This window comes from Chthonobacter rhizosphaerae (assembly GCF_013839525.1).
Lineage (GTDB): Bacteria > Pseudomonadota > Alphaproteobacteria > Rhizobiales > Pleomorphomonadaceae > Chthonobacter > Chthonobacter rhizosphaerae.
Window position 1 is genome coordinate 282,372 of the sequence record NZ_JACDIS010000003.1, and the last position, 56,294, is coordinate 338,665.

A 56,294-nucleotide genomic window follows, 5' to 3' on the forward strand; every position below is an offset into this window, starting at 1 on the left:
GTCTGCGCGTTGAACGGCTTCACGATGTAGTTGTTGACGCCCGCCTTCTTGGCGGCGATCACGTTTTCCGTCTTGGATTCGGCCGTGACCATGATGAAGGGCGTCTTGGCAAGGCCGGTGTCGGCGCGCACCTGCTTCAAGAGCTCGTAGCCGGTCATCGGCTCCATGTTCCAGTCGGAGATCACAAGACCGTACTTGCGTTCGCGCATCTTGCCGAGCGCCTCGGTGCCGTCGGCGGCCTCGTCCACATCCTCGAAGCCGAGCTGCTTCAGGAGGTTGCGGATGATGCGGATCATGGTCTTGTAATCGTCGACCACGAGTACCGGGATCGAAGTGTCCAGAGCCATCGTCTACTCCAAAAACGCCCTGTCGCTCTGAGACGCGACCAAGCCTCTTGAGACGGTTGTCATTTCAGCGGGGGCGACCAGCCGCATGGGGCCTCCCCGCGCTAGAAACGACCTTAGCGGACGGACCTGAAAAGTGAGTTAATCGCCATTCTTCACGATCGAGAAGCGATCTGCGGTTCGACGCCATGCTCCGTCACCGTGTCACATGGACGAAAGGCCTGTTGTCCCGCACAAGGACCTCGGCTTTCTTCTCAGGCGCCAGCCACGAAGAATTTGAGCACGGGAACCTTGCGCATGGCATTCCACGAGATCACCGCCTATTGCTTCGAAGATCTCAAGGTCGGCATGCGGGAGACCTATCTGAAAACAGTCATGGATTCGGATGTGATCGGCTTCGCCCAGATCTCCGGCGACCACAATCCGATCCACCTGTCGGAGCATTTCGCCGCCCAGACCCGGTTCGGCGGGCGCATCGCCCACGGCCTCTACACGGCGAGCCTGATCTCGGCCATCCTCGGCATGCGCCTGCCCGGCCCGGGCGCCGTCTACCTGTCGCAGACGCTGAAGTTCAAGGCGCCCGTGCGCATCGGCGACGTGATCGAGGTGGCGGTGGAAGTGGCCGAGCTGATCGAGAAGGGCGGGCGCTGCAGGCTGACCTGCGAGGCGCGGGTGGACGCCACGCTGGTGTTGGAGGGCGAGGCGATCGTCATGGTGCCGCGACGGTCGGACCTGCCGGCGGGCGCGCTTTTGCCGGGCTGAGGTCTGCGGCGGACGCATGGCTCGGGATCAGGTCGACCCTCGGCGCTTGACCTGACTGGCCTCACCATGCACGGTCCGGCCATGCCTTCGAGCATCCAAGGGTAAGATGACAGGCCCCGCCCGATCCTTTCGCGCCACGTCCTTCGCCGAGCTCGATTCGTCCTTCACCGACGCCCACCTGGCGATCGGGAACTTCGACGGCATGCACCGCGGCCACCAGGCCGTTCTCGACCGGGTGCGCGCCGCCGCCGAGGCGGACGGACGGCCGGCGCTGGTGCTGACCTTCGAGCCGCACCCGCGCGACGTGTTCCGCCCCGACCAGCCGGTGTTCCGCCTGACGAGCCCGTTCGCCAAGGCGCGAATCGCCGAGGCCCTGGGGCTCGACGGACTGGTGACGATCGCCTTCGACCGGGTGTTCGCGTCCACGCCGGCGGACGCCTTCGTGCGCCGGGTGGTGGTGGACGGCGCGCGCGCCCGCAGCGTGGCGGTGGGCTGGAACTTCCACTTCGGCGCCGGCCGCTCCGGCTCGCCGACGCTTCTCGCCGAATCGGGCCTGAAGAACGGGTTCGGCGTGACCGTCGTGGAGCCGTTCCAGGACGAGGGCGGCAAGGTGATCTCGTCGAGCCGGATCCGGGAGGAACTGGAGGCGGGGCGCATCGCCGACGCCGCGGGGCTTCTGGGCTACCGCTGGTTCTTCGAGGCGGAGGTGGTGCACGGGGACAAGCGCGGCCGGACGATCGGCTATCCGACCGCCAACGTGCGCCTGCCCGCGACGGCGAAATTCGCCCACGGCATCTACGCGGTGATGATCGAGATCGACGGGGTGGCGCGCCCGGGCGTGGCGAGTTTCGGCCGGCGGCCGACGTTCGACAACGGCGCCGCGGTGTTCGAGACCCACGTGTTCGACTTCGCGGGCGACCTCTACGGCAAGACCGTGGTGGTGACGCCGGTGAGCTACCTGCGGCCGGAGATGCGCTTCGACAGCGTGGCCGCGCTCGTCGCCCAGATGGACCAGGACAGCGCGGAGGCGCGGGCGGCGCTTTCGGCCCTGACGCCGCTGACCCCGCTGGACCGGGTGCTCCTGACGGAGAGGATGACGGGCTGAGCGGCCGCGCGCGCGCCGCGCCTTTATTTTGGCTCGCAATCCCGGTAGAACTCCGCGTCATGTGGACAGGACGGCCGATCCAGATCGTGATTTCCGCGCCCGGGCGAATTATCCGCCCGGCCCCGACGCGTGCGGCCTGACCGGCCGGCCCGCGGGGTCCGGGTTCGAACCGGCCGGCGCCCGCGGACCGCGGGTCGCCCGTTCGGGCGCCACGGCGCCTCAGGCCTCGTCCGAGTTCGGGCGCCATGCGCCCAAGACGTTTCTCCCGTTCGGGCGCTACGGCGCCCCAGGCTTTCTCCCATTCGGGCGCTATGCGCCCCAGGCGTTTCTCCAAGAGAAGACCAGCCATGACCGACCGCCCCGCTGCCGAAGGCCGCGACTACGCCGACACCCTCTTCCTGCCGAAGACCGACTTCCCGATGCGCGCGGGCCTGCCGCAGAAGGAGCCGCAGCTGATCGCCCGGTGGGACGGGCTCGACCTCTACCGGCGCCTGCGCGAGACCGCGAAGGGCCGCGAAAAGTTCGTGCTGCACGACGGCCCTCCCTATGCCAACGGCAACCTCCACATCGGCCACGCCCTCAACAAGATCCTGAAGGACGTGATCACCCGGTCCATGCAGATGATGGGCAAGGACGCCAACTACGTGCCCGGCTGGGATTGCCACGGCCTGCCGATCGAGTGGAAGGTGGAGGAGCAGTATCGCGCCAAGGGCACCAACGCCCCGAAGGACGAGATCCCCATCAACGACTTCCGCCGCGAGTGCCGGGAGTATGCCGAGCACTGGATCGGCGTGCAGGCGGCCGAGTTCCGCCGGCTCGGCGTCGAGGGCGACTTCAAGAACCCCTACACCACCATGGCATTCGCCTCCGAGGCGGTGATCGCGGCGGAACTCTTGAAGTTCGCCGTGACCGGCCAGCTCTATCGCGGGTCCAAGCCCGTGATGTGGTCGGTGGTGGAGAAGACCGCCCTCGCCGAGGCGGAGGTGGAGTACCAGGACTACCAGTCGGACACGATCTTCGTGCGCTTCCCGGTCACCAAGGTCCGCGGCGTGCCGAAGCTCTATGACGACGCGACGCCCGCCGAGAAGGCGCGCTTCGCCTGGGCCGGCTCGCTCATGGACGCCAGCGTGGTGATCTGGACCACCACGCCCTGGACGATCCCGGGGAACCGGGCGATCAGCTACAGCCACAAGATCGCCTACGGGCTCTACGCGGTGACGGAGGCGCCGGAGGGCAACTGGGCGAAGACGGGCGACGTCTACATCCTGGCCGACGCGCTCGCCGAGGGCGTCATGAAGGCCGCGAAGGTGACCGCCTTCGAGCGCCGGCAGGACGTGACCGCCGAGCACCTGCGCTCCATCGTATGCGCCCATCCGCTGCGCGGGCTCGAGGGCGGTTACACGTTCGACGTGCCGATGCTGGACGGCGAGCACGTGACGGACGACGCCGGCACCGGCTTCGTCCACACGGCGCCGGGGCACGGCCGCGAGGACTTCGAGATCTGGATGGACGAGGCGCGCAACCTCGCCGCCCGGGCGATCGACACGTCCATCCCGTTCACGGTCGACGACGACGGCTTCTTCACCAAGGACGCCCCCGGCCTCACCGGGCGGCGTGTGATCACCGACAAGGGCGAGAAGGGCGACGCCAACCAGGCGGTCATCGAGGCGCTGGCGGGCGCCGGCGCCATGGTGGCGCGCGGCCGGCTGAAGCACCAGTATCCGCACTCGTGGCGGTCCAAGAAGCCGGTGATCTTCCGCAACACGCCCCAGTGGTTCATCCACATGGACCGGGACATCGCCGGCGAGGGCGACACCCTGCGCGACCGGTCGCTGAAGGCGATCGACGTGACGCGCTTCGTGCCGGCGGCGGGGCAGAACCGCCTGCGCTCCATGATCGAGAACCGGCCGGACTGGGTGATGAGCCGCCAGCGCGCCTGGGGCGTGCCGATCGCGGTGTTCCGCAACACCGAGACGGGCGCGCTGATCCCCGGGCCGGACTTCGACCGGAACGACGACTATGTGGCCCGCCTGAAGGCCGCCTTCGAGGCGGAGGGCGCGGACGCCTGGTTCGCCGACGGCGCCAAGGAGCGCTTCCTCGCCGGCTTCGTGGACGACGTCGCCGCGTGGGAACAGGTGCGCGACATCCTGGACGTGTGGTTCGACAGCGGATCCACCCACGCCTTCTGCCTGGAGCAGCGGCCGGACCTGAAGTGGCCGGCGGACCTCTACCTGGAAGGCTCGGACCAGCATCGCGGCTGGTTCCACTCCTCGCTCCTGGAAAGCTGCGGGACGCGCGGGCGCGCGCCCTACGACGCCGTGCTGACCCACGGCTTCGTGCTGGACGAGGAAGGGCGGAAGATGTCCAAGTCGCTCGGCAACACGACCACCCCGCAGGAGGTGATCGAGAAGTCGGGCGCGGACATCCTGCGGCTCTGGGTGGTGTCGACCGACTATTCGGACGACCTCAGGATCGGCAAGAAGATCCTGGACACCAACACGGACGCCTATCGGAAGATCCGCAACACCATCCGCTGGATGCTGGGCACGCTCGCCCACTTCGACGGGACCGAGCCGGCGCTCGCCGACATGCCGGAGCTGGAGCGGCTGATGCTGCACCGGCTGACCGAGCTGGACCGGCTGGTGCGGCAGGCTTATCTCGACTTCGACTTCAAGCGCATCCACGCCCAGCTGATGCACTTCATGACGGTGGAGCTGTCGGCCTTCTACTTCGACGTCCGCAAGGACGCGCTCTACTGCGACCCGGCCTCGAGCGTGCGCCGCAAGGCCTCGCTCTACGTGGTGCACCGGCTGTTCGACAGCCTCGTGAAGTGGCTCGCCCCCATGATGCCCTTCACCATGGAGGAAGCCTGGCTGGACCGGCATCCGTCCGAGACGGCCTCGGTCCACCTGGAGCTCTTCCCCGACATCCCGGCGGCCTGGGCCGACGAGGCGCTGGCGGAGAAGTGGGCCAGGGTGCGCCGGGTGCGCCGGGTGGTGACCGGTGCCCTGGAGGTGGAGCGCGCGGCCAAGCGGATCGGCTCGTCGCTGGAAGCCGCGCCGGTGGTGCACATCACCGACCCCGCCCTGATGGCCGCCCTCGCCGGGCTCGACCTCGCCGAGATCTCGATCACGTCGCAGATCGTGGTGACGGACGCGCCGGCGCCGGACGGGGCGTTCCGGCTCGACGACGTGGCCGACGTGGCGGTGGTGCCGGCCAAGGCGGAGGGCCGCAAGTGCGCCCGCTCGTGGAAGGTGCTGCCGGAGGTGGGCTCGGACCCGGACTATCCGGACCTGACGCCGCGCGACGCCGAGGCGATGCGCGAGTTCGACCGGGCGCGGGCGGCGGCCGAATGAGCGACACGGTGGTGACGGACGCGACCGCGCGGGCGGCCCGGACGGGTTTCGCCGTGGCCCTGGTCGGGCTTCTGCTCGACCAGGCGTCCAAGCTCTGGATCCTCCATGGTACGGACCTGCCGGACGGGGGCGAGATCGCGGTCACGCCATTCCTGGACTTCGTGCTCGTGTGGAACCGGGGCATCTCCTACGGGCTCTTCCAGCAGGAGAGCGTCATCGGCCGCTGGCTGCTCGTCGGCTTCACGGTGGCGGCGGTGATCGCCCTCTCGGTCTGGCTGAGGCGGGCGGACCGGACCTTCACGGCGGTGGCCCTGGGGCTGATCGTCGGCGGGGCGATCGGCAACCTGATCGACCGGGTGGCCTACGGGGCGGTGGTGGACTTCGTCTACATGCACGCCTTCGATTTCAGCTGGTACGTGTTCAATCTGGCGGACGCCTGGATCGTTGCGGGGGTGATCGGCCTCCTGTATGACTCCTTCCGTCCCGATCATGGCGGCGCCGCAAACGGCAGCTAGCCGACGGGCGTGCGCCCGGCGCGGCGCGCGACCGGCGCGCGACCCGCAGGCTGCGGACCACGCGGGGCGGAAGACGACGGACATCCACGCCCGGCCCGGACAGGGCCGGCGGGCGGTCGAGGGCGAACGGAACGCATGATGATGATCGACTTGACGAAGCGTCTGGCCGCTGTGGCCGTCCTCGGCCTCAGCCTCGGCGCCTGCGCCGCCATGGGCACCACCGTCGCGGAGGACGACCCGGAGACGGAGCTGCCCACCCCGTCCATGGGCCGGTCGATCATGGAGAGCCTCGGCGCCGTGCCGTCGCGCCAGATGCCGATCAACTACAGCCCGCGCGCGCCGCTGGTGGTGCCGCCGTCGACCGCCGCCCTGGCGCCGCCGGAGGACCGCAACGCGGTCGCGGCCAACTGGCCGGTGGACCCGGAGGTGGAGACCGCCCGCCGCCTGCGCGAGGCCGACCGGCGCGCCGCCGCCCGCGCGGAGCGCAACGGCGAGGGCGAATCCGCCGCGATCCCGCCGTCGGAACTCCTGGCTACCCGCGTGACGCCGCGCACCGGTCCCGTGGACCCGCAGTTCTACGACGGCGAGCGCGACCCGGCCCAGCCCCTGCGGCCGAGCCAGCTGAAGGGCCCGCAGGTGTCGCTGTCGAGCGACGGCATCTACGACCAGTCCGGCACGCCGCGCCGGCGCGCCCTGGTGGAGCCGCCGGTGACCTACCTGCAGCCGGCCCCCAACGCGCCGATCTCGGAGCCGGAGCCGACCGGGCCGAAGAAGGGCATCTTCAACTGGTTCTCCGGGTCGTAAGCGTCGCCCGAGCCTGGAAAGTCCTGCGACGGCCCGCCCCGGTGGCGGGCCGTTTCGCGTTGCGGCGGGGTGGATGCGCGGGTGGTTCGCCTATGCGGACCATGACGATCGGGGCGTGGTGCGCCATCGCGCGTCTTGGCGACCGGGGCGTGCCGCGGGCACGGAACCGAGACCTGCGCGGGGCATCGGCGCGTGCGACGTCCGGGTCCCGGCGCGGCCGGCCGTCCCTCGATGACGAAATTGTAATCGCCGAAGCGGGGCGCGCCCCTATATTTCGCCACCATCGGCCCATCACCTGGGCGGAAAGCGCGGGCGTGCGGGGATCCGGCCCGGTCGTCCGCGCCGACAGGAGGATACTGATGGCGACTGCTCATGCTCTCCCGGCCGTGCCCGGCCCGGACCGTCGGTGGCGACCGCTCGCGGCGCTCGCCTTCGGGATCGGTCTCGCGCTGTCGGCGCCGGGACCGGCGCTGGCGGACGACCATGAGGCGCCGGTGATCGGCGCCGACGTGTCGAGCTTCACCCTCGACAACGGGTTGCAGGTCGTGGTGATCCCGGACCACCGGGCGCCGGTCGCCACCCACATGATCTGGTACAAGGTGGGCTCGGCGGACGAGCCGGCGGGCAAGTCGGGCATCGCCCACTTCCTGGAACACCTGATGTTCAAGGGCACCCGGACCCATCCGGAAGGCGAGTTCTCGCGGGTGATCGCCGAGATCGGCGGCGAGGAGAACGCCTTCACGAGCTACGACTACACCGCCTACTACCAGCGGGTCGCCAAGGAGAAGCTGCCGGTGATGATGGCCTACGAGGCCGACCGGATGCAGAACCTGGTGCTCAGCGACGAGAACGTCCGGCCGGAGCGGCAGGTGGTGCTGGAGGAGCGCTCCATGCGGCTCGACAGCGAGCCCGGCGCGATCCTGGCGTCCTCGCTCGACGCGGTGCTCTACCTGCAGCATCCCTACGGCATCCCGATCATCGGCTACGCGGACGAGATCTCCCGCCTGGAGAAGGAGGACGCGATCGCCTTCTACGACCGCTACTACACGCCCAACAACGCCATCCTGGTGGTGGCGGGCGACGTGGAGGCCGACGAGGTGCGCCGGCTGGCCGAGGACACCTACGGCAAGGTGCCGCGCCGCGCCGAGCCGCCGCCGCGGACGCGTCCGTTCGCGCCGGTGCTGGAGACGCCGCGGGAGGTGAGCCACGCGGACCCGAAGGTGAAGCAGGAGAGCGTGCAGGTGACCTGGCTCGTCCCGTCCTACCGGATCGCCAAGGACGGCGAGGCGGAGGCGCTGGACGTGCTGGCCGAGGCGGTCGGCGGCGGGTCGACGAGCCTCCTCTTCCGCGACCTGGTGATCGACAGGAAGCTCGCCACGGCCGCCGGCGTCGCCTACCAGGCGGACTTCCACGACCAGGCGCAGTTCACCCTCTACGCCGCCCCGCGCGACGGCGTTTCGCTGGAGACCATGCGGACGGAGCTCGTCGCCGCGTTCGAGCGGGCGATCGCAACGGGGCTGACGGACGAGGAGATCGCCCGGGCCAAGGCGCGGCTGGAGGCCGACACCATCTACGCCCAGGACAGCCAGCAGGCGCTCGCCCGGATCTTCGGCTCCACGCTGGCGACCGGCGGCACGGTGGAGGAGGTGAAGACCTGGCCGGCCGCCATCCGGGCCGTGGACCGGGCCGCCATCGAGGCGGCCGCCAAGGTGTTCGATCCGCGCCGGTCCGTGACCGGCTACCTGCGCCAGGCCGACCCCGAGCAGCGCTCCTGAGGCGCGCCCCGGTCCCCCGTCCCGACATGTCGAGGCAGCATCGCCGATGATCCCGTTTCCCTTCCGCTCCGCCCGGATCCGCACCGCCGTCGCGGGCGCCTTCCTTCTCGTCGCCTCCGCCCTCCCCTCCCCGGCCGCCGCCACCACGGTGACCGAGGTGGTGAGCCCGGGCGGCATCAAGGCCTGGCTCGTCTCCGACGACGCCGTGCCGCTCGTCGCCATGGGCTTCGCCTTCCGGGGCGGCGCCTCCCAGGATCCCGCCGGCAAGGGCGGGCTCGCCAACCTGATGTCGGGCCTTCTCGACGAGGGAGCGGGTGACCTCGATTCCGCCGCCTTCCAGCGCCGCCTGGAGGAGACCGCCGTCCGGATCGGGTTCGACGCGGACCGGGACAGCTTCTCCGGGTCGCTCGGCACGCTCTCCACCCGCAAGGACGAGGCGTTCGACCTCCTGGCGCTCGCCCTCACCCGGCCGCGCTTCGACGAGGAGCCGCTCGACCGCATCCGCACGCAGGTGACGGCCCGGATCCGCAGCCAGCAGACGGACCCGGAGACGATCGCCTCCAAGCTGTTCGCCGAGGCGACCTTCCCGGACCACCCCTATGGCCGGCCGCCGCAGGGGACCGAGGAGAGCGTGGCGTCGATCACCCGGGACGACCTCCTCGCCTGGCACAAGGCCCATATCGCCAAGGACAACCTGGTGATCGGCGTGGTCGGCGACATCACGGCGGAGGAGCTGAAGCCGCTGCTCGACCGCACCTTCGGCGGCCTGCCGGACACGGCGACCCAGGCGCCCGTGGCCGACGTGGTGCCCCGGACCGGCCAGCGGCTGACCGCGACGCTCGCCAACCCGCAGACGATCATCCGGTTCGGCGCGCAGGGCGTCACGCGCGACGACCCGGACTTCATGGCGGCCTATGTGGTGAACCACATCCTCGGCGGCGGCAGCTTCACGTCGCGGCTCTACGAGGAGGTTCGGGAGAAGCGGGGCCTCGCCTATTCGGTCTGGAGCGCCATCGCGACCTACGACCGGGCGGGCGTCTTCCTCGCCGGCACCTCCACCCGCGCCGACCAGGCGCCGGCGACCGTGGAGCTGATGACGGAGGAGATCCGCCGCATGGCCGAGGAAGGGCCGACCGAGAAGGAGCTGGCCGACGCCAAGACCTATCTGACGGGCAACTACGCGCTCCGGTTCGACAGCTCGGGCAAGATCTCGCAGCAGCTCGTGGGCCTGCAGCTCGACAACCTGCCGATCGACTACTTCACCAACCGCAACGCGCTCGTGGAGGCGGTGACGCTGGAGGACGTGAAGCGGGCGGCGAAGCGGATCCTCGGCTCGCCCCTGACGGTGATCACCGTGGGGCCGGCGGAAGGCTGAGCCGACCCGGCGAGGCGGGCGGCGCGCGGCCGCCCGCGCCTCGTCTCAGCGCCCGCCCGCCTTGGCGCCCGTCTTCGGGGCGCCGCCCTGGCCGGCGACCGGACCGGCCGGCTGGCCGAGGATTTCCGGCCGCACCTGCCGGGGAGCGGAGAACAGGTTGCCCTGGGCGAACCGGACGTCGAAGTCGAGAAGGTCGACCACCTGCGCCTCGGTCTCGATGCGGTCCACCACCAGCGTGTAGCCGGCGCGGCCCACGTGGCCGGCAAGGTCCGCCGGATGGATGTCGCCGGCGACGAAGGGCGCCCGGCCGAGGAGCCGGTCGGCGGAGACCTTGAGGCTGCGGAAGCCGATCTCGTGCAGGCGGGCGAGATCGAGGCGGGTGTCGGCGACGTTGTCGATGGAGAAGCGGTAGCCGTAGTCGGCAAGGCCGGCGAGGCTCTCCATCTCCAGGGGGCCGAGGTCGCGCACGGCCGCCTCGGTGAACTCGAATTGGACGAGATCCGCCATGGCGCGGTTCTGCACCAGGAAGGCCTGGAACTCGCGGAAGAAGGTCGGGTCCATGAGCGACTGGACCGACAGGTTGACGAAGATTCCGATGTCGCGGTTGCGCTGGGTCAGCCGCTTCAGGATCTGGAACGACCGGATCACCTGGAAGGTGTCGAGGCGGGAGACGACCCGCCGGGCCTCCGCGGCGGCCAGGAACTCGCCGGCCGGGATGAGGCGGCCGTCGTTGGCCCGAAGGCGGGTGAACACCTCGTAGTAGCGGACCTTGCGCTGGGGCAGCGTCACGATCGGCTGCAGGTGGACCTCGATCCGCTCGCCGCGGACGAGCGCCTCCACCTCCCGTTCGAACGGGCTCGGCATGCGGGCGGCCCCGGCTTCTGCGGCGCCGGGTGCGGCCTGGGGCGCGCCGTGGCCGGCGAGGAGCGAGCCGAGGCCGTGGGTGCGCGCCGGCTCGACGCGGGGCACCAGCGGTTCCGCCGGCATCACCGGCGGCGCCTCGTAGGCGCCGGCCGGCTGGTCGAACGGAGCGGAATAGGGCTCGTGAGCGGCGGCGTCCGGCGGGGCGGCGGGACGGGCCGCCGCGCACTGGGGCGGGAAGGCCTGCTGGGGCGGCTGGGCCTGCTGGGTCTCGGCGCGGGCGAGGCGGACGGCCTGGGCGGTCGCCTGGGGCGGCGCGAGGCGCGGCTGGTCGACCCGGGCGGAGACCTCGTCGAAGCGCCGCTCCATGCGGGTCTCCACGTCGGCGAGGGCGTCGGCCACCTGCTTCATCAGCCGGCCGATCACCTCCACCTCGGCGGCGAGCGGTTCGCTCTCCTCGCGGATGCGGTCGCCGAGACCGTTCTCCATGCGGGCGAGCCGGGACGCGACCGCGTCCACCTCGCTGTTCACGTCGCCGGCGACGGCGGAGATCTCCCGGATGCGGGTCTCCAGCCATTCCCGGTCCTGGCGGCGCTGCATCTGCACGTGGAGGAGCGCGAGGCCGAACAGCACGGCGAGCCCCAGCACGACCGCCTGGCCGAGGGAGAATCCGAACTGGACGTTCATGACGATGGTGAGTGAAACCGCTGTCACCACCATGGCAATGACGATGAGGATCGTCGACATACGGCTCATCGCCGCGCCACTCCGGGGTACGAGTCTTCGAATCAGCGGAAATGATGCGGGATTTTGAAAGTCTAAGCGACCGTTAACCGGGCCGAAACCCCGCTTGGACGCGGCCCGTGGCCGGCGAGCCGCATCCGCCGAAATACGGACCCGTCGGCCGCCGTTCCGGAAAGGGCTTGACCTTCCAGCCGCTGGAAGCCTCACAGTCCGCTCATTCCCATCCGGGCGTCGGACCCTGTCCGGCGCCCATCATCCGGAGACGTTCCCATGATCGAGCTGACAGTGACCGGCATGACCTGCGGCGGCTGCGTCAAATCCGTCGAGAAGGCGGTGAAGCGGACCGACGAGACGGCCGCCGTGACGGTGGACCTCGCCAGCGGGTCGGTGACCATCGACAGCAGCAAGCCGGCCGAAGCCTTCAAGTCGGCCATCGAGGCGGCGGGCTACGAAGTGGCCGCCTGACGACGCCCTCCGGTTGCCGGCACCCTCATGTGAATTGCACAGAGGCCCGCCGGCAACGGAATTTTTACCACGCGGCGGCAAGAGTGCGGGATGGACAGCGCGGAAGAAATCCGCGCTTCTCTCGCAAGGATTGCAATTCCATGGCTGCCGCACCGCGGTCTTCGCCGGCGCTACGCCTTCTTCTCGTCGATGCCGATCCCGCGGCACGCTCCGTTCTGAGGGCCGGCCTGGAAGCCCGCATCGCCCGCCCCCTGATGATCGTCGAGGCCGGTGAACCGGCGGCCGTCCGGGCCGTGGTGGGAGACCGCACGTTCGACGCCATGGCGGTGGACATCGGCACGCTGGGCGGCTTGCCGGCGTTCGAGGACCTGGTTCGCCGGTCGCCCAACGTGGCGGTGTACGCCATGGGCCCGGCGAGCGACGTGCGCGACGCGGTCGCCTCCGTGCAGGCCGGGGCGGCGGACTTCCTGGAGAAGCCCCTGGACGGCGCCGCCTTCGCGCGCCGGATCGAGCGGCTGTTCACGGCGGTGGAGCCGCCCGCGGCCGACGCCTTCGAGGGCCTCGTCGGCAAGAGCCAGGCCATGCACACGCTGGTGGACCAGATCGCCCGGATCGCGCCCTCCACGGCCCCCGTCTTCATCATCGGCGACAGCGGCACCGGCAAGGGCCTGGTGGCGCGCGCGGTGCACGCCCGGTCGCGTCGGCGCTCCGGGCCGTTCGTGCTCGTCGACTGCGCCGGGGACGACCGGGCCGACCTCGTCGGCGAACTGGCGGCGCCCGGCGGCGCCCTGGACAAGGCGGACGGCGGCACGCTGGTGCTGGACGAGATCGGCCGCCTGCCGGAGATGGTGCAGTCGCTGCTGCTGCGCGTGCTGGAATCCGGCGAGGTGGGCGGCGGCGCTGACCGGCGGAAGGTCGCCCCGCGCTTCGTCGCCACCACCAACCGGCGGCCGGACGACGTGTCCGGACCCGGCGGACTGCGGCCGGACCTCTATTTCCGCCTCGCGGTGCTGCCGATCCGAATGCCGCCGCTTTCGGAACGGCGGGACGACGTGCCGGCGCTCTGCGACGAGTTCCTGCGCCGGGCGGCGCGCGACCTGGGGGTGCGCCCGCCGAGGCTGGCGCCCGGGGCGGAGCGGCTGCTCCTGGACCGGCCCTGGCCGGGCAACGTGCGGGAACTGCGCAACTTCTGCGAACGGCTCGCCACGCTTCATGACGGCGCCCTCGTGACCGAGGACGCGGTGGCCGACCTGCTGGCGACCGTGCGGACGGCCCCGGTGGCGGCGGCGCCCGCCGCACCGGGCCGCATCGTGGTGCGGCCGCTCTGGATGGAGGAGGCGCGGATCATCGAGGAAGCCATCGAGGCCTTCGGCGGCAACGTGGCCCGGGCCGCGGCGGCGCTGGAGATCAGCCCGTCCACCATCTACCGCAAGCGGCGGGGCTGGGTGGACGATGAATCCGCGGCCGCCGAGGCGGCTGCCGACCCGGTCTGGCCGCGCGCCGGCTACGGCTGAAGCGCGGCATATCAACCTGACGACGGCGAGGGCTTGTGGTCGTTTTCGCAATGGGTAAGATGCGCAAGACCTGCTCGGGGTCCCCGGCCCCGTGAGCGTCGGCTCGTGCTGAGGCCGGACGATACGGTGCCTCAGCGTGCGGCCCTTCCCGCCCCCATGCCCCTTCCGCCGCGCCTCGTCCGCGCCGGCCCGCTCGTTGCGAGGACCCGTCGTCCCATGTCCGTTTCCGGCTTCGTCGGTCGTGCCGTTCTTGCCGTCGCCTTCGGTCTCTCCCTGTCTCCGATCGCGGTTTCGGCAGGCGAACTGGTGGACCGGGCAACCCGGGCCGAGGGGCTGCTCGCGGAAAAGAAGCCGGTCCAGGCCCTGGCCGAGGTGGAGGCCGCGTTTAACGCGGTCTGGGACCAGGCGCCGCTCAGCTTTTCCGAGGCCCTGTTCGTGACCGAGAAGCCGACCGGCTTCGGCATCTACACGGCGCGGCCGAACACGGTGTTCAGCCCGGGCGAAGACCTCTACGTCTACTCGGAGCCGTTCGGCTACGGCTACGGCCAGGACGGCGACATGTTCACGATCGGCTTCGACGCGGACTTCGAGCTGCGGACCGCCAAGGGCCAGATCCTGCATTCCCAGACCGGGTTCGCGGCGCCGGGCCTCACGACGCGCCGGCGGAACAAGGAATTCCAGGTGTTCATCACCTACAACTTCCAGGGCCTGCGACCGGGAGACTACGTGCTCGTCACACGGCTCCGGGACAAGAACTCCGACAAGGTCGGCAGCTTCGAACTGCCGTTCCAGGTCGCCGCCCCGGCGCCCTGACGCCTGATGCCCCGACGCGGCCCGTCCACAGGTCGGTCGATGGAGCCGCCCGCGCCCGGTGCATGGCACCTATGCGTTTCATGTATGAGAAACGGGCCATTAACGGCTTAAGCATCTGACGCGACTGGCGCTATGCTGCATCGCACGCGTTCCGTTCGCGATGCGGCGTGGTCCGGAGGTTAAGTTCCGTTAACACGGCGCGTGTTCGATCGAGGCGCGAGAGGCCGCGGGACCGCGTGGGGGTTCCGGGCATCGCCGACGGGGGACCGCCATGACCGTTCAACCGCAGCAGCGCGCCTTTCCCGATGACCTCGAGCCGATCGGCGCTCCGGTCCCGATGGATCTCTCGCCGGTTCCCGACGACGATCCGGAGGAGCGGGCGCGGCTCTACGCCGTGACGCGGCCGGCGAACCCGAAGCCCGGCTTCGAGACGCGGCCCGGCTTCTTGGCCACCCGCCGGTGGACGCTGTCGCTCGGCCGGTCGTTCCGGATCTGAAGTCGCCGGCTCGGCCGCAGCGGCGCGGCCAGGATTGGCGGAACGCCGGCGATCGGATAGATCTGCGGCGTCGCTGTCTCCGGCCTTCGGGTGCTTTCCCTTGTTCGCGTTTCCGATTCGTGACGCCGTCGACGGCGACGGCCCGCAGATCGCTGCCCTGATCGCGGCGGTGTTCTCCGAATATCCGGGTTGCCCGTTCGTGCCGGACGAGTTTCCGGAACTGCGGGCGCCGGCCAGCCACTACCGGCGGAAGGGCGGCGGGCTCTGGGTGATGACCGGACCCGAGGGCGAGGTGGTCGGCTCGGTCGCCCTGTCGCGGGTGGACGGCGGGCCGGCGTTCGAGATCAACAAGGTCTATCTGGCGTCCGGCCTGCGAGGCGGCGGCCACGCCCACCGGCTGATGGAGACGGCGGAGGCCGCGGCGCTGGCCGGCGGCGGGACCGAACTGCGCCTGTGGACCGACACGCGCTTCACCCGCGGACATGCCTTCTACGAGAAGCTCGGCTTCCGGCGACTGCCGGTCGTGCGCTATCTGGCCGACGCGACCAGGGCCTGGGAATTCGCCTACGTGCGGGCGATCGCCCGATGAAGACGCTCGCCTCGCCCATGCCGGTGATGGCGGCGGTGTTCGCCGTCGCGGTGCTCTCCACCATGGACGCGGCCATCAAGGCCGTCAGCGTGGCGCATCCGACCGGGCAGGTGGTGTTCCTGCGCTACCTCGCAGGCTTCGCGGCGCTCGCCTTGGTCAGCCTGCTGCCGCGGGCCGGCCGGCCGACCCTCGGCACCTTCCAGCGGGCGGCGGTGCGGGCGCTGTTCATCCTCGCCACGGCCTTCCTGTTCTTCAAGACGCTGACGCTGCTGCCGCTCGCCGAGGCCGTGGCGGTGAGCTTCACGGCGCCCTTCTTCATGGTGTTCGCGGCCCGCATCCTCCTGAAGGAGGCGGTGCCGCGCTCCGCCTGGGTGGCGATCTCGATCGGCTTCTCCGGCGTGCTCGTGATGCTGGCGGGCAGGCTCCAGGCCGGCGAGGCGCTCGGCGGCGATCCGGTCGGCTACGTGACCGGGATCGCGTGCTCGGTCACCTACGCGATCGCCATGGTGATGACCCGCAAGGACAGCGGGCACGACCCGGTGCTGGCCCTGGTGCTGGCGCAGAACGCCACCGCGGCGCTCTATTCGCTGCCGCTGGCGGTGTTCGTCTGGACGCCGCCGACCGAGGCGACCGTCCTCCTCTTCGTCGCCATCGGGGCGCTCGGCACGGCCGGCCACCTCGCCTTCGCGTGGGCCTATGCGCACGCGCCGACCGCGCGGCTGGCGCCGATCGAATACACCGGCTTCCTGTGGGCCGGCGTGTTCGGCGTCGTGTTCTTCGGCGAATTCCCGACGGTCTGGACCTTCCTCGGCGCCGCCCTGATCGTCGGCGCCTGCCTGATGGTGTTCCGCAAGACCGGCTGAAACGACCGCCGGACTCGCGATCATGCGCGCCGCCCCCATTGACAGCGGTTCCGGCTCAGCCTATCTCCGGCGTGCCTGGCACTCACCTCGGGTGAGTGCTAACACGGCACACCATTCCACCGGCGGCTCCGATCAGGCCGCCGAAGTGCTTGAGAGGAGCGACAGCCCATGACTTTCCGTCCGCTGCACGACCGCGTCGTCGTCCGCCGGCTCGAGTCCGAGGAGAAGACGGCCGGCGGCATCATCATCCCGGACACCGCCAAGGAGAAGCCGCAGCAGGGCGAAGTCGTCGCCGTCGGCCCGGGCGCCCGGGACGAGAGCGGCAAGGTGAACCCGCTCGACGTGAAGGCTGGTGACAAGGTTCTGTTCGGCAAGTGGTCGGGCACCGAAGTCAAGATCGATGGTCAGGACCTCCTGATCATGAAGGAATCCGACATCCTGGGCATCGTGGGCTGAACGCCGACCGACACCCGTTTCGGAAACAACTCTCATTCAGGATCAACGACATGGCTGCCAAGGAAGTAAAGTTCTCCTCCGACGCGCGCGACAAGATGCTGCGCGGCGTCGACATCCTCGCCAACGCGGTGAAGGTCACCCTCGGCCCGAAGGGCCGTAACGTCGTCATCGAGAAGTCCTTCGGCGCTCCGCGCATCACCAAGGACGGCGTCTCCGTCGCCAAGGAGATCGAGCTCGACGACAAGTTCGAGAACATGGGCGCCCAGATGGTGCGCGAAGTGGCCTCGAAGACCAACGACATCGCGGGCGACGGCACCACCACCGCCACCGTGCTGGCCCAGTCCATCGTCAAGGAAGGCGCCAAGGCCGTCGCGGCCGGCATGAACCCGATGGACCTGAAGCGCGGCATCGACCTCGCCGTTACGGCCGCCATCGCGGACCTCAAGTCCCGCTCCAAGAAGATCTCCACCTCGGCCGAAGTGGCCCAGGTCGGCACCATTTCGGCGAACGGCGAGGCCGAGATCGGCCAGCTCATCGCCGAGGCGATGCAGAAGGTCGGCAACGAGGGCGTCATCACGGTCGAGGAAGCCAAGACCGCCGAGACCGAGCTCGAGACCGTCGAGGGCATGCAGTTCGACCGCGGCTACCTGTCGCCGTACTTCGTGACCAACGCCGAGAAGATGGTCGCGGACCTGGACGACCCGTACATCCTCATCCACGAGAAGAAGCTCTCCAACCTGCAGGCCATGCTGCCGGTGCTGGAAGCCGTCGTGCAGTCGTCCCGTCCGCTGGTGATCGTCGCCGAGGACGTGGAGGGCGAGGCTCTGGCCACGCTCGTCGTCAACAAGCTCCGCGGCGGCCTCAAGGTCGCGGCCGTCAAGGCGCCGGGCTTCGGTGACCGCCGCAAGGCCATGCTGGAGGACATCGCGATCCTCACCGGCGGCCAGGTGATCTCGGAAGACCTCGGCATCAAGCTCGAGAACGTGACCCTGCAGATGCTGGGCCGCGCCAAGAAGGTCTCCATCACCAAGGAGAACACCACGATCGTCGACGGCGCCGGCGCGACCGCCGAGATCGAGGGCCGCGTGGCGCAGATCAAGGCGCAGATCGAGGAGACCACCTCGGACTACGACCGCGAGAAGCTGCAGGAGCGTCTGGCCAAGCTGGCGGGCGGCGTCGCCGTCATCCGCGTGGGCGGCTCCACCGAGGTCGAGGTGAAGGAGCGCAAGGACCGCGTCGACGACGCCCTGAACGCCACCCGCGCCGCGGTCGAGGAAGGCATCGTCCCGGGCGGCGGCACCGCTCTCCTGCGCGCCAAGAAGGCCGTGGAGCAGCTGACCTCCGACAACCCGGACATCAAGGCCGGCATCAAGATCGTGCTCCGCGCCCTTGAGTCCCCGATCCGCCAGATCGCCGAGAACTCCGGCGTGGAAGGCTCGATCGTGGTCGGCAAGGTGCAGGAGCTCGGCGACACGTTCGGCTTCGACGCCCAGAACGAGACCTACGTGGACATGATCGCCGCCGGCATCATCGACCCCACCAAGGTCGTCCGCACCGCGCTCCAGGACGCCGCTTCGGTGGCCGGCCTGCTCGTCACCACCGAGGCGATGATCGCCGAGCTGCCGAAGGACAAGCCCGCCATGCCCCCGATGGGCGGCGGCGGCATGGGCGGCATGGACTTCTGAGGACGTCCGGACGCCATCGTCCGATCCAGGGAAAGCCGGGCCTCGCGCCCGGCTTTTTCCGTTTGGGCGGGGCATGAGGCGGGGCACGACTTCGTCGTCCCGGCGAAGGCCGGGATGACGGTGAGGGGGTTGATGACGGTGGTGGAGTGTGGGGCGTTGGAGGGCGCGGGTTGTGCGCGCGGTGCGGCCACGGCGCGACCCCGTCATCCCGGCGAAGGCCGGGATCCAGCCGACGGGAGGTTCGTCCGCGTCCGTTGGCGGGGTTTCGGGGTCGGTTGGATCCCGGCTTTCGCCGGGATGACGGTGAAGGCGTGATGACGGTGGTGGGTGTGGGCCGTGGCGGGGGCGGTGCGAGGGTGGGGTGGGTGGTCGCGTGATTGTTCCGCCGGCGGTGAACGTCATGTGCAACACTGGCTGGCTAGTGCGGTGATCGGGAGACAGTTAAGTTTGGCTCAAGACCGGCGGCAATCGCCGGAGACCGAACCGGAGACCCCCTCATGACCCAGCTCACCGCCCCCGCCCTGCTCGCCGCCCGCGTGCTCCTCTCGCTCATCTTCATTCTGTCCGGCTTCCAGAAGATCACCGGCTACGCCGGGACGGTCGGCTACATGGAAGCCATGGGCGTGCCCGGCGCCCTGCTGCCGCTCGTCATCCTGACGGAGCTCGGCGGCGGTCTCGCCATCCTGGTCGGGTTCCAGACCCGCATCGCCGCCATCCTGCTCGCCGGCTTCACGGTGATCGCCGGCTACCTGTTCCACTACGTGGCGATCACCGGCGCCGACCCGATGGCCGACATGATGCAGCAGATCATGTTCATGAAGAACGTGACGATCGCCGGCGGCTTCCTGGCCCTCTTCGCCTCCGGCGCCGGCGCCTGGTCGCTGGACGCCCGCCGCGGCCGGGAACTCGTCACCGTCTGAGCCGGACCAACCGGCCGGTCATGCCACCGCTGACGAACGAGGCCGCTCCGGTTGATCCGGGGCGGCCTTTCTCGTCAGATCTACGGACCGTCGAAACGAAGTGTTGGGTAAGGCACAGAGGATCGTTTGTTGGTCCGACAAATTCGTGGAACCCTAGGCCGTCGAGAAAAACGACAAGACCAGCCGTCTCGACCTTTGGAGCCTGACCGGCCGATGACTCTCCTGCCTCGTGAAGACGTGAACGACTTCCCAACCATTCCCCACCTGGAGCGCGTGCTTTGGCCAGTGGTGGTGCGGCACAAGGGCGAGCGCATCGCCGCCAGCCTCAACGCCTGGCGCCTCCTGGAGAAGGGCAAGCCGCCCGTGGTGCTGGTGCCGCCGGAGGACGTGACCCGGTTCCTGGTCTCGCCGTCGAACCGGGTGGACGTGGGCGACGGGCTCGGTCTCCTGGTGTTCCACGACGTGATCGTGGGTCGCGAGATCGTCCAGAACGCCGCCTGCACGGTGACGTCGCCGCCGCCGGAGATGACGGACATCGCGAACCACTACGCCTTCTCGCCCGACCTCCTGGACCACTGCAGCGTGGCCGGCGTGGAGGCCCTGGGCGAAGGGGGCTGCACGGGCTCCTGGCGGATGCCGAACCTGACCGACGCCAAGGCGGCCTGACCGGCCCGGCCGATCGGGCTCGGACGGGGCGCCGGCGGGGCCCTCCGGCCCGCGCGCAACCTTGCTCCCGTCCCCTGTTTCGTCTACCAAGCCGGCGCACGCCCGCGCCGGCGGCCTGCCGGCCGCGGGGACCCGTTCGCCCACCGCGACCCAGAGCCTGAACCGATGTCGGACCTCCTCAACGCGCGCCTGCCGCGCGGCTTCGTCGACCGCACCCCCGCCGACCTGAAGGCGGCGCACCGGATGCTGGAGACGATCCGACACGTGTACGAGCTCTACGGCTTCGAGCCGGTGGAGACGCCGCTGATCGAATACACGGACGCGCTCGGCAAGTTCCTGCCGGACCAGGACCGGCCGAACGAGGGCGTGTTCTCGTTCCAGGACGACGACGAGCAGTGGCTGTCGCTGCGCTACGACCTGACGGCGCCGCTCGCCCGCTATTTCGCCGAGAACAACGAGCGGCTGCCGAAGCCCTACCGCAGCTATCGCGCCGGCTGGGTGTTCCGCAACGAGAAGCCCGGCCCCGGCCGCTTCCGCCAGTTCATGCAGTTCGACGCGGATACCGTGGGCGCCCCGTCGGTGGCGGCCGACGCGGAGATCTGCATGATGGCGGCCGACACCATGGAGGCGCTCGGCATCCAGCGCGGCGACTATGTGATCCGGGTGAACAACCGCAAGGTCCTCGACGGCGTGATGGAGGCGATCGGGCTCGCCGGCGACGCTCACGCGGGCACGCGGCTGACGGTGCTCCGGGCCATCGACAAGCTGGACAAGATCGGGGTGGAGGGCGTGCGCGACCTCCTCGGCAAGGGGCGGCTTGATCCGTCGGGGGATTTCACGAAGGGCGCCGGGCTCGGGGACGCGGAAGCCGCCCTGGTGCTCGGATTCGTGGACGCCGGCAAGACGACCCTGGGCGAGACGCTGGCGGCGCTTCGCGGCCTGATCGAGGCGAGCCCGAAGGGGCTGGAGGGCGTGGACGAACTCGCCCTCATCGGCGCGCTGGTCGACGCGGCCGGCTACGGCGACCGGGTGAAGATCGATCCGTCCGTGGTGCGCGGCCTGGAATACTACACCGGGCCCGTGTTCGAGGCCGAGCTGACCTTCGAGGTTCTGGACACCGACACCGGCCAGCCGGTGCGGTTCGGCTCGGTCGGCGGCGGCGGGCGGTATGACGGGCTGGTGGGCCGCTTCCTGAAGGAGCCGGTGCCGGCCACCGGCTTCTCCATCGGCGTGTCGCGCCTGATGGCGGCGCTCACCCGGCTCGGCAAGCTGGGCGCCGGCGAGGTGGCGGGCCCGGTGGTGGTGCTGGTGATGGACAAGACGCCGGAGGCGCTGGCGGACTACCAGGGCATGGTGGCGGAGCTGCGCCGGGCGGGCATCCCGGCCGAGATGTATCTCGGCGCGTCCGGCATGAAGGCGCAGATGAAGTATGCGGACCGGCGGAACGCCCCGGCGGCGGTGATCGTCGGCAGCAACGAACGGGCGGCCGGCAAGGTGCAGATCAAGGACCTGGCGCTCGGCAAGGCCCTGTCGGCCGGCATCACCGACAACGCCCAGTGGCGCGCCGAGCGGCCCGCCCAGCAGGAGGTGGACCGGGCGGACCTGGTAGCGGCGATCCGCGCCATCGTGGACGCCACGGCCGAGGGCGGCCTGCCATGAGCGAGCCGCTGGCCCCCGCGCTCGCGGTGTTCCGCGACGCCGGCTTCACCCCGGTGGACGTGCCGGTTCTCCTGCCCATGGAGGACTTCGTGCGCATCTCCGGCGAGGAGTTCCGCCGGCGCATCTTCGTGACCACGGACAACCGGGGCGCGGAATACTGCCTGAGGCCGGAGTTCACCATCCCGGTCTGCCGCCAGCGGCTCGCCGTCGACCCGGCCGGCGGGCGCTTCTCCTATTCGGGCCGGATCTTCCGCAACGGCAGGCCGGGCGAGGCGGACGAGGTGTGGCAGATCGGCGTGGAGGTGATCGGCGCCCATGACGCCGCCGCCGAGGACGCCGCCGCGCTCGCCCTGTCGCTGGACACGTGCCGGGCGCTCGGGCTCGGCCGCGCGACGGTGCAGGTGGGCGACGTGGGCCTGTTCACCGCGCTCCTCGACGCGCTCGCCGTGCCGGCCGCCTGGAAGCGGCGGCTGACCGCGCTCTTCGGCGATCCGGTGCGGGTGATCGAGACCCTGTCGCACATGGCGGACGCGCGGCCGGGCTTCGCCGACTTCACCGACCACGGCGCCATCATCACCGCCCTCTCCCGCTTCCCGGCGGAGCAGGTGGGGCAGCTCTTCGCCGACATCCTGTCCATCGCGGGGGTGAAGACCGTGGGCGGCCGCACCACCGGCGAGATCGCCGAACGGGTGCTGGAGCAGGCGCTGCTGGCGGCCGAGGACGTGATCCCCGAGACGCACGCGACCGCCATCCGCGACCTTCTCGCCATCGAGGCGGACCTTGCGACGGCGGCCGACGCCCTCGACGGCCTGTCGGCGCGGCTCGGCCGGCCGGCCCGGTTCGACGCGGCGGTCGCCCTGTTCCGGACCCGCGCCGGCCGGCTCGCCGACCGGCAGGGCGACACGGCGATCCGGTTCTCGGCCGCGTTCGGGCGCAAGCTCGGCTACTACGACGGGTTCGTGTTCGACGTGTTCGATCCGGCTCGGCCGGAGATCGGCCAGGTGGCGGGCGGCGGGCGCTACGACGGGCTGCTGGCCGGGTTCGGCGCCGCGCCCGGCTCCCGCGCCGTGGGGTTCGCCGTGTGGACGGAACGCCTGCCGGGAGGAAACCCATGAGCGCGCCGCTCGTCGTCGCCGTGCCGTCCAAGGGGCGGTTGCAGGAGCAGACGCTCGCCTTCTTCGACCGCTCGGGCCTGCCGGTGCGGCAGGCGCGCGGCGCGCGCGACTATTTCGCCAGCGTCGCCGGCCTGCCGGACGCCACCATCCAGTTCCGCTCCGCCTCGGAGATCGCCCGCGAGGTGGGCGCCGGCTCGGTGCACCTCGCCGTCACCGGCATGGACCTTCTGCACGAAACCCTCGGCGGCGCGCAGGACGAGATCCGCCCGGGCGACAGCCTCGACGACCAGGCCCCCTCCCCCGCCCACGTGGTGACGCGGCTCGGGTTCGGGCACGCCAACGTGGTGGTGGCCGTGCCGCAGGCCTGGCTCGACGTGGCCACGATGGCCGACCTCGCCGACGTGGCCGCCCGCTTCCGGCTGAAGCACCACCGGCCCATGCGGGTGGCGACCAAGTACGTCTCGCTCACCCGCCGCTTTCTCACCGGCCACGGGGTGCACGACTACCTGATCGTGGAAAGCCCGGGCGCCACGGAGGGCGCGCCGGCCGCGGGGAGCGCGGAGCTGATCGTGGACATCACCTCCACGGGCCAGACCCTGGTGGAGAACGGGCTGAAGGTGATCGACGACGGCGTGATCATGCGGTCCGAGGCGGCGCTGGTGGCGTCGCTGGCGGCGGACTGGTCGGACAAGGCCCGCGCGGCCGCCCGCACCATGCTGACGCGGATCGCCGCCGACGCCCGCGCCCGGTCGGTCAAGATGGTGGAGGCCTCGCTGGAGCCGACGGCGGAGCGCCTCGCGGCGGTCGCCGCCCGGTTCGGCGCGACGCCGCCGTTCGACGGCCTGCCGACGCCGCTCGTGCTCCTGTGCCCGGCGAAGGCGGTCCACCCGCTGTCGGCCTGGCTGCTGGAGGAAGGCGCCCGGACGGTGACCGTGCGCGGCGTGGACTATGTGTTCGAGGCGGAGAACGCGCTCTACGACGACCTCGCCCGCCGTCTCGACTGACGGGTGGCGCCAGAAACAAGGAAGGCCGCGGTTCCGGGGGGAAACCGACGGCCTTCGTGTGGACGCCGCGATCGGGGTAGCGGCGGCCGAAGAGACAGGATCGGGTTGGATGCGAGCGATCGGGGTAGCCCGGCATCCATCTTGTCTCGTGGATGTTACGGGGGCTTCATCGGGCCGGATCACCGGTGCGCGATTTTTTTGTCGGCCGCGAGGAGCCGTTCCGGCGAGGACGACGGCGCGGCTGATCCGCCCGGGTGACGGTCAGGGCGGCGCCGACGTCGGTTTGGAGCCGCCGCATCCGCGCACGATCCGCCGCCGCACGCCGGGACGGCGGCCGGCGATCGCGTCAGCGCACGGGTTTGTGGAAGCGCGCCCTCGCCTCGGCGCAGGCCGCGCGGCAGGGGCAGCCCTCCAGGTGATCGTTGACGAGGCCCATGGACTGCATGAAGGCGTAGACCGTGGTGGGGCCGACGAAGGTCCAGCCGCGTTCGCGGAGCGCCTTGGAGAGGGCCGCGGAGGCCGGCGTGGTGGGGTTGGCCGTGAGCGTCGGCTTGTCGAACACGGCCGGCCGATCGGCCGGGTCCGGCTCGAAGCGCCACAGGAAGGCGGCGAGGGACTCGCCGGTCTCGTCGCGCAGAGCGCGGGCGCGGCGGGCGTTGTTAATGGTGGAGACGATCTTGCCGCGATGGCGCACGATGCCGGCGTCGGCGACGAGGCGTTCCACGTCGGCGTCGCCGAACTCGGCCACGGCCTCGATCGAGAAGCCGGCGAAACCCTGACGGAAAGCGTCGCGCTTCTTCAGGATGGTGAGCCAGGACAGGCCGGACTGGAAGCCCTCCAGGCAGAGCTTCTCGTAGAGCCGGTCGTCGTCGCCGACCGGGCGGCCCCATTCCTCGTCGTGGTAGCGCTGGTAGATGGGCTCCGCGCCAGCCCACCAGCATCGCACGACGCCGTCCGCCCCGGTCACCAGTCCGTCGATCATCGCCCCCTCCCCCCGTCGGTCCGGCCACAGGTCATCAGGCGGCCCGGACAGGGTCTGTCATCAGCGTCCGCTGGAGCAAACTCCGATCACGTTGCCCCACCTGATCGCCGAGAGGATGCTCCAGCGTGTCGTACCTGGAGCGAAAAAGGGGGCCGGTCGCCCGCCCCCGGAGTCGGTTGCGGATCGATCAGGCGAACAGGGCGTCGATGTCGTCCTGGCTGGCGACGCCGGCGGCTTCCGGCAGGGCCGGGCCGTTGAGGAGGGCGGCGTCGCCGACGCGGCGGAGCGATTCGTCGGCCTCGATGGTGTCGAAGGTCTCCATGCCGCCCCAGATCTCCATCATCCGGTTGACCCGGTCCTCGATGAAGCGGAGCACATTGACGACCTTGGTGATGCGCTGGCCCGTGAGATCCTGGAAATTGCAGGCCTCGAAGACGGTGAGCACCTTCTCCTGGATGTCGGCGGCAAGCTGCTGGTCCTGGCCCTTCAGGCGGGCGGACAGGGTGTTGGCGGCGTCGTCGATCGATTCGGCCGCGGACAGGATCGCCTCGGTGGCGCTCTCCGTGCCGCCGACCACCGCGTCCAGCTCGTCGGTGACGCGGCTCATCTCCTGGCCCTTGAAGCCGGAGACGTGCAGGCTGGCGATCTCGCGCTTGGTCCGGCTGATGGCCTCCTGGATCTCGTCCAGCTCGGCCTTCATCTTCATGGCTTCGACGGTCTGCTGGCGGAAGTCCTCGATGATCTCGCGGCTCACTTCCTTCTGGGGCTGAACCAGCCTGCGCAGCTCGGCGATTTCGCGGAGTATCTCGTCGGCCTTTCCGTCCACCGCGCCTCCGGCGGCCCTGGCGGCAGATAGTCCCATCAGTTCTTCGACCCGGTATGCCTTTCGGCCCGCTGACATGACGTATTCCCCTCGGACACTGGACCGGGACACTAACCGTCCGAGGTTAACAACGGGTTTGGCAGCTTTTCCGTATGCTCTCTGCATACATCGTAGGTCGAAGGCTAAACCGATTGAACGACCGGACGCCTGCCGGTAAACTCCCCGTTACCAGGTCCGTGAAGACGCGATAACGCGCGGCGGGCGGCATGCGGCCGGAGGACGGTCGCCGGCGGGGGACCCTTTATGATCGGAATGATCGGACGGCTTTTCAGAGTCGGTCCGGCGGGCGGAAAGCACGTCGATCGTCCTATGCGTACCGGCGCTTCGGGCCGGATGCTTCTTCTTCTGGCGACGAGCCTCCTGGCCGCGATGACGGCCGTTCCGAGCGCCGCCTCGGCGTCTCCCCTCAAACCCTTCAGCGACCGGGACCTGGCGACCGGCTTTCTGGCAACCGTGTTCGGCCTGGAGCACGGCGCGGCCGGCGCCGGCATGGTGAAGAAGTTCAACGGGCCGGTCCGGTTCGAGATCGCCATCCATTCGGCCATCGACCGGGAGGCGGATGTCGCCCGCTTCGTGCGCCAGCTGCCCCGGATGGTGCGCGGGCTCGACGCCCGGCTCGCCCGGAGCGGCGAGGACGCCAACTTCAAGATCGTGGTCGTCGACCGGGATTCCTATGTGAAGCGGGCGAGGCTGGACGCCTTCTCCAGCGCGTTCGCCCGGGTGCCCGGCAACTGCATGGTCAAGGTGGACTTCAGCCCCTCGGGCATTCGCCGCGCCACGGCGGTGATCGTCTCCGACAACGGGGAGGCGCTGTTCCGCCGCTGCATGGTGGAGGAGATCCTGCAGGGTCTCGGCCCGATGAACGACGATCCGCGCCTCGGCTCGAGCGTCTTCAACGACCGGTCGCCGCACGCGCGCTTCATGCCGTTCGACCGGGCGATCATCTCCATGCTCTACGACGGGCGGGTGCGCCACGGCGCGTCCCGGACGGAGGTGCTGGCCCTGCTGCCGGACCTGATCCGCTCGGCCCGGGCCGCGGTGCGCTGACGGGGCGCTGACGGGGCGCTGACGGGGCGGCGGCCCGGGCGGGCCGCCGTTGACGCTTCATTCACCATGACGGCAGATCCGGACAAGTCTCCTCGTTCGGGACGGATTCGATTCACCATTTCGGCCCGGCCGCGGCCTTAGACTTCCAGGCAGTGTTCCGCCGCCCCCGCGGCGATGCGTCTGTCGAGGATGTCATGCGTCTTCCGAGCCTTCTTGCCTGTGCGGTCGCCACGGTCGCGGCCGTCTTCTGCGGCGAGGCCGCCGCGCAGAGCGGGCGCTACGCGACCCCGCCGCCGATCGTGCTGTCGCCGAACCTGACCGAGCCGTGGGTGACGCAGCTCCGCCCCGGCGATCGGCCGATCTACCGCAAGGAGCCGCGCTCCAGCGCCCGCGTGCGCCGCCTGCCGACGCCGGAGATCGAGATCACGCCGGCCGCCGCCCAGGCGGCGCCGAAGACGCTGCATCCGTCGCAGCGGCCGATCGCGGAGCAGTTCCTGCCGACGCTCGTGACCTACGACGGCCCGCACGCGCCCGGCACCGTGGTGATCGACACCAACAGCCGGCACCTCTACCTGGTGGAAGCCGGCGGCATGGCGCGCCGCTACGGCGTGGGCGTGGGGCGGCCGGGGTTCGAATGGGCCGGCACCCACCGGGTGACGCGCAAGGCGGAATGGCCCGCCTGGGTGCCGCCTCCGGAAATGCGCCAGCGCCAGCCCTACCTGCCGGCGCGCATGGAGGGCGGTCCGAAGAATCCGCTCGGCGCCCGCGCGCTCTATCTCGGTTCCACGCTCTACCGCATCCATGGCACGTCGGAGCCCTGGACGATCGGCTCGGCCGTGTCGTCCGGCTGCATCCGCATGCGCAACGAGGACGTGATCGACCTCTACGGCCGCGTGCCGGTGGGCGCCCGCGTGGTGGTGATGTGACGACGAGGCCCGGCGGGTGGCCGCCGGGCCGTTGCTTCCGCGCCGGAGGGGCAGCCAGCGGCGCGCCGCCTCAGATCTCGCCGAGGCGCTTGCGGTAGCTCTCCAGGGCGCAGGCCCGCATGTCCGCCTGGCGGCGGCACTCGTTGCGGGCCTTCATCCAGTTGCCCTGGGCGAGCTTGAGCTCCTGCACGTTGCCGGCCGGAGAACGGGCGAGAGCGGCGGCGAAGGCCTTGGCGAGCTCCACGTCGAGCGCGGCCAGTTCCTCGTCGGCGCAGATCAGCGTCTCCACTTCGCTTTTCGGGCGATCGCAGTCGAAGCTCGGATCGGCCGCCCGTCCCGACGCGGAGCTCATCGTGACGACGAGAAGTCCGAGCACGCCCCAGACCAAAGACCGACGGACCATCACGACACCCATTCTCATCGTTGAAGCGTCACCGGAAACGCGGCGCGCCCGGAACGGTTCTTGCGCCGCGAGCGCGGCGCTTTCGAGGCAACCTACACGGCTCTGGTGTACCGAGGGTTTCCGTGCTCCGGTTTCAGGCCCGGCCCGTCTGAAGGTCCGCCGGGCGCTCGCCGCCATAGGCCCAGTCGAGGAGTTCCACCGTGTGCACCACGGGCACCGGCGCGGCGGCGCCGAGCTGGGTGATGCAGCCGATGTTGCCGGTGGCGATCACGTCCGGTCCGGTGCGGGCGATGTTGGCGAGCTTGCGGTCGCGGAGCTGCGTGGCGATGTCCGGCTGCAGGATGTTGTAGGTGCCGGCGGAGCCGCAGCAGAGGTGGCCTTCCGGCACGTCGCGCACGGTGAAGCCCGCGCGGTGCAAGAGCGCCTTGGGCTCGGTGCGGATCTTCTGGCCGTGCTGCATGGAGCACGCGGAATGATAGGCGACGGTGAGCGGCGCCGGCGCCTCCGCCGGCGGCAGGTCGAGCCGGGCGAGAAGCTCGGTCACGTCCTTGGCGAGCGCCGACACCCGCGCGGCCTTCTCGGCATAAGCCGGGTCGGCGCGCAGCATGTGGCCGTAGTCCTTGATGGTGGTGCCGCAGCCGGACGCGGTGATCACGATGGCGTCGAGCCCCGGGCCCTCGATCTCCGCCGTCCAGGCGTCCACGTTGCGGCGGGCGGCGGCGAGCGCGTCATCCTCGCGGCCCATGTGGTGGACGAGCGCCCCGCAGCAGCCCTCCCCCTTCGGCAGCACGATCTCCACCCCGAGCCGGGTGAGGAGCCGGATGGTGGCGTCGTTGATGGACGGGCGGAGCACCGGCTGGGCGCAGCCGGAAAGGAGCGCCACCCGGGCGACCCGCTTGCCCGCCGCTGGGGCGATCACGTCGCCGGCCTTGTGGCTGGACGGCAGCGGCGCCCGGCCGGGCGCGAGACGCAGCATGGCGGCGAGGCGGCGGCCGGTGAGGCCCATGCGGGCGAGCACGGGCGCGAACGGCCGCCCGAAAAGGGCGGCCCCGAGGGCGAGTCGGAACCGGCCCCGATTCGGCAGCACGGCGGCGAGGACGTTTCTCACCATCCGGTCCGGCAGGGCGCGGACGTGGGTCTCCTCGATGTGGGCGCGGGCATGGTCCACCAGGTGCATGTAGTGCACGCCGGACGGACAGGTGGTCATGCACGACAGGCACGACAGGCAGCGGTCCACGTGGAGCACGGTTTCCGGGTCGGCCGGGCGGTCGTTCTCCAGCATCTCCTTGATCAGGTAGATGCGGCCGCGCGGGCTGTCGAGCTCGTCGCCGAGGAGCACAAAGGTCGGGCAGGTCGCCGTGCAGAAGCCGCAGTGCACGCAGGCGCGGAGGATCTTCTCCGATTCGGCCATGTGCGGGTCGGCGAGCTGGGCGAGGGAAAAATTGGTCTGCATGGTTTCACGCGTCTCCCGCCATGCGGGCCGGATTGAGGATGCCGAGCGGATCGAACTCGGCCTTGAGCCGCCGGCCGAGGGCGGCGAGCGCCGCCGGCTGGGGCTGGAACACGGGGACGGACTCGCGCAAGGCGGCCGGTCCGCGGATCAGGGTGGCGTGGCCGCCGCCGGTCGCCGCCACGGCGGAGCGGATCGCCGCCGCACCGCCGTCGCCGGCCGCCTCGGTGGCGATCCAGACGAGGCCGCCGCCCCAGTCGAAGAGCACGTCCGCCGGCCGGGAGGCGGTCACGGCCGCCGCCACGGACGGGCCGGCGGTGGGCGCGACGGAGACGCGCCAGATCGCCCGGTCGGCCGGCTCGGCGAGGGGCGCCACGTCGCGGATGGCGCGCCAGAGCGCGGCGGAGGCCTCGCCGTCCAGCCGGTCGGCGGGGGCGAAGGGCTTCAGGAGCGCGGCGAGCCGCTCGAAGCGGGCGGCGACGGACGGCTCGAAGCCCTCCAGCCGGATCAGCGTCGCCGCCGTCGGGAAGCCCGCGCGGGCTGCCGCCGCGGCCGGCAGGTGGGCGGCGCCCGACACGTCGGCCGGAGAGCCGAGGGCGGCTGAGAGGGCCTTCACGGCGGCCGCGGGCTCCAGGCCGGACAGGATCAGGGTGGCGGCAGTCTCGGCCTTCGGCAGCACCTTGACGGTGAGCTCGGTGGCGACCGCCAGCGTGCCCCAGGAGCCGCAGAGGCCCTTGGCGAGGTCGTAGCCGGTGACGTTCTTCACCACCCGGCCGCCCGCCTTGAAGAGCTCGCCCCGCCCGGACACCGCCTCCACGCCGAGGACGTGATCGCGGGCGGCGCCCATCTTGATGCGCCGGGGGCCGGACTGGTTGGCCATCACGGCGCCGCCGAGGGTACCCTGGCCGGTGCCGTGGAGGGCGGCGAAGGACATGGGCTCGAAGGCGAGCTCCTGGCCGCGGGCGTCGAGCAGCGCCTCGATCTCGGCGACGGGCGTGCCGGCGCGGGCGGAGAGCACCAGTTCCTCCGGCTCGTAGAGCGTCACGCCGGTGAGGCCGGCCAGGAAGAGCGGACGCTCGTTGCCGTCCGGCCGGCCGATGCCGGCCTTGGACGACAGGCCCCTCAGCACGAGCGGCGCGCGCGTCGCCACCGCCTCGGCGACGGCGGCCACCACGTCGGTGGCGGACGAGGGCGTCAGGGTCATCAGAACCTCGGGATGTCGGGAAACGGCACGCGGCCGCCGGAGACGTGCATGCGGCCGAGTTCGGCGCAGCGGTGGAGCTCCGGGAACACCTTGCCGGGATTGAGGAGATGCTTCTCGTCGAAGGCGCACTTCACCCGGATCTGGTGGGCGAGGTCGACCTCGGAGAACATGGTGGGCATGAGGTCGCGCTTCTCGATGCCGACCCCGTGCTCGCCGGTGAGGACGCCGCCCACCTCCACGCAGAGCCGGAGGATGTCGGCGCCGAAGGATTCGGCCCGGTCGAGCTCGCCGGGCACGTTGGCGTCGTAGAGGATGAGCGGGTGCAGATTGCCGTCGCCCGCGTGGAAGACATTGGCGACGCGCAGACCGTGGACCTTGGAGAGCTCGCGCATGCGGGCGAGCACGAGCGGCAGCTGGCGGCGCGGGATGGTGCCGTCCATGCAGTAGTAGTCGGGCGAGATGCGGCCGACCGCCGGGAAGGCGGCCTTCCGGCCGGCCCAGAAGGCCATGCGCTCGGCATCCGACGTGGAGACGCGGCATTCCATGGCACCGCGGGCGCGGGCGATCGCCTCGACCCGGGCCAGCAGGTGGTCGACCTCCACGTCGGGGCCGTCCAGCTCCACGATCAGCAGCGCCTCGGCGTCGCGCGGGTAGCCGACGTTGACGAAGTCCTCGGCGGCGTTGATGGCCGGGTTGTCCATCATCTCCATGCCGCCCGGGATGATGCCGGCGGCGATGATGTCGGCCACGCACTCTCCGGCCGCTTCCGACGACGCGAAGGCGACCAGCACCGCCCGGGCAGTCTCCGGTGCGCGGAGGATGCGGACGGTGACCTCGGTGACGACGCCGAGGAGGCCTTCGGAGCCGACGATGAGGGCGAGAAGGTCGACGCCCTCGCTGTCCAGGTGCTTGCCGCCGAGGCGCACCACCTCGCCGGTCATCAGCACGAGCTGGACGCCGAGCACGTTGTTGGTGGTGAGGCCGTACTTCAGACAGTGAACTCCGCCGGAATTCTCCGCCACGTTGCCGCCGATGGAGCAGGCGATCTGGGACGACGGATCGGGCGCGTAGTAGAAGCCGGCATGCTCCACCGCCCGGGTGATGCCGAGGTTGGTGACGCCCGGCTCCACCACGGCCACCCGGTTGTCGAAGTCGATCTCCTTCACCCGGTTGAACTTCATCATGGAGAGGAGCACGCCGTCGGCGAGCGGCAGCGCCCCGCCGGAGAGGGACGTGCCGGCGCCCCGCGGCACGACCTTCACGTCGTGGGCGTGGCACCAGGCGAGCAAGGCGGAGACCTGCGCGACGGTTTCCGGCAGAACCACCAGGAGCGGCGGCGTCCGGTAGGCGGTGAGGCCGTCGGACTCGTAGGGCTTCAGGGCAACGGCGCTGTCGATCACGCCGTTCGGCACGATCCGGCGCAACGCCGCGGCGATCTCCCCCCGCCGCGCGATCACGGCCTCGTCGACGGGCGGCATCTCGGGATGGCTCATGGGTGGGGCTCCGGGTGGGCGTGATCATGGTAGGGAGGGTGGCGGTTCACCCCCCTCCCCGACCCTCCCCCACGAGGGGAGAGGGGGTTCGTAGAGTATGGGGCGAGGGGTGAGCCTTCCCTGCCGGCGGAAGAGCCGCTTGCGCCTCTGCGCAAGGGGGCACTGCCCGTCCCGTCCCCGCCAACAAGCCCCCTCTCCCCTCGTGGGGGAGGGTCGGGGTGGGGGGGAACCACTGCGTTTCGCAGGACCGTCACCCTCACGCCCTCCGTCCAAACCATCCCTTCCCGTCCGCGCCCCGCCCCTCTACGATCCGGCCGGAAAGGACGCGCGCCGTGCAGGACATCCACGATCTTCAGATCTTCGCCCGCATCGTGGCGGCCGGCAGCATGTCGGCGGCTGGGCGGGATCTCGGGCTGTCGCCGGCGGTGGTGTCCAAGCGGGTGCGGCGGCTGGAGGATCGGCTGGGGACGCTGCTCTTCCAGCGGACCACGCGCCAGCTGGCGCTGACCGAGGCCGGCCAGGGCTTCCACGAGCGGGTGCTCGCCATCCTGTCGTCTATCGAGGAGGCGGAGGCCTTCGTGTCGCGGAAATCCGCGCAGGCGCGGGGCACGCTGAAGATCTCGGCGCCGACGACCTTCGGCCGGCTCCACATCGCGCCCCATCTCGGGGCCTTCCTGGAGAGGAACCGCGGCCTCGTGCTCGACCTGCAGCTTTCCGACGAGTTCGTGGACGTGATCGGCGAGGGCTTCGACCTCGCGGTGCGGATCGGCGCCCTTGCCGATTCCAGCCTGGTGGTGCGCAGGCTGGCGCCGAACCACCGATTGCTGTGCGCTTCGCCGACCTATCTCGAACGGCACGGCACGCCCCGGCGCCTCTCCGATCTCGACGCCCACGTGTGCCTCGCCGCCGGGCACCAGGACCCGTGGCGGCTCGACGGGCCGGACGGCGAGGTGGCCGTGCGGGCGAGCGGGGCGGTGCACACCAACTCGTCGGAGGTGGTGCGCGAACTCTGCCTCGCGGGCGTCGGCATCGCGCTCCGATCCACCTGGGACGTGGGGCCGGAGCTGTCGTCCGGCCGGCTGACGGTGGTACTGCCGCGGTACCGCGGCTCGCGCCACGTGGCCGTGCACGCCGTCTACCCGAGCCGGCGCTTCCTGCCGGCGAAAGTGCGGCTCTTCATCGACTTCCTGATCGGCCTCTACGGCCCGGAGCCCTACTGGGACGCGGGACTCGGCCCGCTGCTCGATCCGGCGCAGGCGGCCGAATAGGCTGACGGGCGACTGGGCGAGGCGCGGCCGGATCATCCGTGATCCTCCCCGGCGTGGCGCTTGCGGATGCGACGGACGGTCCACCAGACCGCCAGCAGGCACGGAATGACGGCCGCGGCCGTCACGTAGGCCGGGTCGACGTGGACGCCGAGGGGCGTGAGGGCCTTGGCGAGATAGGACACGAGCCCGATGACGTAGTAGCTGACCGCCGCCACGGAGAGGCCCTCCACAGTCTGCTGCAGCCGGAGCTGGAGGCGGGCGCGGCGGTTCATGCTGTCCAGGACGTCGCGGTTCTGCTGCTCCAGCTCCACGTCCACCCGGGTGCGGAGCAGATTGGCCGCCCGGCCGAGCTTGGTGGAAAGGTCCTGCTGCCGGTCCTGGATCGACTGGAGCGTGCGCATGGCCGGGGCGGTCCTGCGGGACAGGAAGGCGCCCCAGGTGGAGTAGCCCTCGAAGGGCTGCTCGCGAATCGCGTCCAGGCGCAGGCCGACGATCTCGTCATAGGCCCGGCTCGCGCCGAACCGGTAGGCGCTCGCGGCGGCGACGGCTTCCAGGTCGGCCGTCAGGCGGGTGAGATCGTCGAGGAGCTTGCGGTTCTGGTCGAGCCCGGCCGACTGGCGGATCTCGGACGCGATCTCGACCGTGCGGCGCTCGATGGCGGCGATCACCGGCCCCTGCGCCTGCGCCTCCGGCAGGCCCAGCATGGAGAAGGTGCGGTAGGTCTCGATCTCCAGGAGCCGCTGGACCAGCGCGCCCGCCTGGCGCGGATGGAGCCCCTTGTCGACGGCGAGGATGCGCGTGCGGCCGTCCCGGTCGACGCGGAAATCCGTCACGATCAGGGCCGTGCGGTCGATGACGAGCGAGGCCGACACCCAGACCTCCTCGAAGTGCGAGATGGGACCGCCCTTCTCCGGCGGCACCATGTCCTCGGTGACGAGGTCGAGCCGGGTCGCGACCAGAAGCTCGCCCGGCGCCCGGAAGCCCGCGCCGAACGGATCGTCGCGGATGGGGCCGAACGGGCCGGCGCCATGGATGGGGGCGGTGTCGAAGGTATAGGTGGTGAACTCGGAGAACTGCTCCCAGCGCAGCGTGCCGCCCGATACGGCGATCTGGTGCACCTTCTGGTCCGGCCCCGGACCCTCGACGCCGTGGCGGCGGCAGAAGTCGCGCAGGAAGGCCCTGTCCGCCGCGGCGGAGGCGGGCGGCGTCTGGAAGGCGTAGTGCAGGAAGACGCGCGGCGACCCGACCAGCCGAAACGGCCGGGCGTGCACCTCGCCGAGCACGCGGGCCCGGAGCGGATGAGTGGCCCATCCGGCATGGCTCGTCGTCGGCAGCGTCTCGTTCATGTCGTCCTCGCCCCTCCCGGCGGCCGTCGCACGTCGGGCCGCATGTATCCGCGCCCGTTCTAGCCCAACCGGCGGACGGACACACGCGGGTACGCCGTCGCGGCACGCCGACTGCCCGGACGGGATTGGTTCAAAGAATTGACCACTTCCTCGTTGCTGCGTAAAGTGCCGACAAATGCGCGACCGCGCAAGCCGCCGAAAGACGGACGGACATGATCTTCCGGGAAGTCAGCCACAGCCGGACCGCCGACGCGGTGATCGGCCAGATCGAGGGCCTGATCCTCGACGGCGTGCTGCGCGCCGGCGACCGGCTTCCGGCCGAGCGGGAACTGGCCAAAAGCCTGGACGTGTCGCGGCCGATCCTGAGGGACGCCCTGGCGGATCTGGAGGCGCGCGGCCTGCTCGTCACCCGGCACGGCGGCGGCACCTTCGTGGCGGACGTGACCGGCGAGGTGTTCCGCGAGCCGATCGTCGGCCTGGTGCGCGATCATCCGAAGGCCGCGGCCGACTTCCTGGAGTATCGCCGGGAGATCGACGCGGTGGCGGCGGGGCTCGCGGCCGAGCGGGCGACCACCGCCGACAAGGCGCTGCTCACCCGCATCATGGCGGCCCTGGAAGCCGCCCACCGGGAGCAGGACTTCCGCCTGGAGGCGGAACTCGACGTGGAATTCCACATGGCGGTGTCGGAGTCGGCCCACAACACCATCCTGCTGCATACGCTGCGGGCCTGCTACCGCCTGCTCGCCGACGGCGTCTTCTACAACCGCGGCCTTCTCTACACCCACGCAGACAGCCGGGACCTGCTGTTCGCCCAGCACAGGGCGATCTTCGACGCCGTGATGGCGGGCGACGCCGAGGCGGCCCGCGCCGCCGCGGCCGCCCACATGACCTTCGTGGCCGTCGCCGTCCGCGAGCGGGAGAGCGCCGGCCTTCGCGAGTCCATCGCCGAGATGCGCCTGGAGCTCGCGTCCGCCCGGCTCGACGGCCGCAACCGACGGAGCCGGCGCGGCTCGGAGATCGCCGTCGCCCAGCCCCCTTCTCCCGCACCTGAGGACAACCGATGACCCCGACCGGGACCGGCCCGCGCGTCGCCCTCTTCGTCACCTGCCTCGTGGACCTCTACCGACCGACCGTCGGATGGGCCGCCGTCAAGCTGCTGGAGGACGCCGGCTGCACCGTGGAGGTGCCTGCCGCCCAGACCTGCTGCGGCCAGCCCGCCTACAATTCCGGCGACAAGGCCGACGCGAAGGCGATCGCGGAGGGCGTGATCCGGGCCTTCGAGGGCTATGATTTCGTGGTGGCGCCGTCCGGCTCGTGCGCCGGCATGATCAAGGCCCACTACGGCGAACTCTTCCAGGACGACCCGAACTGGAGCCCGCGCGCCGACGCCCTGTCGGCGAAGACGTTCGAACTCGTCAGCTTCCTCACCGACGTGCTCGGCGTCTCGGCCGTGGACGCGCGCCATTCGGGCACGGTCACCTACCACGACAGCTGCTCGGGCCTGCGCGAGCTCGGCATCAAGGCGCAGCCGCGCGCGCTTCTCGCCACGGTGGACGGCCTGTCCCTGCGGGACCTTCCGGACGCGGAGGTCTGCTGCGGCTTCGGCGGCACCTTCTGCGTCAAGTACGGCGAGATCTCCGACAAGATCGTCTCCAAGAAGACCGCCAACGTGGCCCTTTCGGGCGCCGACACCCTGCTCGCCGGCGACCTTGGCTGCCTTCTCAACATGGCCGGCAAGCTGAAGCGCCAGGGCTCGGCCGTGGAGGTGCGCCACGTGGCCGAGGTGCTGGCCGGCATGGCTGACGGTCCCGCCATCGGCGAGGCGCGCAAGGGCGGGAAAACGGTGGCATGATGGACGCGGTCACCGAACAGGAGCGCCCGGAGGTCGCCATGGGACGCGCGAAGGAAACGCCTCTCTACCCAGAGCCGACCGACTACGAGGACGACGTCCATGCCTGGCTGTTGGAGCAGGCCGAACTGCTGCGCCAGCGGCGCTTCGACGAGGTGGACCTTCCGAACGTGATCGAGGAGCTGGAGAGCATGGGCAGCGAGATCCGGCATGCCCTGGGATCCTCCTACCGGCTCCTGATCGCCCACCTCCTGAAGTGGCAGGTCCAGCCCCAGCTCCGGTCGGCTTCGTGGGAGATCACGATCGGCCGCGAACGGGCGAACATCGATCAACGGGAGAGCCGGAACCCGTCTCTCAAGGCGAACGCCAGGACCATCGTGGCCGACGTCTACCGGCATGCGGTGAAGGAAGCCTCGATCGAGACGGGCCTTCCCCGGACCGCCTTCCCGCCCGAGTGCCCCTGGAGCGTCGACCCGCTCCGCGACGAGGATTACCTGCCCGAATGACCGCGCACGTCATCACCTCCCCGCGCTTCAAGGAGAACGCCCACGAGGCGATGCTCTCGCCGCCCCTCCAGAAGGCGATGGGCAACGTGGAGCGCAACTTCATCGAGCGGCGCGCCCAGGCGGCCGCCAACCTGCCCGAGTTCGAGGCCCTGCGCGACGCCGCGCGGGACATCAAGACCCACACGCTGAAGCATCTGGACCTCTACCTGGAGGCCTACGAGCGCAAGGTGACCGAGGCCGGCGGCCACGTGCACTGGGCCGCCGACGCGGATGCCGCCAACAAGATCGTGCTCGACATCTGCCGCAAGGCGGGCGCCCGCACGGTGACCAAGGGCAAGTCGATGATCTCCGAGGAGATCGGGCTGAACGGCTTCCTGGAGGCCAACGGCGTGACGCCGGTGGAGACCGATCTCGGCGAATACATCATCCAGCTGCGCGGCGAGGCGCCGAGCCACATCATCGCGCCCGCCGTGCACGTGAACAAGGAAGAGGTGGAGGCCGAGTTCCGCCGGGTGCACACCCACCTCGATCCCAAGCGCGACCTTTCGGAGCCGACGAGCCTGCTCGCGGAGGCCCGCGGCGAGCTGCGCCAGAAGTTCCTGGCGGCGGACGTCGGCATCACGGGGGCGAACTTCCTGATCGCCGAGACCGGCACCTCGGTGATCGTCACCAACGAGGGTAACGGCGACCTCACCCAGATCCTGCCGCGCGTCCACGTGGTGATCGCCTCGCTGGAGAAGATCACCCCGACCCTGGAGGACGCCTCGCAGATCCTGCGCGTGCTCGCCCGCTCGGCGACCGGGCAGGAGATGAGCGTCTACACCACCTTCTCCACCGGGCCGCGCCGGCCGGGCGATCCGGACGGGCCGGAGGAGTATCACGTGGTGCTCCTCGACAACGGGCGCTCGGCCATGCTGGGCACCGAGTTCGAGGACATGCTCCGCTGCATCCGCTGCGGCGCCTGCATGAACCACTGCCCGGTCTACCACGCCATCGGCGGCCATGCGTACGGCTGGGTCTATCCCGGCCCCATGGGGGCGGTGCTGACGCCGACGCTGATCGGGGTGGAGAAGGGCGGCCACTTGCCGAACGCCTCCACCTTCTGCGGCCGGTGCGAGAGCGTCTGCCCCATGCGCATTCCGCTGCCGAAGCTGATGCGCCACTGGCGGGAGCGGGAGTTCGAGCGCCACCTGACCCCGCCGACCGCCCGCTGGAGCCTGAAGACCTGGGCCTTCTTCGCCACCCGGCCGCGCCTCTACCGGCTGGCGACGCGCGTCGCCATGGGGACGCTCGGGATGCTCGGCCGCGGGTCCGGCCGGTTCAGGAGCCTGCCGCTCGCGAGCGGCTGGACGAAGTATCGCGACATGCCGGCTCCGCAGGGCTCCACCTTCCAGGCCGAATGGGCCAAACGCCGGAGGGCCGCATGACCGCCACGCGCGACGCCATCCTGAACCGGGTCCGCCGCAACCTCGGCGTCTCCGGCACGGACGTCACCCGCCGGGCGGCGGTGGCGGACCGGATCACCCGCGCGCCCGCCGGCGTCGTGCCGGCGCGCGGCCAGCTCGACCCGGCCGACCGGGTGGCGCTCTTCGTCGCCAAGGCGGAGGGCGTGCAAGCGACCACCGAGCGGGTGGCGTCCGCCGCGGACGTGCCGGCCGCCGTCGCCGACTTTCTCCGGCGCCACAACCTGCCCCAGCGGGTGCGAATCGGCGCCGACCCGCGACTCGCCGGGCTCGACTGGGCGGTGGGTGCCGGGGTGGAGGTGCTGTCGGGGCCGAGCGACGGGTCGGACCTCGTCTGCGTCAGCCATGCGGCTGCGGGCGTCGCCGAGACCGGCACGCTCGTGCTCACCTCCGGGCCGGACAACCCGACCACGCTGAACTTCCTGCCGGACGTGCACGTGGTCGTGGTGGACGCGGGGACGATCGGCGGCGACTACGAGACCGTCTGGCGGGATCTCCGCGCCCGCCTTGGCAAGGGCGTGATGCCCCGCACGGTGAATTTCGTGACCGGCCCGTCGAGAAGCGCCGACATCGAGCAGACGCTGCTCCTCGGCGCCCATGGGCCGCGCAGCCTGCACGTGATCGTGACGGGGTGAGGCAGGGCAGGCCCGGCCGGGGCCGTCGTCCAGGCGAACGTCGGCGTGACGGTTGACCTTGCGAACGGCTCTGCCGGCGCGGATGGGGCGGCCGTCCGTCGGGCCCCGGCTTTCGCCGGGGTGACGCCCAGCCGACATCCGTCTCCCCACCCCCGCCCCCTCCGTCCCGATCGTCTCGGCCCGCACGGGCGGACAAAACAGGAATGAAACAGCGGCGTGGAGGTCTGCACGGGCAGTCCGCGTGCGCGGACCATGACGGGCGGTGGAGCGGGCCGGCGACGGGGGGTTACGCTTCAGTGGCGTCGCTGATCGTGTCCGGCTTGCGGCCTTTGAAGCCGCGGGCGCAGACGTACATCTCGACGCTTTCCTGACGACTCGCCGGGGGCTTGATGTGGTTCACGACGCTGAAGTTCTGCTTCAGGAGCGTGAGGAGCTCGTTCTCGGTGCCGCCGCGGAAGACCTTGGCGAGGAAGGCGCCGCCGGGCTTCAGGACGTCGACCGCGAAGGCGGCGGCGACCTCGCAGAGGTGGGTGGTGCGCAGGTGATCGGTCTTGTGATGGCCGGTCGTGGGGGCCGCCATGTCGGAGAGGACCACGTCGGGCGCGTGGCCGCCGAGGGCGGCCATGAGGGCGTCCGGGGCGTCGGGGTCGAGGAAGTCCTTCTGGAGGAGGACGACGCCGGGGATGGAGTCCACCTCCAGGTAGTCGATGCCGACGACGAGCGGGTTCTCGGGCGTGGAGCCGGTGCGCTTGGCGGCCACCTGACACCAGCCGCCGGGGGCGGCGCCGAGGTCCACCACGCGCATGCCGCGCTTCAGAAGGCCGTACTTCTCGTCGATCTCGATCAGCTTGTAGGCGGCGCGCGATCGCCAGCCCTCCTTGCGGGCCTTGACCACGTAGGGGTCGTTCAGCTGCCGCTCCAGCCAGCGGGTGGAGGACGCGGTGCGGCCGCGGGCGGTCTTTACCCGGACCTTGAGGCCGGTATCGGCGCGGCCCTTGTGGCCGGCCTTCCCGGACGCGCCGGCCTTGCCGGAGGTCTTGTCGTTGCTCAAGGGACGTCGTCCTTCGAATGGGCCGGGCGGGCGAGGCCGGGCTGAACGGGATCAGGTCGCCGCGGGGGCCGGGGCGCGGGCGGGCGCGGGCGGCCGTCGACGCCAGACGCCGTCGCGGGCCATGAGTTCCACGAGGATGCCCTCGCGCAGGCCGCGGTCGGCCACGCGCAGCCGGTCGCACGGCCAGCGGCGGCGGATCGCCTCCAGGATGGCGCAGCCGGCGAGCACCAGGTCGGCCCGGTCGGCGCCGATGCACGGGTTCGACACCCGGTCGGCGAACTCCATGCTGATGAGGCGGTCGATCATGGCGTCGATGTCGCCGGCGGACAGCCAGACGCCGTCGACCCGACGGCGGTCGTAGCGCTTGAGGCCGAGATGCATGCCGGCGAGCGTGGTGACGGTGCCGGAGGTGCCGAGAAGATGGACGCGGCCGGCGGCGATGAGCGGGCCGATCTCGGCGGCGTCCGGGAAAGCCTCGGCCATCTCGGCCACCTCGGCGACCATGTCCTCGAACACGCCGGGCGTGACGCTGACGCCGCCGTGCCGCTCCGACAGGGTGACGACGCCGACGGGCAGCGACGTCCAGGCCTTGATGAAGCGGGTGAGCGCGAAGCCCTTGGCGTCGCCGCGGCGGCGCAGATCCAGCCAGACGAGTTCGGACGAGCCGCCGCCGATGTCGAACAGGAGGACGCCGTCGGCGCGCGGGTCGACGAGGGTGGCGCAGCCGGCGACGGCGAGGCGGGCCTCGGTCTCGCGGTTCACGATCTCCAGGCTGAGGCCGGTCTCGTGGCGCACGCGCTCCAGGAAGATGGGGCCGTTCTCGGCCGCGCGGCAGGCCTCGGTGGCGATGAGGCGCATGCGGCGGACGTTGAAGTCGCCCATCTTCTCGCGGCAGACGGCGAGCGCCTCCACGGCGCGGTCCATGGCGGCGTCGGACAGGCGGCCGGAGCGGCCGATGCCCTCGCCGAGGCGGACGATGCGCGAGAAGGCGTCCACCACCCGGAAGCCGCGCTCCTGCGGTTCGGCGATGAGAAGGCGGCAGTTGTTGGTGCCGAGGTCGAGGGCGGCGTAGACCGGGTTGCCCCGGGGCGCGCGCCGGGGCGGCCGGCGGTCCGCCTCGATGGCGGGCGGAGCGGCGCGGTCGGGCGGATGCCGCTCAGCGGCGTGGCGGCCGGCCGGGTGGCGGTCGGGCGCGTGGTCGTCGGGGCGGCGGTCGTCGGGGCGGCGGTCGCGCGGGGGCTGGGAGCGGCGGCGGTCGCCGTCGCGCCGGCGGGCGCCGTCGCCGTCGGAGCCGTGACTCGGCTGGCGCATGCCGCGCAACGCCTCGTCCGGACGCTTGGCTGACCGGCCGGCGCGCTTGCGCGGCTTAGGGCCGCGCGCCGGCTTGTCGGCGGCCGGCTTCGGCGCCCGGTCGGCCGGGGCCGGTCGATGGGTGGGTGCCCGATCGGAAGCCGCCCGATCGGTGTGGGACTGCGCAGAGGCTCTGTCCGCCCGGTCCGACTCCCCGGTCGCCGACGCCGGCCGTCTCTTGCGCCGGCGCCGTGCCGCACGCTTGGACAGGGCGCCCGGCTTCCCGTCCGGCTGATCGCCAGCCGAAGGCCTGGAAGGCACGGACTCTGCGCGGCCGCTCGATTCGCCCGCGTCGTTCACATCATGTCTCCGGCGGGCCGCGCGAACCCGTGTGGGCTCGAGCGCGATCCGCATCGTCGTGTTTGAACAGACGTTACCAGCCATGACGGCGGAAAGCAAAAGCCTCCGGGCGGGAGCGCGGACGCCGGGCGTGAGCTGCGGGGGGGCCCTGCGGGAGTGGTTCGCGTGCACGGACCGTGACGGTGGAGGGAGAGAGTGGGGGGCGGATCCGCGCCGGGAAAGGGGATTATGCGTGGATGGCCTGCCCGACGCGGCCAGAACGTCGGAGGTGGAGAACGCTCCGTCCGCCAACGTCCTCTCCCGGTCGTGAATATCGCCTGATTGATCCCGCATCGCCGCACGGCTAGTGTCCGCCGGCCCGCACTCCTGGAGACGCCCCTTCGATGGCGCGAGACACGTCCGACGATACGCCGATCACGTCGCGCCATGCGCTGATCGAACGCCTGGAGAGCGGCAGCAAGCCACCGCAGAATTGGCGGATCGGCACCGAGCACGAGAAGGTCGGCTTCCGCAAGGCCGACCGCCGTCCGGTGCCCTATGAAGGCCAGGGCGGGATTCGCCAGCTCCTGGAGGGCATGGAGGGGCTGCTCGGCTGGGAGCCGATCCTCGATGACGGCCGGCCGATCGGCCTCGTGGACCCGACCGGCGGCGGCGCCATCAGCCTGGAGCCGGGCGGGCAGTTCGAGCTGTCCGGCGCGCCGGTGGAGACGCTGCACCAGACCTGTTCGGAGACCCACGCCCACATGGCGCAGGTGCGCCAGATCGCCGACCCGCTCGGCATCGGCTTCCTGACGCTCGGCGCGAGCCCGGTCTGGTCGCTGGCGGAGACGCCGGTGATGCCGAAGTCGCGCTACCGGATCATGACCGACTACATGCCGAAGGTCGGCAGCCGCGGCCTCGACATGATGTACCGGACCGCCACCGTGCAGGTGAACCTGGACTTCGCCAGCGAAGCCGACATGGTGAAGAAGATGCGCGTGTCGGTGGCGCTGCAGCCGATCGCGACCGCGCTCTTCGCCAACTCGCCCTTCCTGGACGGCAGGCCCACGGGCCGCCTGTCCGAACGGTCGGAGATCTGGCGCGACACGGACAACGCCCGCGCCGGCATGATCCCGTTCGTGTTCGAGGACGGCTACGGCTTCGAGCGCTACGTGGACTGGGCGCTCGACGTGCCGATGTATTTCGTCAAGCGCGAGCGCTACCACCCGGCCACCCACGTGACCTTCCGCCAGTACCTGGACGGCGCGCTTCGCGACGAGTTGCCGGGCGTGGTGCCGACCCGGGGCGACTGGGACAACCACCTGTCCACCCTCTTCCCGGAGGTGCGCCTGAAGCGTTTCCTGGAGATGCGGGGCGCCGACACCGGGTCGCTCCGCCGCATTCTCGCGCTGCCGGCCTTCTGGGTCGGCCTCCTCTATGACGCAACGTCGCTCGACGCCGCCTACGACCTGGTCAAGGACTGGTCGACGGAGGAGCGCCAGACCTTGCGCGACCGGGTGCCGACGACGGCCCTCGCCACCCCGTTCCGAAGCGGCACCGTGCTCGACCTCGCCCGCCGGGCGGTGGCCCTGTCCCGCGAGGGGCTCGCCCGCCGCGCCCGGCTGAACAGCGCCGGCGCGGACGAGACGGTGTATCTGGCGCCCGTGGAGGAGACGCTGGCGCTTGGCAGGACCCAGGCGGAGATCCTGCTCGATCGCTATCGGACCAGCTGGGACGGATCGCTCGAACCGGTGTTCGCGGATCACGTTTACTGAATGGCCGTTTGACGGGACGTGCTCGTGCGGCCGATGATGGCTGCAGCGCGGCCGCGGCCGTTCGGAGGAATGCCGATGTTCACGTTCGCAGACTTGATGCGTCAGGCCCAGGGCGGGCAGGCGATCGACAACATCGCCGCGGCCTATGGGCTGAAGCGGACGGACGTCGAGAAGCTGATGATGACGCTCCTGCCGCTCTACTCGCTGGGCCTGAAGAAGAGCCTGACCGAGATGACGTCGCCGGCCACCGTGAGCGACCTGCTCGACCCGGACAAGTTTCGCGCCGCCTTCGAGGACGCCCGGGCGGCGGTCTCGCCCGCCGCCACCGAGGCCGGGCGGATCGCCCTGGAGCGGATGTTCGGGTCCGGAGAGGCCGCCTCGGTGATCGCCGAACAGGCGGCGGCCGCGACCGGCGTCGGCGCCGACGTGGTGTCGAAGGTGATGCCCACCATGGCGGCCACCGTGTTCGGCGGCGTGGTGAAGCAGATCGAGGAAAGCCCTTTCGCGCCCGTGATGAAGGCCTGGTCGGGCCCGACGGACGACGCGGCCAGCCCGTTCGACGTGCTGACCAACCCCTACAAGGACGCCATGAAGGCCTTCCTGAAGGGCTATGCGGAAGGCAAGCCGAAGAAGAAGTCCGCCACCGGCGTCGAGTGGCCGGAAGGCATGGAGACCTGGGGCAAGCTCTTCGACGCCGGGTTCGAGATGAACGAGGCGAGCCGGAAAGCCTTCGAGAAGGTCTACGGGATCAAGCTGGGCTGACGGTGGCGGCCGTCGGGCAGACGTCCGGCACGCCCAAGAAAAATGGGCGGCTCCCGGTGTGGGGAAGCCGCCCCAGGTGGACCGGCAGGGGGCCGGTATCCGTCAGGACCGCCCGTGCGGGGCGGCGGTCAGGGCGTCAGGCCGCGGCCTTGCAGGAGACCACCCGCGGCGGAGCCAGGATGGCGGTCTCGAAGGCCACGATGGCGGCCAGGAAGGCGTCGCGGCTGCGGCGGTCGGCGAAGCCGATCACCTTGCCCTTGTAGCGGGTGAGCGCGTCGGCCGAGACCGGCTTGCCCGTCCAGGGGCAGACGTCGTTCACGCAGTCCTCGATCTGCAGATGTGTCATTCGGATCTCCTCCGGTCGTCGGCGACGAGGCGCAGCAGCGGCTTGCCCGTGGCGGCGCAGCGCAGGCCCGGGCCGAGAGGCTCGGCCCTGTCGAGCAGGCGAATGCCGCGCGTGCGGCGTTCGGTCGACAGGTCGGCCAGGTACTCGGTCGGGTCGCGATGGACCGGCAAGGCGTAAGCGGTGCGCAGGTCGTCGCGTGTCAGGCCAATGTCGGCGAGCAGATAGTCGTCGAGCTCGGCGATGCCTTTCAGACGCCGGCGGTTCTGCATGACCGTCCAGGCGTCGGCAAAGCCGCGAAACACCACGCGAAGCACGGCCGCGATGGTCGCGGCGCCCGAAGGGACGGGCCGGCTGGTGGCTGTCTTGGACGTGATCATGGCAGTCTCCCCGAAAAACAGAAAAATGGTCGTGCGCCGCGTAACGTCGGGCGTCGGGACGGTTGGTGGGTTGAGGGGGGAAGTTGGAAACGTCGGCACCATGCAGACGCGTCGTCGATCAGTCCAACGAATGTTGTTGATGGCACCAATCGACGACGCTTATGTTTCCCTGGCCTGCCGCCGGCACCCGGCCCGGGACGTCGTCACGATGGTGGCGACGTCAGCGTGCGGCACGCGCTTCCCTCCTCATCTCCTCGATCTGGGCACGGCGGGCGCTGATCTGGGCGGCCCTCAAGTCCGCCAACCGCTGGCTGGGCTTCTCTCCGGCCTCGCTCGACAGCGCCTGATGAACATCGCCCCGGCTGATACCGAGATCTGTCAGCATGCGATCGTCCATCTCCAGAAGCGCAAACGTGCGCCGCCGGTCGATCTCCGCGCTGACGATCCGGACGAGCCAGAGCCCGGCCGACAGAAGGCCCCGGCCGATGGAGCCGAGGATGGAGCCGCGCCGGGCGCTGCTCCGGTGGTCTATGATGATGGTCATGGTCGTCTCCTCGAAGGTTTTCCGTCCGCGGGCAAAGCTTCCCCGTTCGGGCAGACGGGGCTGCCCGGCGGTCGTGAAGGTCGATGTCCGATGGGACCAGATTGCCGGACCTCTATTGATCGGTCCAACGAATGTTTGTAATCTAAGTCATCACAGGCGTTGATGGTTGGTCAGACCCGATCGGCCTGCCCGCCGTGGATCGCATGCCGATCGACGGCGGGTCTGTGACGAATATCACCCGCGGACGCGCTGTCCGCGACCCGAAAACCGAACGCCGTCCTCTCGCTCCGGGAGTTCCCATGAACGTCCTCGACCTCGACCAGCTCCGCACCTTCGTGGCCATCGCCGAGATGGGCTCCTTCACGGCCGCCGCCGACGTGGTGCACAAGACCCAGTCGGCGGTCAGCATGCAGATGCGGCGCCTGGAGGAGCGGGTCGGCCGTCCGATCTTCACCCGCGACGGACGGCAGAGCCGGCTGACGGAGGACGGGCGCCGGCTGCTGGAATACGCCCGGCGGATGATCCGCCTCAACGACGAGACCCTGTCGGCCTTCCTGGACCCGGGCCTTGCCGGCACCATCCGGCTCGGCATTCCGGACGACTACGCCGACCGGCTGCTGCCGATGGTGCTCGCCGGCTTCAGCCGCATCAATCCGGCGATTGACATCTACGTGGACTGCCAGCGCACATCGGTGATCCACGAGATGATCCGCAACAGCGAGCTGGACCTCGGCATCATCAGCTACGGCGGCAATTTCCCGTCGGCCGGCGAGGTGATCCGCCGCGAGCAGCTCTATTGGGTTTCCGCCCGCGACCACTGCACCCACGAGCTCGACCCGCTGCCGCTCGCCCTCGGCCCGGAGGACTGCTGCTGGCGGTCGGAGGCGGTGCGGGCGCTGGACCGCATCGGCCGGCGCTTCCGGGTGGTCTATACGAGCGGCGCGGCGCTCGCCCAGACCGGGGCGGTGCTGGCGGGGCTGGCGGTTTCGGTGCTGCCGGAAAGCGCGCTGCGCGCCAATATGCGCGTGCTCGGCGCCCGGGAGGGCTTCCCGGACCTGTCCTGGACGGAGATCGGCCTGATCCGGGCCGAACACGCCAAGCACCCGATCCACGACGCGCTCGCCAACCACATCACCACGTCGCTGGGCAACCTGTCGGTGGTGTCGTCGCCGGTGGTGGTGGCGGCCGAGTGACGGGAGGTCGGCCTCAGCGCTTGCCGCGGCTGAGGACCACGAGGTTGCCGACGATGACGGCCATGAGGCCGGCGATGGCGACGGGCGTCCACACATAGCCTTCGAACACGGTGGAGATGCCGAGGGCGAACACCGGGAAGATGACGGTGGCGTAGCCGGCCCGGGCCGCGCCGATGCGGCCGAGGAGCGTCAGGTAGGACGCGAAGGCGATCACCGACGAGACGATCGAGAGCCAGAACAGGCTGCCGATGTAGGCGGTCGTCCACTCGATCTCGAAGGTGCGGCCGTTGACGAGCGCGAGCGCCACCATGACGCCGGCGCCATAGACCATGCCCCACGCGTTGGTGGAGACCACCGGCAGGCCGCGCGCCTGGTTGGCGCCGGAGATCATGTTGCCGGTGCAGAAGCTGACCGTGCCGGCGATGCAGAAGCCGAGCCCGACGGCGGCCGCGTGGTCGAACTCCGCCCCGGCGATCTCCGGCCAGAACACCAGCCCGATGCCGACGAAGCCGATGAGCGCGCCGAGCGCGACCCGGGGCACGATGCCCTGGCGGAACACCACGGCCGCCATGACGAGGTTCACCACGGAGGCGAGCGAGAAGACCACCGACAAGAGGCCGGAGGCGAGGACCTGGCCGCCGAGATAGAAGAGGTAGAAGTTGGTGGAGAAGAGAAGCGCGCCCTGGATGGCGAAACGGGCGTGATCCTTCAGCGGAAACCGGAACTTCTGCCCGGCGGCGGCGACCCAGCCGATCATGATCATGGCGGACAGGATGAAGCGCCAGGCGACCGACACTTCCGGCGCCACGGTGCCGACCTGCATCTTGAGGGCGATCCAGCTCGTCGACCAGGCGAACACCGTAATGGCGTAGAGGGCGAAGTCGAACAGCGTGAAGGGCGCAAGCTGCGGCCTTGCGGCGGCAGCGTCGGTCGGGGCCATGGCGGTCATCGGGGGTCCAATCGAAGAGCCTCTGCCGCCGGGCCGGAAACGACGAACGCGGCGCTCTCCTATGTGCGCCGCGCCGCAGCAAAGGTCCAACCGCGTTTCGTGATCGAATTGATCACACGAATTGATGGATCGTTGCGATCGCACGCACGCCGCGTCAGCGCGCCACCACGGCGGCGGCCGCGCCCGCCATCATGACGCCGGCGGAGCGGTTGAGCCGGCGGAGCGCCCGCGGGCTACGGAAGAGGTCGCGCGCGCCGGACGCGGCGGCCGCGTAGGCGGAGCCGATCAGCGTGAGGAGGACCATGACGATGCCGGCGAGTTCGGCGAAGCCGAGCGCGGTCAACCGGTCGAGCGGCACCAGGGTGGGCAGGAGGGCGAGGTAGAAGACCATGGTCTTCGGATTGCCGAGCGTCAGCGACAGGCCCGCCGCGAAGGTGCGCCAGGGCCCCTGCTCCTTGGAGGCGGCCACGTCCGACGCGGTGGGGTTCGCCGTCCAGAGCTTCACCGCCAGATAGACCAGATAGGCGGCGCCGATGTACTTGATGACGAGGAACACCGTCCCGAAGCTCTGCGCCACGGCCGCGAGCCCGAACACCGCGAAGGACAGGTAGACGAGATCGCCGGCGACGAGCCCGAGCACCATCGGGAACGCGCCCCGGAAGCCGGCGCCGAGGCCGCGCGCCACGATCGCCGCCATGCCGGGTCCGGGCGAGGCGGCCGCGATCGCGAACGCCACCGCGAAGGCGATCAGGGTCATCGGGTCCATGGGCAGTCCTCCGGCACTGGCCGTCTGGCGCGGCCTCCTTCGGGCGATCGTGCCCCGAAGGCCGCGCCCGCTGTTCAGTTTTGCCCGACCCGGCAAAGCCGCGCCACCCGATTTTCGGAGGATCCGCCGCCGGCCCGTCCGGTTCGCCATGCCGCCGCCGCGCGTCTCATCCGCGCCGGATCGGGTTTCCATCGACCGGAGCGCCCTGTAGTGTGATCACAAATCGTCCCGAACCTTCCCGGACCCCTCATGCGCATTCTCGTGGTGGAAAACTATGCCGGCACCCATCTCGGCCTCGTCGCGCGGGCTCTCGCCGAGGCGGAGGCGGAGGTGGACCTGCGCCTCATGTACAAGGGCGATCCGCTGCCGGAGACGAGCGGCGGCTACGACGGGCTGGTTGTGCTCGGCGGCGGGCAGAACGCCCTTGCGGACGACGAGCACCCCTATCTGCCGGCGCTCGCCCGGCTGACCCGCGCGTTCGGGGCGGACGACAAGGCGGTGCTCGGCATCTGCCTCGGCAGCCAGGTGGTCGCGCGGGGCCACGGGGCCACCAACATCCTCGGCCGGCCGATCGAGATCGGTTGGAAGACGGTGACGCCCACGGACGAGGGCCGCCGCGACCCGGTGATTTCCGCCCTCGGCGACGGCGCGCCGCTGTTCCACTGGCACACGGACACGTTCACCCTGCCGCCCGACGCCATCCACCTCGCCTCCAGCGAGCAGACCGCCAACCAGGCGTTCCGGATCGGCCGGGCCGTTTACGGCATCCAGTTCCACTTCGAGGCCGACCGGACGTTGGTGTCGGAGTGGACGAACGGCTACCCGCACCTCCTCAAGGGTGACGCCGCCGAATGGCCGGCCCGCCACGAACGCGACCGCCACACGCTGGGCGCGACGGCGGACGCGACCGGCCTGGAGGTGGCGCGGGCCTGGGTGAAGCTGGCGCGGTGACGGGGGAGTGATCGGTCCCAGATGGGGCCGTTCGGTCCTGGAGGGGGCTTTCGGTCTCGAAAGGGACGGTCGTTCCGCGGCTTACGTGGAGCGTTCGTCCAGAGCACCCGCCCGACCGCGACCGTCATCCCGGCGAAAGCCGGGTTCATGCTGGCGGAGGGCTCAGGCGAGCGCTGGCGGGTTCGCGACGGTCGGTTGAGCCCCGGCCTTCGCCGGGGTGACGGCGTTCGGGTCGGCGGTCCGCAGGCACGGATGGCGGGAGGACGGCCCGCCGTGACGAACCCGGCAAGCAGCCGTCGACGCGTGGAAGCGTCGTGCGCGTCCTTACCAGTCCCCGACCGTCGCCTGGATCACCGCGAGGGCGGCCACGGCAGCGGTGTCGGCCCTAAGGATGCGGGGGCCGAGGGGGATCGGGGTGACGAAGGGCAGCGCGCGGAGGGTGCGCCGTTCCGCGTCGGAGAAGCCGCCTTCCGGGCCGATCAGCACGGCGAGCGGCCCCGGCCCCAGCGCCGCGAGCGTCGTCACGGGATTGGTCGTCTCCTCGCCCTCGTCGCAGAAGATCAGCCGCCGGCCGGGCTCGTCGACGGCGAAGCGGGCGAGCGCGCGGTCGAGCTTCTCCTCCGGCTCCACCGCGGGCACATGGAGGACGCCGCACTGCTCGGCCGCCTCGACGACATTCGCCTGCATGCGCTCCAGGTTAACCCGGCTTGCCTGGGTGTGCTGGGTCAGCACGGGACGCATGCGGCCGACGCCCATCTCCACCGCCTTCTGGACCATGTAGTCGAGCCGGGCGTGCTTCAGCGGCGCGAACAGATAAAGGAGATCCGGCGCGGGCGGCTGCGGCCGGCTGCGGGCCTCCACGGCGAGTTCGGCGGCCTTCCGGCCGGTCTGGACCACGCGGGCGCGGAACTCGCCGGACGCGCCGTCGAAAACGAGGACGGACGCGCCGTCGGCGAGCCGGAGCACGGCGAGGAGATAGTTGGCCTGCTCCCGCTCCAGCGGGACCGTGGCGCCCTCGGCGATCGGACCCGGGACGTGGAGACGAGGCGTGCGGAAGTCGGAATGGGCCATGGGCCGGTCCTAGCACGGCAGGGGCCCAGAGGGGAGACATCCGGGCCGGCGTTGCAGGCGGAGCGCCCGGATCGCCGTCATCCACCGTCGTGTCGGCCCGAACTCTTGACCTCGCGGCGGCCTTGTGCCCCTTTCGTTCTATGAGCGATACCCTTCCGAACGTCGCCGAGTATACCGTCTCCGAGATCTCCTTCGCGCTGAAGCGCACGGTGGAGGAGCAGTTCGGGCACGTGCGGGTGCGCGGGGAGATCTCCGGCTACCGCGGGCCGCACTCGTCCGGCCACGCCTATTTCGCCCTCAAGGACGACGCCGCCCGCCTGGAGGCGGTGGTCTGGCGCACGGCCTTCTCGCGGCTCCGGTTCAAGCCGGAAGAGGGCATGGAGGTGATCGCCACCGGCAAGCTCACCACCTTCCCGGGCTCGTCCAAATACCAGATCGTGATCGAGTCGCTGGAGCCGGCCGGCATCGGCGCCCTGATGGCGCTCCTCGACGAGCGCAAGCGCAAGCTGGCCGCGGAGGGTCTGTTCGACCCCGCCCGCAAGCGGCCGCTGCCCTTCCTGCCGAAGGTGGTGGGCGTCGTCACCTCGCCGACGGGCGCGGTCATCCGCGACATCCTCCACCGCATCGCCGACCGGTTTCCGGTGCACGTGCTCGTGTGGCCCGTGCGGGTGCAGGGCGAGACCTGCGGGGCGGAGGTGGCGGCCGGCATCCGGGGCTTCAACGCCCTGCCCGAGCACGGCGCCATTCCCCGGCCGGACGTGATCATCGTGGCGCGGGGCGGCGGATCGCTGGAGGATCTCTGGGGCTTCAACGACGAGGTGGTGGTGCGGGCCGCCGCCGAAAGCGGCATTCCGCTCGTCTCGGCCGTGGGCCACGAGACCGACTGGACGCTGATCGACCACGCCGCCGACGTGCGCGCGCCGACGCCGACCGGCGCGGCGGAAATGGCCGTGCCGGTCCGCCGCGACCTCCTCGACCGTACCGACGACCTCACCCGGCGGCTGCGCGGCGCCATGGACCGGTCTATCGAGGCCCGGCGCACGGCTCTCCTCGCCGCCGCCCGCGCCCTCCCCCGCCCGCGCGACGTTCTCGCCCTGCCGCGCCAGCGGTTCGACACGGCGGCGGCAGCCCTGGCATCGGCGCTGCGCGCCAACACGGCGCTTCACCACCGGCGGTTCGAGCGCGTGGCGGCCCGCCTGTCGGTGGGCGTCCTGGACCGGGGCGGCGCGCTCTGCCGCGAGCGGCTCGGCGTGGCGGCACGCCAGGTGGACCGCGCGTTCTGCGTGTCGGTGGAGGCGCACCGGGCCCGCTTCCGCAACACGGTCTCGGTGTTCGACGCGGTGAACCACCGCGCCACCCTGAAGCGCGGTTTCGCGCTGATCCGGGACGAGGACGACCGGCCGGTGTTCGAGACCGGAAAGGTGGCGCCCGGCGCGCGCCTTTCCATCGAGTTCTGCGACGGCCGCGTCGGCGTGACGGCGGACGGGGAGGCAGGCTCGACGCCCCCGGAGCCGACCCGCGCCCCGCCGCCCAGGAAGGCGCGCCAGAAGGCAGACCCGGAGCCCGTGGCGGCCAAGCAGGGCTCGCTGTTCTAGGGGACGGATTTTCCTCCTGGCTGGTCCGCCCGGGCGGACCATGCACGCGTTCCTCCGCGCGACCGGAAACCCATGGCCGGTCGGCCGGACGCCGACCATGACGGTCGAGATTCCGGGAAGGCTTTGCCCGACCGATTCCCCATTTTCTCCAGTCCGGAAACAATCCTTCTCTTTTTCGCTCAATGGACAATACCGACCATCGTCCGCTTCTATGCTGCGATAGACACGCGCCCGAAAACTTTCCCAGAACGCGTGCGGCGAGGTCCCCCATGGTCGAGCGGCTTCATCTCCACGGTCTTCAGGTCGATCCGGTCTTCCACGCCTTCATCGCCGATGAAGCCCTGCCCGGGACGGGCGTGAGCGCGGACGCCTTCTTCGCCGGTCTGGCGCGGCTCGTCGGCGAGCTTGGGCCGGAGAACCGCCGGCTGCTGGCCGTGCGCGACGAGATGCAGGCGCGGATCGACGACTGGCACCGGGCGAACCGGGGCATGCCGATCGACCTTGGCGCCTACCGGCGTTTCCTGTCCGAGATCGGCTATCTGATCGCGCCGCCTGCCCCGTTCCGGATCGCCACCGCCAACGTGGACCCGGAGATCGCCGCGGTCGCCGGGCCGCAGCTGGTCGTGCCGGTGATGAACGCGCGCTACGCCCTCAACGCCGCGAACGCCCGCTGGGGCAGCCTCTACGACGCCTTCTACGGCACCGACGCCCTCCCCGGCCGGCCCGCCGGTCCGGGCTATGATCCCGTCCGCGGGGCCGCCGTGGTGGCGCGCGCCAAGGCGGCGCTCGACGAAGCGGCCGCGCTCACCATCGGCCGGCATCAGGACGCGCGCCGCTACAGGGTGGCGGACGGGCGGCTCGACGTGGAACTCGCCGACGGCACGCTGACCGGCCTGCAGGATCCTGCCGCCTTCCGGGGCTGGCGCGGCGAGCCGGACGCGCCGTCGGCGCTCCTCTTCCGCCGCCACGGCCTGCACCTGGAGGTCGTGCTCGACCGCAGCCGTCCGGTGGGCGCGGACGATCCGGCGGGCGTCGCCGACATCCTGATCGAGAGCGCGCTGTCCACCATCATGGACTGCGAGGACAGCGTCGCGGCGGTCGACGCGGAGGACAAGGTGGTCGTCTACCGCAACTGGCTCGGCCTGATGCGCGGCGACCTGACCGACACGTTCGAGAAGAACGGCCGCACCGTCACCCGGCGGCTCGCCGGAGACCGGACCTATGCGACGCCGGACGGCGGCAGCCTGACGCTGAAGGGACGCAGCCTGATGCTGGTGCGCAATGTCGGCCACCTGATGACGACCGACGCCGTGCTGGACGCGGACGGCCGGGAGATCCCGGAGGGAATCCTGGACGGCCTCGTCACCGCCGCCATCGCAATCCACGACGTCGGACGACCGGGCGGCGAGGCCGGGCGGCGCGCCAACAGCGCGTTCGGATCGGTCTACATCGTGAAGCCGAAGATGCACGGGCCGGAGGAGGTCGCGTTCGCCGACCGGCTGTTCGCCGCCGTGGAGGACGTGCTCGGCCTGTCGCGGAACACCCTGAAGATGGGCATCATGGACGAGGAGCGGCGCACCTCCGCCAACCTCGCAGCCTGCATCCGGGCGGCGGCGAGCCGGGTGTTCTTCATCAACACCGGCTTCCTCGACCGCACCGGCGACGAGATCCACACCTCCATGGAAGCCGGTCCCATGGTCCGCAAGGCCGACATGAAGGGCAGCGCCTGGATCCGGGCCTACGAAGCGGGCAACGTGGACGCGGGCCTCGCCGCCGGCCTGCCCGGACGCGCGCAGATCGGCAAGGGCATGTGGGCGGCGCCGGACCGCATGGGCGCCATGCTTTCCGAGAAGATCGCCCACCCGCAGGCGGGCGCCAGCACCGCCTGGGTGCCCTCGCCCACCGCCGCGACGCTGCACGCGCTTCACTACCTGGCGGTGGACGTGGCCGGCCGGCAGCAGGCCTTGGCCGATCGGGAGCCCGCGTCGCTCGACGATCTCCTCACCATCCCGCTCGCCCGCGACACCAACTGGAGCCCGGACGACGTCCAGGCCGAGCTCGACAACAACGCCCAGGGCATCCTCGGCTACGTGGTGCGCTGGATCGACCAGGGCGTCGGCTGCTCCAAGGTGCCGGACATCGACGACGTGGCCCTGATGGAGGATCGCGCCACCCTGCGCATCTCCAGCCAGCACATCGCCAACTGGCTGCGCCACGGCATCGTGGACGAGGCGACCGTGGTCGCGACCCTGAAGAAGATGGCGGCGGTGGTCGACGCCCAGAACGCCGGCGACCCGCTCTACCGGCCGATGGCCACGGACTTCGACCGCTCCATCGCTTTCCAGGCCGCCCTCGACCTGGTGCTGAAGGGCCGCGAAGCGCCGAACGGCTACACCGAACCGGTTCTCCACGCCCGCCGGCGGGAGCGGAAGCGGGCAGGATAGACGCCCACTGCTCCGCTTGCGCCTTGATCGACCTCAATGCGTCCGTCATGGGGTCATCGCATGATCGCCGCATCATCCGGGCGGCGGCGAAGGCCCCGCCCCTATCGTGCAGCCCCGGACCGGTCCATTCTGGCCGCGGGGGCCGCATCATGAGGAGGACGGAACCATGGCGATCAAGGACATCTTCACGCTCGTCGATCTCTACGACGAGGCCATGCCCGGCCCGTCCGCCGCGATCGAACTGGCCCGCACCCTCGACGCCCATGTGACCGGCCTGTCGCTCGCCATGGAGCCGCTCGCGCCGGGCTTCCTCGCCTCGCCCATCCCGGCCGACTACATCGTCGGCGCGATCGAGGAGGCGCAGCGCCAGGCCGACGTGGCGGCCAGGCGTTTCCGCGACCGCGCGTCCGCCGCCGACGTCGCCGCCGAGGCGCGCACGCTGACCGTGCTCGCCGGCGCCGCCGCGCCCATTCTCGCCCAGGCGCACCTGTCGGATCTCGTGGTGATCGGCCAGGAGGACTACGACAAGCCCGAGCCCATGCGCGGCACGGTGATCGAGGCGGTGCTGTTCGAGGCCGGCGTGCCGCTTCTCCTCATACCCAAGGACGGCCCGCGTCGGATTGCGTTCAACCGGGCGGTCATCGCCTGGGACGCCTCGTCCACGGCGGCGCGGGCGGTGCACGCGGCGCTGCCGCTCCTGGAGCGGTTCGCGACGGTGGAGATCACCATCGTGGAGAGCAAGCGCGACTGGGCGGGCGAGCCCGGTGCGGACGTCGCCCGCTACCTCGCCCGGCACGGCCTCGACGTGACGATCAACCTGATCCACCGCGAGGCCAACGACGTGGCCGCCACGCTGAACCGCCATGTGCGATCGACCGGCGCCGACCTCCTGGTGATGGGCGCCTACGGCCACAGCCGACTGCGCGAATTCATCGTCGGCGGCGCCACCCGGGGCATCCTGGAGACGATGGTGGTCCCGACCCTCATGGCCCACTGAGGCGCGCCAGCGGACGACGGGACACGGCCGGAGCGGGAAGCTCGGCCGACAGGGGGAAGACGCGGGCACACGCGTCCCCTGGAGCGCCTTCCGACCTGACGAAATCGTCCGGTCGGAAAGAAATCGCTCCAGATTCAATAAGCTGGAGCGTTCTCCCGGCGATCAGGTCGTGCAACTTGATCGCCGGGAGAATGCTCTAGATGACGGGGCGGAACACCCAGATCCTCGAGCCGACACCAACCCGAGGCGTTCATGCCCAACACGTTCGAAGCCATCGCGGCCTTCTTCAACCCGGCCGCCGTCGCCGTCGTCGGCGCGAGCACGCGGGAGGGATCGGTCGGCGCCATCGTGGCGCGCAACCTGATCGACGGCGCGCGCGACAAGCTGATGCTCGTCAATCCGAAGGGCGGCGAGATCGATGGCCTGCCGCTGCTGCCGAGCGTGGACGACCTGCCCCGCACGCCCGACCTCGGCGTCGTCGTGGTGCCGGCCCCGGCCGTGCC

General features: G+C 70.8%; 53 protein-coding genes (2 of these 53 cut by a window edge). 36 read left to right on the forward strand and 17 right to left on the reverse strand.

Annotated elements, in window-relative coordinates; genetic code table 11:
* On the reverse strand, positions 1-347 hold the 5' portion of the coding sequence (locus HND91_RS07540) for a response regulator (RefSeq protein WP_181705934.1). 37 nt of this gene lie to the left of the window's left edge; only the first 347 of its 384 coding nucleotides appear in the window; it begins with the start codon at positions 345-347; the stop codon falls past the left edge of the window.
* 294 nt (positions 348-641) lie between these two features.
* Here HND91_RS07540 and HND91_RS07545 point away from each other — a divergent pair, with 294 nt between their 5' ends.
* From HND91_RS07545 to HND91_RS07575, 7 genes are all read left to right on the forward strand, one after another.
* On the forward strand, positions 642-1,106 hold the full coding sequence (locus HND91_RS07545) for a MaoC family dehydratase (protein ID WP_181705935.1): 465 nt from the start codon (positions 642-644) through the stop codon (positions 1,104-1,106).
* Between the two features lie 106 nt (positions 1,107-1,212).
* A complete protein-coding gene (locus HND91_RS07550) occupies positions 1,213-2,211 on the forward strand; it encodes a bifunctional riboflavin kinase/FAD synthetase (protein WP_181705936.1) in 999 nt (332 codons plus the stop codon).
* A gap of 347 nt (positions 2,212-2,558) precedes the next feature.
* Complete coding sequence (ileS, locus tag HND91_RS07555; protein ID WP_181705937.1) at positions 2,559-5,567, forward strand: isoleucine--tRNA ligase; 3,009 nt, start codon at positions 2,559-2,561, stop codon at positions 5,565-5,567.
* Positions 5,564-6,082 carry a signal peptidase II gene (lspA, locus tag HND91_RS07560; protein ID WP_181705938.1) on the forward strand — a complete coding sequence of 173 codons (519 nt, stop codon included), beginning with the start codon at positions 5,564-5,566 and terminating at the stop codon, positions 6,080-6,082. The genes ileS and lspA overlap by 4 nt, the downstream gene beginning before the upstream one ends.
* A gap of 141 nt (positions 6,083-6,223) precedes the next feature.
* Entirely contained in the window at positions 6,224-6,886 is a 663-nt protein-coding gene (locus HND91_RS07565; RefSeq protein WP_181705939.1) for a hypothetical protein, read from the forward strand.
* Between the two features lie 359 nt (positions 6,887-7,245).
* Positions 7,246-8,661, forward strand: a complete 1,416-nt coding sequence (locus HND91_RS07570; RefSeq protein ID WP_181705940.1) for a M16 family metallopeptidase — start codon at positions 7,246-7,248, stop codon at positions 8,659-8,661.
* A 46-nt stretch (positions 8,662-8,707) separates the two neighbouring features.
* Positions 8,708-10,036, forward strand: coding sequence for a M16 family metallopeptidase (locus HND91_RS07575; RefSeq protein WP_181705941.1), 1,329 nt, complete (start codon positions 8,708-8,710; stop codon positions 10,034-10,036).
* 45 nt (positions 10,037-10,081) lie between these two features.
* On the opposite strand, the gene HND91_RS07580 is transcribed toward HND91_RS07575, so the two are convergent.
* Positions 10,082-11,653, reverse strand: a complete 1,572-nt coding sequence (locus tag HND91_RS07580; RefSeq protein ID WP_181705942.1) for an EAL domain-containing protein — start codon at positions 11,651-11,653, stop codon at positions 10,082-10,084.
* A gap of 258 nt (positions 11,654-11,911) precedes the next feature.
* On the opposite strand from HND91_RS07580, the gene HND91_RS07585 reads away from it, so the two are divergent.
* The 13 genes from HND91_RS07585 to hisG all read left to right on the forward strand — a co-directional run bounded on the left by HND91_RS07585 (position 11,912) and on the right by hisG (position 23,886).
* On the forward strand, positions 11,912-12,106 hold the full coding sequence (locus tag HND91_RS07585; protein ID WP_181705943.1) for a heavy-metal-associated domain-containing protein: 195 nt from the start codon (positions 11,912-11,914) through the stop codon (positions 12,104-12,106).
* 140 nt (positions 12,107-12,246) lie between these two features.
* The gene (locus HND91_RS07590) at positions 12,247-13,620 is read left to right on the forward strand and encodes a sigma-54-dependent transcriptional regulator (protein ID WP_181705944.1); all 1,374 of its coding nucleotides are present in this window, start codon (positions 12,247-12,249) and stop codon (positions 13,618-13,620) included.
* Between the two features lie 216 nt (positions 13,621-13,836).
* Positions 13,837-14,433, forward strand: coding sequence for a hypothetical protein (locus HND91_RS07595; RefSeq protein WP_181705945.1), 597 nt, complete (start codon positions 13,837-13,839; stop codon positions 14,431-14,433).
* Positions 14,434-14,704: 271 nt separating this feature from the next.
* Positions 14,705-14,929 (forward strand): hypothetical protein, encoded by a 225-nt coding sequence (locus HND91_RS07600; protein ID WP_181705946.1) that lies wholly within the window; start codon positions 14,705-14,707, stop codon positions 14,927-14,929.
* A gap of 100 nt (positions 14,930-15,029) precedes the next feature.
* On the forward strand, positions 15,030-15,518 hold the full coding sequence (locus HND91_RS07605) for a GNAT family N-acetyltransferase (RefSeq protein ID WP_181705947.1): 489 nt from the start codon (positions 15,030-15,032) through the stop codon (positions 15,516-15,518).
* Positions 15,515-16,381, forward strand: coding sequence for a DMT family transporter (locus HND91_RS07610; RefSeq protein WP_181705948.1), 867 nt, complete (start codon positions 15,515-15,517; stop codon positions 16,379-16,381). Before HND91_RS07605 ends, HND91_RS07610 begins: the two co-directional genes overlap by 4 nt.
* 168 nt (positions 16,382-16,549) lie before the next feature.
* A complete protein-coding gene (groES, locus tag HND91_RS07615; RefSeq protein ID WP_181705949.1) occupies positions 16,550-16,837 on the forward strand; it encodes a co-chaperone GroES in 288 nt (95 codons plus the stop codon).
* 50 nt (positions 16,838-16,887) lie between these two features.
* Positions 16,888-18,522, forward strand: a complete 1,635-nt coding sequence (groL, locus tag HND91_RS07620) for a chaperonin GroEL (RefSeq protein WP_181705950.1) — start codon at positions 16,888-16,890, stop codon at positions 18,520-18,522.
* Positions 18,523-19,019: 497 nt separating this feature from the next.
* Positions 19,020-19,442 carry a DoxX family protein gene (locus tag HND91_RS07625; RefSeq protein WP_181705951.1) on the forward strand — a complete coding sequence of 141 codons (423 nt, stop codon included), beginning with the start codon at positions 19,020-19,022 and terminating at the stop codon, positions 19,440-19,442.
* Between the two features lie 213 nt (positions 19,443-19,655).
* Positions 19,656-20,108: a DUF427 domain-containing protein gene (locus tag HND91_RS07630; RefSeq protein WP_181705952.1), complete on the forward strand. Its 453-nt coding sequence runs from the start codon at positions 19,656-19,658 to the stop codon at positions 20,106-20,108.
* A 165-nt stretch (positions 20,109-20,273) separates the two neighbouring features.
* Positions 20,274-21,767: a histidine--tRNA ligase gene (gene hisS / locus HND91_RS07635; protein ID WP_181705953.1), complete on the forward strand. Its 1,494-nt coding sequence runs from the start codon at positions 20,274-20,276 to the stop codon at positions 21,765-21,767.
* Positions 21,764-22,882 carry an ATP phosphoribosyltransferase regulatory subunit gene (locus HND91_RS07640; protein WP_181705954.1) on the forward strand — a complete coding sequence of 373 codons (1,119 nt, stop codon included), beginning with the start codon at positions 21,764-21,766 and terminating at the stop codon, positions 22,880-22,882. Before hisS ends, HND91_RS07640 begins: the two co-directional genes overlap by 4 nt.
* Positions 22,879-23,886 (forward strand): ATP phosphoribosyltransferase, encoded by a 1,008-nt coding sequence (hisG, locus tag HND91_RS07645; protein WP_181705955.1) that lies wholly within the window; start codon positions 22,879-22,881, stop codon positions 23,884-23,886. Before HND91_RS07640 ends, hisG begins: the two co-directional genes overlap by 4 nt.
* Before the next feature lie 346 nt (positions 23,887-24,232).
* Here the strand turns inward: hisG and HND91_RS07650 are convergent, their stop codons facing one another.
* On the reverse strand, positions 24,233-24,868 hold the full coding sequence (locus HND91_RS07650) for a DNA-3-methyladenine glycosylase I (protein WP_181705956.1): 636 nt from the start codon (positions 24,866-24,868) through the stop codon (positions 24,233-24,235).
* Between the two features lie 187 nt (positions 24,869-25,055).
* A complete protein-coding gene (locus HND91_RS07655) occupies positions 25,056-25,730 on the reverse strand; it encodes a protein phosphatase CheZ (protein WP_246329346.1) in 675 nt (224 codons plus the stop codon).
* Positions 25,731-26,084: 354 nt separating this feature from the next.
* On the opposite strand from HND91_RS07655, the gene HND91_RS07660 reads away from it, so the two are divergent.
* Both HND91_RS07660 and HND91_RS07665 read left to right on the forward strand, forming a co-directional pair.
* Positions 26,085-26,798 (forward strand): DUF2927 domain-containing protein, encoded by a 714-nt coding sequence (locus HND91_RS07660; protein WP_181705958.1) that lies wholly within the window; start codon positions 26,085-26,087, stop codon positions 26,796-26,798.
* Positions 26,799-26,992: 194 nt separating this feature from the next.
* Positions 26,993-27,724, forward strand: a complete 732-nt coding sequence (locus HND91_RS07665; protein ID WP_181705959.1) for a L,D-transpeptidase — start codon at positions 26,993-26,995, stop codon at positions 27,722-27,724.
* A gap of 70 nt (positions 27,725-27,794) precedes the next feature.
* Here the strand turns inward: HND91_RS07665 and HND91_RS07670 are convergent, their stop codons facing one another.
* From HND91_RS07670 to HND91_RS07685, 4 genes are all read right to left on the reverse strand, one after another.
* Positions 27,795-28,127, reverse strand: a complete 333-nt coding sequence (locus HND91_RS07670) for a lysozyme inhibitor LprI family protein (RefSeq protein WP_181705960.1) — start codon at positions 28,125-28,127, stop codon at positions 27,795-27,797.
* Between the two features lie 133 nt (positions 28,128-28,260).
* Positions 28,261-29,580 carry a glycolate oxidase subunit GlcF gene (gene glcF / locus HND91_RS07675; RefSeq protein WP_181705961.1) on the reverse strand — a complete coding sequence of 440 codons (1,320 nt, stop codon included), beginning with the start codon at positions 29,578-29,580 and terminating at the stop codon, positions 28,261-28,263.
* A gap of 4 nt (positions 29,581-29,584) precedes the next feature.
* Positions 29,585-30,784: an FAD-binding protein gene (locus HND91_RS07680; protein ID WP_181706080.1), complete on the reverse strand. Its 1,200-nt coding sequence runs from the start codon at positions 30,782-30,784 to the stop codon at positions 29,585-29,587.
* The gene (locus HND91_RS07685; protein WP_181705962.1) at positions 30,781-32,274 is read right to left on the reverse strand and encodes an FAD-linked oxidase C-terminal domain-containing protein; all 1,494 of its coding nucleotides are present in this window, start codon (positions 32,272-32,274) and stop codon (positions 30,781-30,783) included. Before HND91_RS07685 ends, HND91_RS07680 begins: the two co-directional genes overlap by 4 nt.
* Before the next feature lie 332 nt (positions 32,275-32,606).
* On the opposite strand from HND91_RS07685, the gene HND91_RS07690 reads away from it, so the two are divergent.
* A complete protein-coding gene (locus HND91_RS07690; RefSeq protein WP_181705963.1) occupies positions 32,607-33,542 on the forward strand; it encodes a LysR substrate-binding domain-containing protein in 936 nt (311 codons plus the stop codon).
* A 32-nt stretch (positions 33,543-33,574) separates the two neighbouring features.
* Here HND91_RS07690 and HND91_RS07695 read toward each other — a convergent pair whose 3' ends face one another.
* Entirely contained in the window at positions 33,575-34,888 is a 1,314-nt protein-coding gene (locus tag HND91_RS07695; RefSeq protein ID WP_181705964.1) for a DUF3422 family protein, read from the reverse strand.
* A gap of 212 nt (positions 34,889-35,100) precedes the next feature.
* Here HND91_RS07695 and HND91_RS07700 point away from each other — a divergent pair, with 212 nt between their 5' ends.
* Genes HND91_RS07700 through HND91_RS07720 form a run of 5 tightly spaced genes read left to right on the forward strand, consistent with a single transcriptional unit; the run spans position 35,101 to position 39,341 of the window.
* Positions 35,101-35,952 (forward strand): FCD domain-containing protein, encoded by an 852-nt coding sequence (locus HND91_RS07700; protein WP_181705965.1) that lies wholly within the window; start codon positions 35,101-35,103, stop codon positions 35,950-35,952.
* Positions 35,949-36,740: a (Fe-S)-binding protein gene (locus tag HND91_RS07705; RefSeq protein WP_181705966.1), complete on the forward strand. Its 792-nt coding sequence runs from the start codon at positions 35,949-35,951 to the stop codon at positions 36,738-36,740. Before HND91_RS07700 ends, HND91_RS07705 begins: the two co-directional genes overlap by 4 nt.
* Entirely contained in the window at positions 36,737-37,243 is a 507-nt protein-coding gene (locus tag HND91_RS07710) for a DUF29 domain-containing protein (RefSeq protein WP_246329347.1), read from the forward strand. The genes HND91_RS07705 and HND91_RS07710 overlap by 4 nt, the downstream gene beginning before the upstream one ends.
* The gene (locus HND91_RS07715) at positions 37,240-38,670 is read left to right on the forward strand and encodes a LutB/LldF family L-lactate oxidation iron-sulfur protein (protein WP_181705967.1); all 1,431 of its coding nucleotides are present in this window, start codon (positions 37,240-37,242) and stop codon (positions 38,668-38,670) included. The genes HND91_RS07710 and HND91_RS07715 overlap by 4 nt, the downstream gene beginning before the upstream one ends.
* A complete protein-coding gene (locus tag HND91_RS07720; RefSeq protein ID WP_181705968.1) occupies positions 38,667-39,341 on the forward strand; it encodes a LutC/YkgG family protein in 675 nt (224 codons plus the stop codon). Before HND91_RS07715 ends, HND91_RS07720 begins: the two co-directional genes overlap by 4 nt.
* 286 nt (positions 39,342-39,627) lie before the next feature.
* Here HND91_RS07720 and HND91_RS07725 read toward each other — a convergent pair whose 3' ends face one another.
* Positions 39,628-40,392, reverse strand: coding sequence for an RlmE family RNA methyltransferase (locus HND91_RS07725; RefSeq protein WP_181705969.1), 765 nt, complete (start codon positions 40,390-40,392; stop codon positions 39,628-39,630).
* Between the two features lie 51 nt (positions 40,393-40,443).
* Complete coding sequence (locus tag HND91_RS07730) at positions 40,444-41,703, reverse strand: Ppx/GppA phosphatase family protein (protein ID WP_343057199.1); 1,260 nt, start codon at positions 41,701-41,703, stop codon at positions 40,444-40,446.
* A gap of 722 nt (positions 41,704-42,425) precedes the next feature.
* Between HND91_RS07730 and HND91_RS07735 the strand changes: the two genes are divergently transcribed.
* Together HND91_RS07735 and HND91_RS07740 are read left to right on the forward strand one after the other, a co-directional pair.
* Positions 42,426-43,796 carry a glutamate--cysteine ligase gene (locus tag HND91_RS07735; RefSeq protein WP_181705971.1) on the forward strand — a complete coding sequence of 457 codons (1,371 nt, stop codon included), beginning with the start codon at positions 42,426-42,428 and terminating at the stop codon, positions 43,794-43,796.
* Between the two features lie 75 nt (positions 43,797-43,871).
* Positions 43,872-44,558, forward strand: coding sequence for a DUF937 domain-containing protein (locus HND91_RS07740; protein WP_181705972.1), 687 nt, complete (start codon positions 43,872-43,874; stop codon positions 44,556-44,558).
* A 136-nt stretch (positions 44,559-44,694) separates the two neighbouring features.
* On the opposite strand, the gene HND91_RS07745 is transcribed toward HND91_RS07740, so the two are convergent.
* From HND91_RS07745 to HND91_RS07755, 3 genes are all read right to left on the reverse strand, one after another.
* Positions 44,695-44,904: a glutathione S-transferase gene (locus HND91_RS07745; protein WP_181705973.1), complete on the reverse strand. Its 210-nt coding sequence runs from the start codon at positions 44,902-44,904 to the stop codon at positions 44,695-44,697.
* Positions 44,901-45,281, reverse strand: a complete 381-nt coding sequence (locus HND91_RS07750) for a DUF1127 domain-containing protein (protein ID WP_181705974.1) — start codon at positions 45,279-45,281, stop codon at positions 44,901-44,903. Before HND91_RS07750 ends, HND91_RS07745 begins: the two co-directional genes overlap by 4 nt.
* A gap of 220 nt (positions 45,282-45,501) precedes the next feature.
* The gene (locus HND91_RS07755) at positions 45,502-45,825 is read right to left on the reverse strand and encodes a YjiS-like domain-containing protein (protein ID WP_181705975.1); all 324 of its coding nucleotides are present in this window, start codon (positions 45,823-45,825) and stop codon (positions 45,502-45,504) included.
* A gap of 299 nt (positions 45,826-46,124) precedes the next feature.
* Between HND91_RS07755 and HND91_RS07760 the strand changes: the two genes are divergently transcribed.
* Positions 46,125-47,018, forward strand: a complete 894-nt coding sequence (locus HND91_RS07760; protein WP_181705976.1) for a LysR substrate-binding domain-containing protein — start codon at positions 46,125-46,127, stop codon at positions 47,016-47,018.
* Between the two features lie 13 nt (positions 47,019-47,031).
* On the opposite strand, the gene HND91_RS07765 is transcribed toward HND91_RS07760, so the two are convergent.
* Both HND91_RS07765 and HND91_RS07770 read right to left on the reverse strand, forming a co-directional pair.
* Positions 47,032-47,967: a DMT family transporter gene (locus HND91_RS07765; protein ID WP_181705977.1), complete on the reverse strand. Its 936-nt coding sequence runs from the start codon at positions 47,965-47,967 to the stop codon at positions 47,032-47,034.
* A 154-nt stretch (positions 47,968-48,121) separates the two neighbouring features.
* Positions 48,122-48,733, reverse strand: coding sequence for a LysE family translocator (locus HND91_RS07770; RefSeq protein ID WP_246329348.1), 612 nt, complete (start codon positions 48,731-48,733; stop codon positions 48,122-48,124).
* Between the two features lie 249 nt (positions 48,734-48,982).
* Between HND91_RS07770 and HND91_RS07775 the strand changes: the two genes are divergently transcribed.
* Positions 48,983-49,684 carry a type 1 glutamine amidotransferase gene (locus tag HND91_RS07775; protein ID WP_181705978.1) on the forward strand — a complete coding sequence of 234 codons (702 nt, stop codon included), beginning with the start codon at positions 48,983-48,985 and terminating at the stop codon, positions 49,682-49,684.
* 324 nt (positions 49,685-50,008) lie between these two features.
* Here the strand turns inward: HND91_RS07775 and HND91_RS07780 are convergent, their stop codons facing one another.
* Positions 50,009-50,755, reverse strand: coding sequence for a 16S rRNA (uracil(1498)-N(3))-methyltransferase (locus HND91_RS07780; RefSeq protein ID WP_181705979.1), 747 nt, complete (start codon positions 50,753-50,755; stop codon positions 50,009-50,011).
* A 140-nt stretch (positions 50,756-50,895) separates the two neighbouring features.
* On the opposite strand from HND91_RS07780, the gene xseA reads away from it, so the two are divergent.
* The 4 genes from xseA to HND91_RS07800 form a co-directional block, all read left to right on the forward strand.
* The gene (gene xseA, locus HND91_RS07785; RefSeq protein ID WP_181705980.1) at positions 50,896-52,350 is read left to right on the forward strand and encodes an exodeoxyribonuclease VII large subunit; all 1,455 of its coding nucleotides are present in this window, start codon (positions 50,896-50,898) and stop codon (positions 52,348-52,350) included.
* 269 nt (positions 52,351-52,619) lie between these two features.
* Positions 52,620-54,794: a malate synthase G gene (locus HND91_RS07790; RefSeq protein ID WP_181705981.1), complete on the forward strand. Its 2,175-nt coding sequence runs from the start codon at positions 52,620-52,622 to the stop codon at positions 54,792-54,794.
* Positions 54,795-54,960: 166 nt separating this feature from the next.
* On the forward strand, positions 54,961-55,791 hold the full coding sequence (locus HND91_RS07795) for a universal stress protein (protein WP_181705982.1): 831 nt from the start codon (positions 54,961-54,963) through the stop codon (positions 55,789-55,791).
* A gap of 252 nt (positions 55,792-56,043) precedes the next feature.
* On the forward strand, positions 56,044-56,294 hold the 5' portion of the coding sequence (locus HND91_RS07800; RefSeq protein ID WP_181705983.1) for a bifunctional acetate--CoA ligase family protein/GNAT family N-acetyltransferase. Its footprint extends 2,506 nt past the window's final position; only the first 251 of its 2,757 coding nucleotides appear in the window; its start codon is at positions 56,044-56,046; its stop codon lies off the right edge, out of view.

Coding starts and splice junctions, on each gene's coding strand:
- HND91_RS07755 (WP_181705975.1), bottom strand. CDS start 45,825: ATGACCATCATCATAGACCACCGGAGCAGCGCCCGGCGCGGCTCCATC.
- ileS (WP_181705937.1), top strand. CDS start 2,559: ATGACCGACCGCCCCGCTGCCGAAGGCCGCGACTACGCCGACACCCTC.
- hisG (WP_181705955.1), top strand. CDS start 22,879: ATGAGCGCGCCGCTCGTCGTCGCCGTGCCGTCCAAGGGGCGGTTGCAG.
- HND91_RS07795 (WP_181705982.1), top strand. CDS start 54,961: ATGGCGATCAAGGACATCTTCACGCTCGTCGATCTCTACGACGAGGCC.
- HND91_RS07770 (WP_246329348.1), bottom strand. CDS start 48,733: ATGGACCCGATGACCCTGATCGCCTTCGCGGTGGCGTTCGCGATCGCG.
- HND91_RS07590 (WP_181705944.1), top strand. CDS start 12,247: ATGGCTGCCGCACCGCGGTCTTCGCCGGCGCTACGCCTTCTTCTCGTC.
- HND91_RS07745 (WP_181705973.1), bottom strand. CDS start 44,904: ATGACACATCTGCAGATCGAGGACTGCGTGAACGACGTCTGCCCCTGG.
- HND91_RS07640 (WP_181705954.1), top strand. CDS start 21,764: ATGAGCGAGCCGCTGGCCCCCGCGCTCGCGGTGTTCCGCGACGCCGGC.
- groL (WP_181705950.1), top strand. CDS start 16,888: ATGGCTGCCAAGGAAGTAAAGTTCTCCTCCGACGCGCGCGACAAGATG.
- groES (WP_181705949.1), top strand. CDS start 16,550: ATGACTTTCCGTCCGCTGCACGACCGCGTCGTCGTCCGCCGGCTCGAG.
- HND91_RS07545 (WP_181705935.1), top strand. CDS start 642: ATGGCATTCCACGAGATCACCGCCTATTGCTTCGAAGATCTCAAGGTC.
- HND91_RS07565 (WP_181705939.1), top strand. CDS start 6,224: ATGATCGACTTGACGAAGCGTCTGGCCGCTGTGGCCGTCCTCGGCCTC.
- HND91_RS07700 (WP_181705965.1), top strand. CDS start 35,101: ATGATCTTCCGGGAAGTCAGCCACAGCCGGACCGCCGACGCGGTGATC.
- HND91_RS07630 (WP_181705952.1), top strand. CDS start 19,656: ATGACTCTCCTGCCTCGTGAAGACGTGAACGACTTCCCAACCATTCCC.
- HND91_RS07595 (WP_181705945.1), top strand. CDS start 13,837: ATGTCCGTTTCCGGCTTCGTCGGTCGTGCCGTTCTTGCCGTCGCCTTC.
- HND91_RS07610 (WP_181705948.1), top strand. CDS start 15,515: ATGAAGACGCTCGCCTCGCCCATGCCGGTGATGGCGGCGGTGTTCGCC.
- HND91_RS07740 (WP_181705972.1), top strand. CDS start 43,872: ATGTTCACGTTCGCAGACTTGATGCGTCAGGCCCAGGGCGGGCAGGCG.
- HND91_RS07625 (WP_181705951.1), top strand. CDS start 19,020: ATGACCCAGCTCACCGCCCCCGCCCTGCTCGCCGCCCGCGTGCTCCTC.
- HND91_RS07650 (WP_181705956.1), bottom strand. CDS start 24,868: ATGATCGACGGACTGGTGACCGGGGCGGACGGCGTCGTGCGATGCTGG.
- glcF (WP_181705961.1), bottom strand. CDS start 29,580: ATGCAGACCAATTTTTCCCTCGCCCAGCTCGCCGACCCGCACATGGCC.
- lspA (WP_181705938.1), top strand. CDS start 5,564: ATGAGCGACACGGTGGTGACGGACGCGACCGCGCGGGCGGCCCGGACG.
- HND91_RS07750 (WP_181705974.1), bottom strand. CDS start 45,281: ATGATCACGTCCAAGACAGCCACCAGCCGGCCCGTCCCTTCGGGCGCC.
- HND91_RS07570 (WP_181705940.1), top strand. CDS start 7,246: ATGGCGACTGCTCATGCTCTCCCGGCCGTGCCCGGCCCGGACCGTCGG.
- HND91_RS07705 (WP_181705966.1), top strand. CDS start 35,949: ATGACCCCGACCGGGACCGGCCCGCGCGTCGCCCTCTTCGTCACCTGC.
- HND91_RS07600 (WP_181705946.1), top strand. CDS start 14,705: ATGACCGTTCAACCGCAGCAGCGCGCCTTTCCCGATGACCTCGAGCCG.
- HND91_RS07760 (WP_181705976.1), top strand. CDS start 46,125: ATGAACGTCCTCGACCTCGACCAGCTCCGCACCTTCGTGGCCATCGCC.
- xseA (WP_181705980.1), top strand. CDS start 50,896: ATGAGCGATACCCTTCCGAACGTCGCCGAGTATACCGTCTCCGAGATC.
- hisS (WP_181705953.1), top strand. CDS start 20,274: ATGTCGGACCTCCTCAACGCGCGCCTGCCGCGCGGCTTCGTCGACCGC.
- HND91_RS07720 (WP_181705968.1), top strand. CDS start 38,667: ATGACCGCCACGCGCGACGCCATCCTGAACCGGGTCCGCCGCAACCTC.
- HND91_RS07665 (WP_181705959.1), top strand. CDS start 26,993: ATGCGTCTTCCGAGCCTTCTTGCCTGTGCGGTCGCCACGGTCGCGGCC.
- HND91_RS07685 (WP_181705962.1), bottom strand. CDS start 32,274: ATGAGCCATCCCGAGATGCCGCCCGTCGACGAGGCCGTGATCGCGCGG.
- HND91_RS07790 (WP_181705981.1), top strand. CDS start 52,620: ATGGTCGAGCGGCTTCATCTCCACGGTCTTCAGGTCGATCCGGTCTTC.
- HND91_RS07575 (WP_181705941.1), top strand. CDS start 8,708: ATGATCCCGTTTCCCTTCCGCTCCGCCCGGATCCGCACCGCCGTCGCG.
- HND91_RS07715 (WP_181705967.1), top strand. CDS start 37,240: ATGACCGCGCACGTCATCACCTCCCCGCGCTTCAAGGAGAACGCCCAC.
- HND91_RS07550 (WP_181705936.1), top strand. CDS start 1,213: ATGACAGGCCCCGCCCGATCCTTTCGCGCCACGTCCTTCGCCGAGCTC.
- HND91_RS07655 (WP_246329346.1), bottom strand. CDS start 25,730: ATGGGACTATCTGCCGCCAGGGCCGCCGGAGGCGCGGTGGACGGAAAG.
- HND91_RS07710 (WP_246329347.1), top strand. CDS start 36,737: ATGATGGACGCGGTCACCGAACAGGAGCGCCCGGAGGTCGCCATGGGA.
- HND91_RS07780 (WP_181705979.1), bottom strand. CDS start 50,755: ATGGCCCATTCCGACTTCCGCACGCCTCGTCTCCACGTCCCGGGTCCG.
- HND91_RS07660 (WP_181705958.1), top strand. CDS start 26,085: ATGCTTCTTCTTCTGGCGACGAGCCTCCTGGCCGCGATGACGGCCGTT.
- HND91_RS07580 (WP_181705942.1), bottom strand. CDS start 11,653: ATGAGCCGTATGTCGACGATCCTCATCGTCATTGCCATGGTGGTGACA.
- HND91_RS07695 (WP_181705964.1), bottom strand. CDS start 34,888: ATGAACGAGACGCTGCCGACGACGAGCCATGCCGGATGGGCCACTCAT.
- HND91_RS07730 (WP_343057199.1), bottom strand. CDS start 41,703: ATGCGCCAGCCGAGTCACGGCTCCGACGGCGACGGCGCCCGCCGGCGC.
- HND91_RS07735 (WP_181705971.1), top strand. CDS start 42,426: ATGGCGCGAGACACGTCCGACGATACGCCGATCACGTCGCGCCATGCG.
- HND91_RS07775 (WP_181705978.1), top strand. CDS start 48,983: ATGCGCATTCTCGTGGTGGAAAACTATGCCGGCACCCATCTCGGCCTC.
- HND91_RS07765 (WP_181705977.1), bottom strand. CDS start 47,967: ATGACCGCCATGGCCCCGACCGACGCTGCCGCCGCAAGGCCGCAGCTT.
- HND91_RS07585 (WP_181705943.1), top strand. CDS start 11,912: ATGATCGAGCTGACAGTGACCGGCATGACCTGCGGCGGCTGCGTCAAA.
- HND91_RS07670 (WP_181705960.1), bottom strand. CDS start 28,127: ATGGTCCGTCGGTCTTTGGTCTGGGGCGTGCTCGGACTTCTCGTCGTC.